The 54,482-nt window shown below is 69.8% G+C and carries 58 protein-coding genes and 1 pseudogene (1 of these 59 cut by a window edge); 13 read left to right on the top strand and 46 right to left on the bottom strand.

Annotated elements, in window-relative coordinates; genetic code table 11:
* Positions 1-9 carry the start of a hypothetical protein gene (locus ACIBF7_RS07670; protein ID WP_397196660.1) on the bottom strand. 468 nt of this gene lie to the left of the window's left edge, so 9 of the gene's 477 nt are visible here — the first part of the coding sequence; it begins with the start codon at positions 7-9; its stop codon lies off the left edge, out of view.
* A 7-nt stretch (positions 10-16) separates the two neighbouring features.
* Positions 17-1,258, bottom strand: a complete 1,242-nt coding sequence (locus ACIBF7_RS07665) for a helix-turn-helix domain-containing protein (RefSeq protein WP_397196659.1) — start codon at positions 1,256-1,258, stop codon at positions 17-19.
* Between the two features lie 114 nt (positions 1,259-1,372).
* On the opposite strand from ACIBF7_RS07665, the gene ACIBF7_RS07660 reads away from it, so the two are divergent.
* A complete protein-coding gene (locus ACIBF7_RS07660; RefSeq protein ID WP_397196658.1) occupies positions 1,373-1,693 on the top strand; it encodes a hypothetical protein in 321 nt (106 codons plus the stop codon).
* 373 nt (positions 1,694-2,066) lie between these two features.
* Here ACIBF7_RS07660 and ACIBF7_RS07655 read toward each other — a convergent pair whose 3' ends face one another.
* A complete protein-coding gene (locus tag ACIBF7_RS07655) occupies positions 2,067-2,771 on the bottom strand; it encodes an HNH endonuclease (protein WP_397196657.1) in 705 nt (234 codons plus the stop codon).
* A 559-nt stretch (positions 2,772-3,330) separates the two neighbouring features.
* Positions 3,331-3,990, bottom strand: coding sequence for a peptide-methionine (S)-S-oxide reductase MsrA (msrA, locus tag ACIBF7_RS07650; RefSeq protein ID WP_397196656.1), 660 nt, complete (start codon positions 3,988-3,990; stop codon positions 3,331-3,333).
* 150 nt (positions 3,991-4,140) lie between these two features.
* On the opposite strand from msrA, the gene rarD reads away from it, so the two are divergent.
* Positions 4,141-5,028, top strand: a complete 888-nt coding sequence (gene rarD / locus ACIBF7_RS07645; protein ID WP_397196655.1) for an EamA family transporter RarD — start codon at positions 4,141-4,143, stop codon at positions 5,026-5,028.
* Here rarD and ACIBF7_RS07640 read toward each other — a convergent pair.
* The 17 genes from ACIBF7_RS07640 to ACIBF7_RS07560 form a co-directional block, all read right to left on the bottom strand.
* Positions 4,996-5,985 (bottom strand): polyprenyl synthetase family protein, encoded by a 990-nt coding sequence (locus ACIBF7_RS07640; protein WP_397196654.1) that lies wholly within the window; start codon positions 5,983-5,985, stop codon positions 4,996-4,998. The genes rarD and ACIBF7_RS07640 overlap by 33 nt on opposite strands.
* A 10-nt stretch (positions 5,986-5,995) precedes the next feature.
* A complete protein-coding gene (gene nuoN, locus ACIBF7_RS07635) occupies positions 5,996-7,582 on the bottom strand; it encodes an NADH-quinone oxidoreductase subunit NuoN (protein ID WP_148036382.1) in 1,587 nt (528 codons plus the stop codon).
* Positions 7,579-9,144, bottom strand: coding sequence for an NADH-quinone oxidoreductase subunit M (locus tag ACIBF7_RS07630; RefSeq protein WP_148036381.1), 1,566 nt, complete (start codon positions 9,142-9,144; stop codon positions 7,579-7,581). Before ACIBF7_RS07630 ends, nuoN begins: the two co-directional genes overlap by 4 nt.
* On the bottom strand, positions 9,144-10,982 hold the full coding sequence (nuoL, locus tag ACIBF7_RS07625; protein WP_271274868.1) for an NADH-quinone oxidoreductase subunit L: 1,839 nt from the start codon (positions 10,980-10,982) through the stop codon (positions 9,144-9,146). The genes ACIBF7_RS07630 and nuoL overlap by 1 nt, the downstream gene beginning before the upstream one ends.
* A gap of 70 nt (positions 10,983-11,052) precedes the next feature.
* The gene (gene nuoK, locus ACIBF7_RS07620) at positions 11,053-11,349 is read right to left on the bottom strand and encodes an NADH-quinone oxidoreductase subunit NuoK (RefSeq protein ID WP_148036380.1); all 297 of its coding nucleotides are present in this window, start codon (positions 11,347-11,349) and stop codon (positions 11,053-11,055) included.
* Positions 11,346-12,104 (bottom strand): NADH-quinone oxidoreductase subunit J, encoded by a 759-nt coding sequence (locus tag ACIBF7_RS07615; RefSeq protein ID WP_148036379.1) that lies wholly within the window; start codon positions 12,102-12,104, stop codon positions 11,346-11,348. The genes nuoK and ACIBF7_RS07615 overlap by 4 nt, the downstream gene beginning before the upstream one ends.
* Positions 12,097-12,612 (bottom strand): NADH-quinone oxidoreductase subunit NuoI, encoded by a 516-nt coding sequence (gene nuoI, locus ACIBF7_RS07610; protein WP_148036378.1) that lies wholly within the window; start codon positions 12,610-12,612, stop codon positions 12,097-12,099. Before nuoI ends, ACIBF7_RS07615 begins: the two co-directional genes overlap by 8 nt.
* A complete protein-coding gene (nuoH, locus tag ACIBF7_RS07605; protein WP_271274792.1) occupies positions 12,599-13,915 on the bottom strand; it encodes an NADH-quinone oxidoreductase subunit NuoH in 1,317 nt (438 codons plus the stop codon). The genes nuoI and nuoH overlap by 14 nt, the downstream gene beginning before the upstream one ends.
* On the bottom strand, positions 13,912-16,296 hold the full coding sequence (locus ACIBF7_RS07600) for an NADH-quinone oxidoreductase subunit G (protein ID WP_148036376.1): 2,385 nt from the start codon (positions 16,294-16,296) through the stop codon (positions 13,912-13,914). The genes nuoH and ACIBF7_RS07600 overlap by 4 nt, the downstream gene beginning before the upstream one ends.
* Complete coding sequence (nuoF, locus tag ACIBF7_RS07595) at positions 16,293-17,582, bottom strand: NADH-quinone oxidoreductase subunit NuoF (RefSeq protein WP_148036375.1); 1,290 nt, start codon at positions 17,580-17,582, stop codon at positions 16,293-16,295. Before nuoF ends, ACIBF7_RS07600 begins: the two co-directional genes overlap by 4 nt.
* Positions 17,579-18,235, bottom strand: a complete 657-nt coding sequence (gene nuoE, locus ACIBF7_RS07590; protein ID WP_148036374.1) for an NADH-quinone oxidoreductase subunit NuoE — start codon at positions 18,233-18,235, stop codon at positions 17,579-17,581. Before nuoE ends, nuoF begins: the two co-directional genes overlap by 4 nt.
* The gene (locus ACIBF7_RS07585; RefSeq protein ID WP_219544851.1) at positions 18,232-19,557 is read right to left on the bottom strand and encodes an NADH-quinone oxidoreductase subunit D; all 1,326 of its coding nucleotides are present in this window, start codon (positions 19,555-19,557) and stop codon (positions 18,232-18,234) included. Before ACIBF7_RS07585 ends, nuoE begins: the two co-directional genes overlap by 4 nt.
* Positions 19,554-20,258 (bottom strand): NADH-quinone oxidoreductase subunit C, encoded by a 705-nt coding sequence (locus ACIBF7_RS07580; protein ID WP_378525358.1) that lies wholly within the window; start codon positions 20,256-20,258, stop codon positions 19,554-19,556. Before ACIBF7_RS07580 ends, ACIBF7_RS07585 begins: the two co-directional genes overlap by 4 nt.
* Entirely contained in the window at positions 20,255-20,806 is a 552-nt protein-coding gene (locus ACIBF7_RS07575; protein WP_148036371.1) for an NADH-quinone oxidoreductase subunit B family protein, read from the bottom strand. The genes ACIBF7_RS07580 and ACIBF7_RS07575 overlap by 4 nt, the downstream gene beginning before the upstream one ends.
* A gap of 1 nt (position 20,807) precedes the next feature.
* On the bottom strand, positions 20,808-21,203 hold the full coding sequence (locus tag ACIBF7_RS07570; protein WP_148036370.1) for an NADH-quinone oxidoreductase subunit A: 396 nt from the start codon (positions 21,201-21,203) through the stop codon (positions 20,808-20,810).
* Positions 21,204-21,279: 76 nt separating this feature from the next.
* The gene (locus tag ACIBF7_RS07565; RefSeq protein WP_148036369.1) at positions 21,280-22,536 is read right to left on the bottom strand and encodes a geranylgeranyl reductase family protein; all 1,257 of its coding nucleotides are present in this window, start codon (positions 22,534-22,536) and stop codon (positions 21,280-21,282) included.
* Positions 22,537-22,684: 148 nt separating this feature from the next.
* A complete protein-coding gene (locus ACIBF7_RS07560; protein WP_219544848.1) occupies positions 22,685-23,413 on the bottom strand; it encodes a demethylmenaquinone methyltransferase in 729 nt (242 codons plus the stop codon).
* Positions 23,414-23,491: 78 nt separating this feature from the next.
* Here ACIBF7_RS07560 and ACIBF7_RS07555 point away from each other — a divergent pair, with 78 nt between their 5' ends.
* A complete protein-coding gene (locus tag ACIBF7_RS07555) occupies positions 23,492-24,697 on the top strand; it encodes a hypothetical protein (protein ID WP_271274791.1) in 1,206 nt (401 codons plus the stop codon).
* Here ACIBF7_RS07555 and ACIBF7_RS07550 read toward each other — a convergent pair.
* Positions 24,694-24,912, bottom strand: coding sequence for a DUF4229 domain-containing protein (locus ACIBF7_RS07550; RefSeq protein WP_148036367.1), 219 nt, complete (start codon positions 24,910-24,912; stop codon positions 24,694-24,696). The two genes, ACIBF7_RS07555 and ACIBF7_RS07550, sit on opposite strands and share 4 nt — an antisense overlap.
* 257 nt (positions 24,913-25,169) lie before the next feature.
* Here ACIBF7_RS07550 and ACIBF7_RS07545 point away from each other — a divergent pair, with 257 nt between their 5' ends.
* A complete protein-coding gene (locus ACIBF7_RS07545; protein ID WP_026214226.1) occupies positions 25,170-25,391 on the top strand; it encodes a BldC family transcriptional regulator in 222 nt (73 codons plus the stop codon).
* A 191-nt stretch (positions 25,392-25,582) separates the two neighbouring features.
* Here the strand turns inward: ACIBF7_RS07545 and ACIBF7_RS07540 are convergent, their stop codons facing one another.
* Complete coding sequence (locus ACIBF7_RS07540) at positions 25,583-25,825, bottom strand: hypothetical protein (protein WP_148036366.1); 243 nt, start codon at positions 25,823-25,825, stop codon at positions 25,583-25,585.
* A 10-nt stretch (positions 25,826-25,835) separates the two neighbouring features.
* On the bottom strand, positions 25,836-26,831 hold the full coding sequence (locus tag ACIBF7_RS07535; protein ID WP_148036365.1) for a hypothetical protein: 996 nt from the start codon (positions 26,829-26,831) through the stop codon (positions 25,836-25,838).
* Between the two features lie 118 nt (positions 26,832-26,949).
* Between ACIBF7_RS07535 and ACIBF7_RS07530 the strand changes: the two genes are divergently transcribed.
* On the top strand, positions 26,950-27,246 hold the full coding sequence (locus ACIBF7_RS07530) for a PLD nuclease N-terminal domain-containing protein (RefSeq protein ID WP_148036364.1): 297 nt from the start codon (positions 26,950-26,952) through the stop codon (positions 27,244-27,246).
* Positions 27,247-27,339: 93 nt separating this feature from the next.
* Here ACIBF7_RS07530 and ccsA read toward each other — a convergent pair whose 3' ends face one another.
* Genes ccsA through ACIBF7_RS07505 form a run of 5 tightly spaced genes read right to left on the bottom strand, consistent with a single transcriptional unit; the run spans position 27,340 to position 31,833 of the window.
* Positions 27,340-28,308 carry a cytochrome c biogenesis protein CcsA gene (gene ccsA / locus ACIBF7_RS07525; RefSeq protein ID WP_271274789.1) on the bottom strand — a complete coding sequence of 323 codons (969 nt, stop codon included), beginning with the start codon at positions 28,306-28,308 and terminating at the stop codon, positions 27,340-27,342.
* Positions 28,298-29,854 carry a cytochrome c biogenesis protein ResB gene (locus tag ACIBF7_RS07520; protein WP_271274788.1) on the bottom strand — a complete coding sequence of 519 codons (1,557 nt, stop codon included), beginning with the start codon at positions 29,852-29,854 and terminating at the stop codon, positions 28,298-28,300. The genes ccsA and ACIBF7_RS07520 overlap by 11 nt, the downstream gene beginning before the upstream one ends.
* Positions 29,854-30,576, bottom strand: coding sequence for a cytochrome c biogenesis CcdA family protein (locus ACIBF7_RS07515; protein WP_271274787.1), 723 nt, complete (start codon positions 30,574-30,576; stop codon positions 29,854-29,856). The genes ACIBF7_RS07520 and ACIBF7_RS07515 overlap by 1 nt, the downstream gene beginning before the upstream one ends.
* Positions 30,569-31,135 (bottom strand): TlpA disulfide reductase family protein, encoded by a 567-nt coding sequence (locus tag ACIBF7_RS07510; protein WP_219544845.1) that lies wholly within the window; start codon positions 31,133-31,135, stop codon positions 30,569-30,571. Before ACIBF7_RS07510 ends, ACIBF7_RS07515 begins: the two co-directional genes overlap by 8 nt.
* A 56-nt stretch (positions 31,136-31,191) precedes the next feature.
* On the bottom strand, positions 31,192-31,833 hold the full coding sequence (locus tag ACIBF7_RS07505; RefSeq protein WP_219544844.1) for a histidine phosphatase family protein: 642 nt from the start codon (positions 31,831-31,833) through the stop codon (positions 31,192-31,194).
* Positions 31,834-31,924: 91 nt separating this feature from the next.
* On the opposite strand from ACIBF7_RS07505, the gene ACIBF7_RS07500 reads away from it, so the two are divergent.
* Positions 31,925-32,785 (top strand): DMT family transporter, encoded by an 861-nt coding sequence (locus ACIBF7_RS07500; RefSeq protein WP_148036358.1) that lies wholly within the window; start codon positions 31,925-31,927, stop codon positions 32,783-32,785.
* Here the strand turns inward: ACIBF7_RS07500 and ACIBF7_RS07495 are convergent.
* Complete coding sequence (locus ACIBF7_RS07495; RefSeq protein ID WP_148036357.1) at positions 32,778-33,695, bottom strand: LysR family transcriptional regulator; 918 nt, start codon at positions 33,693-33,695, stop codon at positions 32,778-32,780. The two genes, ACIBF7_RS07500 and ACIBF7_RS07495, sit on opposite strands and share 8 nt — an antisense overlap.
* A 230-nt stretch (positions 33,696-33,925) precedes the next feature.
* Between ACIBF7_RS07495 and ACIBF7_RS07490 the strand changes: the two genes are divergently transcribed.
* From ACIBF7_RS07490 to ACIBF7_RS07480, 3 genes and pseudogenes are all read left to right on the top strand, one after another.
* Positions 33,926-34,828 (top strand): EamA family transporter, encoded by a 903-nt coding sequence (locus ACIBF7_RS07490; RefSeq protein WP_397196653.1) that lies wholly within the window; start codon positions 33,926-33,928, stop codon positions 34,826-34,828.
* A 29-nt stretch (positions 34,829-34,857) separates the two neighbouring features.
* Positions 34,858-35,247 (top strand): annotated as a pseudogene (locus tag ACIBF7_RS07485) (AAA family ATPase); the annotation flags it as partial.
* 3 nt (positions 35,248-35,250) lie between these two features.
* The gene (locus tag ACIBF7_RS07480) at positions 35,251-36,216 is read left to right on the top strand and encodes a DUF4143 domain-containing protein (RefSeq protein ID WP_333485681.1); all 966 of its coding nucleotides are present in this window, start codon (positions 35,251-35,253) and stop codon (positions 36,214-36,216) included.
* A 76-nt stretch (positions 36,217-36,292) separates the two neighbouring features.
* Here the strand turns inward: ACIBF7_RS07480 and hemL are convergent, their stop codons facing one another.
* The 7 genes from hemL to ACIBF7_RS07445 all read right to left on the bottom strand — a co-directional run bounded on the left by hemL (position 36,293) and on the right by ACIBF7_RS07445 (position 43,714).
* A complete protein-coding gene (hemL, locus tag ACIBF7_RS07475) occupies positions 36,293-37,582 on the bottom strand; it encodes a glutamate-1-semialdehyde 2,1-aminomutase (protein WP_397196652.1) in 1,290 nt (429 codons plus the stop codon).
* 10 nt (positions 37,583-37,592) lie between these two features.
* Positions 37,593-38,222 carry a bifunctional DNA primase/polymerase gene (locus ACIBF7_RS07470; RefSeq protein ID WP_148036355.1) on the bottom strand — a complete coding sequence of 210 codons (630 nt, stop codon included), beginning with the start codon at positions 38,220-38,222 and terminating at the stop codon, positions 37,593-37,595.
* 129 nt (positions 38,223-38,351) lie between these two features.
* Positions 38,352-39,335 (bottom strand): porphobilinogen synthase, encoded by a 984-nt coding sequence (gene hemB / locus ACIBF7_RS07465; RefSeq protein WP_148036354.1) that lies wholly within the window; start codon positions 39,333-39,335, stop codon positions 38,352-38,354.
* On the bottom strand, positions 39,332-40,876 hold the full coding sequence (locus tag ACIBF7_RS07460; protein WP_148036353.1) for a bifunctional uroporphyrinogen-III C-methyltransferase/uroporphyrinogen-III synthase: 1,545 nt from the start codon (positions 40,874-40,876) through the stop codon (positions 39,332-39,334). The genes hemB and ACIBF7_RS07460 overlap by 4 nt, the downstream gene beginning before the upstream one ends.
* Positions 40,873-41,787: a hydroxymethylbilane synthase gene (gene hemC, locus ACIBF7_RS07455; protein ID WP_148036352.1), complete on the bottom strand. Its 915-nt coding sequence runs from the start codon at positions 41,785-41,787 to the stop codon at positions 40,873-40,875. Before hemC ends, ACIBF7_RS07460 begins: the two co-directional genes overlap by 4 nt.
* Complete coding sequence (locus tag ACIBF7_RS07450; protein WP_397196651.1) at positions 41,784-43,040, bottom strand: glutamyl-tRNA reductase; 1,257 nt, start codon at positions 43,038-43,040, stop codon at positions 41,784-41,786. The genes hemC and ACIBF7_RS07450 overlap by 4 nt, the downstream gene beginning before the upstream one ends.
* The gene (locus ACIBF7_RS07445; protein WP_148036350.1) at positions 43,037-43,714 is read right to left on the bottom strand and encodes a redox-sensing transcriptional repressor Rex; all 678 of its coding nucleotides are present in this window, start codon (positions 43,712-43,714) and stop codon (positions 43,037-43,039) included. The genes ACIBF7_RS07450 and ACIBF7_RS07445 overlap by 4 nt, the downstream gene beginning before the upstream one ends.
* A 128-nt stretch (positions 43,715-43,842) precedes the next feature.
* Here ACIBF7_RS07445 and ACIBF7_RS07440 point away from each other — a divergent pair, with 128 nt between their 5' ends.
* Positions 43,843-44,079, top strand: coding sequence for a glutaredoxin family protein (locus tag ACIBF7_RS07440; protein WP_271274780.1), 237 nt, complete (start codon positions 43,843-43,845; stop codon positions 44,077-44,079).
* A gap of 26 nt (positions 44,080-44,105) precedes the next feature.
* Here the strand turns inward: ACIBF7_RS07440 and ACIBF7_RS07435 are convergent, their stop codons facing one another.
* The gene (locus tag ACIBF7_RS07435; RefSeq protein WP_397196650.1) at positions 44,106-45,617 is read right to left on the bottom strand and encodes an antibiotic biosynthesis monooxygenase; all 1,512 of its coding nucleotides are present in this window, start codon (positions 45,615-45,617) and stop codon (positions 44,106-44,108) included.
* A gap of 177 nt (positions 45,618-45,794) precedes the next feature.
* Here ACIBF7_RS07435 and ACIBF7_RS07430 point away from each other — a divergent pair, with 177 nt between their 5' ends.
* The 3 genes from ACIBF7_RS07430 to ACIBF7_RS07420 all read left to right on the top strand — a co-directional run bounded on the left by ACIBF7_RS07430 (position 45,795) and on the right by ACIBF7_RS07420 (position 48,087).
* Positions 45,795-46,448 (top strand): sigma-70 family RNA polymerase sigma factor, encoded by a 654-nt coding sequence (locus tag ACIBF7_RS07430; RefSeq protein WP_148036347.1) that lies wholly within the window; start codon positions 45,795-45,797, stop codon positions 46,446-46,448.
* 66 nt (positions 46,449-46,514) lie between these two features.
* A complete protein-coding gene (locus tag ACIBF7_RS07425; RefSeq protein ID WP_271274778.1) occupies positions 46,515-47,204 on the top strand; it encodes a DUF5667 domain-containing protein in 690 nt (229 codons plus the stop codon).
* Between the two features lie 10 nt (positions 47,205-47,214).
* Positions 47,215-48,087 carry an HAD family phosphatase gene (locus tag ACIBF7_RS07420; protein ID WP_148036345.1) on the top strand — a complete coding sequence of 291 codons (873 nt, stop codon included), beginning with the start codon at positions 47,215-47,217 and terminating at the stop codon, positions 48,085-48,087.
* Here the strand turns inward: ACIBF7_RS07420 and ACIBF7_RS07415 are convergent.
* The 8 genes from ACIBF7_RS07415 to ACIBF7_RS07380 form a co-directional block, all read right to left on the bottom strand.
* Complete coding sequence (locus ACIBF7_RS07415) at positions 48,084-49,091, bottom strand: LCP family protein (protein WP_271274777.1); 1,008 nt, start codon at positions 49,089-49,091, stop codon at positions 48,084-48,086. The genes ACIBF7_RS07420 and ACIBF7_RS07415 overlap by 4 nt on opposite strands.
* Positions 49,092-49,093: 2 nt before the next feature.
* Complete coding sequence (locus ACIBF7_RS07410; protein ID WP_148036343.1) at positions 49,094-49,678, bottom strand: RNA polymerase sigma factor; 585 nt, start codon at positions 49,676-49,678, stop codon at positions 49,094-49,096.
* A gap of 77 nt (positions 49,679-49,755) precedes the next feature.
* Positions 49,756-50,670 (bottom strand): lysophospholipid acyltransferase family protein, encoded by a 915-nt coding sequence (locus ACIBF7_RS07405; protein ID WP_219544833.1) that lies wholly within the window; start codon positions 50,668-50,670, stop codon positions 49,756-49,758.
* A complete protein-coding gene (locus tag ACIBF7_RS07400; protein ID WP_271274776.1) occupies positions 50,667-51,662 on the bottom strand; it encodes an NAD-dependent epimerase/dehydratase family protein in 996 nt (331 codons plus the stop codon). Before ACIBF7_RS07400 ends, ACIBF7_RS07405 begins: the two co-directional genes overlap by 4 nt.
* Before the next feature lie 22 nt (positions 51,663-51,684).
* Positions 51,685-51,783, bottom strand: coding sequence for a 30S ribosomal protein bS22 (locus tag ACIBF7_RS07395; RefSeq protein WP_018654693.1), 99 nt, complete (start codon positions 51,781-51,783; stop codon positions 51,685-51,687).
* A 177-nt stretch (positions 51,784-51,960) separates the two neighbouring features.
* Positions 51,961-52,164: a helix-turn-helix domain-containing protein gene (locus tag ACIBF7_RS07390; protein WP_026214222.1), complete on the bottom strand. Its 204-nt coding sequence runs from the start codon at positions 52,162-52,164 to the stop codon at positions 51,961-51,963.
* A gap of 312 nt (positions 52,165-52,476) precedes the next feature.
* Positions 52,477-53,259 (bottom strand): phosphatase, encoded by a 783-nt coding sequence (locus ACIBF7_RS07385; protein WP_148036340.1) that lies wholly within the window; start codon positions 53,257-53,259, stop codon positions 52,477-52,479.
* 9 nt (positions 53,260-53,268) lie between these two features.
* Positions 53,269-54,432: an acetoin utilization protein AcuC gene (locus ACIBF7_RS07380; protein WP_271274775.1), complete on the bottom strand. Its 1,164-nt coding sequence runs from the start codon at positions 54,430-54,432 to the stop codon at positions 53,269-53,271.
* Positions 54,433-54,482 lie beyond the last annotated feature (50 nt).

Below are 54,482 nucleotides of genomic sequence, written 5' to 3'. Positions count from 1 at the left end.
GCGAACCATGGTTCCCCTAGATCAGAGTCGCGTGAAGACGCTCATCAAACGAGCGCAGGGCACCCGACGACGGCCCGGCATACGTGCGGCGGAACTTCTTGACGCGGTGCAGGACTCGCTCCGAGCCGTACGTCGTCGCGACGCTGAGCGCGTTGGACGCCAGATACAGCGCCTCGTCATAACGCCCCGACATGGCCTCAGCCGCCGCCACCTCCGTCATGAGCACACCCCGCTGCTTTGCACTAGGTTGGGCCGACGACAGCGACTCGTTGAAGGCCGCCACCGCTTCGGCCGGCCTCTTGAGCCGGACCATCACCAGGGCGCGATAACCCGCCAGCTTCGCCTGATCGAACGGGAACACCCACGGCCACGGCGGCGCGACCGCCCTCTCACCAGCCCGTACCGCAGCCTCAGCCGCGCTCAGCGCTTGAAGCGCCGCCGCCTCATTCCGCGCGGTCCCATGAGCGAGCGCTTCGAGGCTCGACAGCCACGCGCGAGCGATGGCCGGTGGCCGCGCACCAATCTCCCGCCGCGCCGTCCGCAAAAGATTCAGCCCGATCAGCGGATCGTCGGCATCGATTTCGAAGGCCGCCAGACTGCCGATCATGTACGCCGCCAGCAAAGCGTTGTCGGCCTGCCGCGTGCTGTCGATCGCCCGGCGGTAGTAGAGGCGCGCCGACCCGGTGTCCTGCATGTCGACATGCACCCAGGCCGCAAAGCCTGCCGCCTCGCTCAGACCGGCCCGGAGCTCGTTCGCATGCCGAGACCGCGACGCGCGGCCGAGAACACGGCTCGCGAGATCGACCTGCGCCACAGCGGGCCGAGCGAGTTCACGCGCGGGCGTGACGGCCTCCAACCGACGCTGAGCGCCGGTGATGCTGGTCAGCGTGGCGGCCGTCGTCTCGTCCACATCTGGACGCCTTGGCAGGGCCACCCCCGCCAGCGCGGTCACCGCCAGCGCCTTGCTGAACTCTCTGCGCTTCGTCGGATCGTCATCCCCTCGGGCTCCGAATCGGAGTAGATGAAGCGGCACCCCGATCTGAATGGATATCTCCCGAACCTGGTCCACGGTGAGCGGCTGACGGCCACGCAACACCTTGGACACCCAGCTCTGGGAGTAGCCGACCGCCTCAGCCAACTGGCCCTGCGTCCAACCGTTCGCCCGCCGCACCTCTTCGAGGATGACCGGTAGATCGCACTCGGCGAGAGCGGCGGCCACAACTGGCCCGGACCAGAACTGCGGCGGTATCTGGGTCACAACGCTAGGTTAAACCGCCCACCTCGGCCGTACCGATATTCGTGACGGGAATACCCGTACCACCAGCAGTACTAGGCCGTTCACCTGCGGTTTCATGACGGCAACGCTCAGTACATGAACGAACTGCTGCCCCACCCGTTGATCGCCGCACAACAACTGGCCGCCGCCCTTGCGGACGAGGGAATCACTGCCGACGTCCATCACGACTTCGGCACGCCCATGGTGTCGGTCTGGGTCGGTCTGATCGTTTGGTGCGCAGACGGCACGTACTGGTGGCGCACCGGCTGGAACCCACGCATACACCGACCGATCTACGCAGGACACCCCTTCACCCAGCCGGCCCGCGCCGCCCACCGAGTCGCCCTTCGCTACACACAACTGCGCATGTCGCATCCGCTCTCGTCACTGATCGCCGGAGCGCAGCCGTGCCTCTAACCGTGCAGCAAGTGCTCAGCAGATTCCCCGGCTGGCAGATCACCGACATGTCTGGAGGTTGGGTGGCCATGCGAGTCAACTTCGTACCCAAGAACAGCGGCCTCTCCAACGTGCGTTGCGGAGAGACCTTGGAGGAGCTAGCCGGGAATCACACGCCGAGATCAGGCAGCAGAAGTCACGGCAACCAGCGGTAGGCAAGTAGTTCGATGGCAACCCGACCCGGAGCGCAGGGCCGTCAGGCCCGAGCACCGGAAGCGGGGCGGCAGCTCAACTTCACCAACAGAAAGGAATCTAGATCCGTTTAGGCAAGGTATTCGCATATAGCAAGATAAGGCCATTGAGCCAATACAGGAATTCAACAAGAACCTCGGCATCACCATGCCAAATTCTGCGCAGGCGACTCTTCGCTAGCCAAGATACCAGCCTCTTCGCAGACCATCAGATGCAAGCGGGACGACACCTCGGCAAGCTCTTCCGTAATATCGCGGTGCGCTAATTCCACAGGCATGGGGCAAAGAGCTGCCCTGACGTCATCGGACCACTCAGCGAAATGCATGAGTATGGCTCCCGCGATCTCAGAGACCTCCGCTTCCCTCCCCCACGCCGCCTGGAAGTCCAGCAGCGCGCACAGCGCGTCTGCGAATGGCCCACTATCTAGTTGGTCTTGGACGGCGATGTTCGCCGCAGCAGACCTCACCCTGGCCTTCGCTGCTGCGAACTCCAACTCGCCTCGCACCCAAATACCGAAGGCTGTCCGAAAATCCTGATAAGCAGCGATGAGGGAAACGCAATCAGCCGCAGCACCAAAGGTACTGGAAAGCAGTGGATTGAGATTGACCTTGTACTGCCGCATAGCCTTCCGGTCAAGCGGATTATGTGGATCATCATAACGCGCATGACAGGTGGGGCATAAAGCAATAAGATTCTTAAACTCGTGCTTCTTGACCTTTGACCATGGAATGATATGCGCTATCTCGACTGGCGTGGCTCGACAAGTCGGGATCGCACATCGATGTCCCGCCTCAATAAGGACACGGCGTCTAAGCTCACTGGGGATAGCAGGCCGTCCTGCGGTCATGAAGCCATGCTAACGATTCCCACTGACACCATCAGGGGAACGGCGGCCACTTCTGTACGGCCGATCTGGGACAGGGTCACTGCTGGCAGATCACACGCGGACAGAGGCGCGTGGGCGGTGCTGGCCGCGACCGGCCCCCAGGCCGCAGCGTGGCCAGCAACCGCCCGACGCGCGGCGGGCCGCTGCAGGCGGCGCCGCCCTTGACCTTGTAGAGAAGATTGTCGCCAAGACTACTTACGGCGGCCAGAACTTCCCTGGACATCACCGACGATCAGCTCGCCGATTCGGACCAACCGAGCGACGTACGTTCGGCCTTCGCGACGTCGTAGACGCGGAAGGAGCGCCCGCAGATCACGCGCGGACTCCTTCACAACTCGAAGCTGATCAGCGTCCAACACACCCCTCTGGCTTCCAACGTAGCTGGTCAAAGGGCCTGCCATGCAGAAGTCCAGGTACGCGACCGGTTGCTCGTAGATGTCCACGCCGCGCAGGTCGTCGGGGAACGGCAGGCCCATGTGCTCCGCCCAGAGCACACAGACCTCGTTGAAGACAGCCTGGTTCACTCGCCAGCAGGCGCGACGCCCACCGGGCAAGCGACCCCGGTCCCTCCAATCCCGCAGTAGCCGTTTTTGTTGCGGTGAAGATACTGCTGGTGATAATCCTCGGCGAAGTAGAACGGCTTCGCCGGTGCCAGTTCCGTCGTGATCCCCCCGTACCCCGCCTGGGCCAGCACCTTCCCGTACGCGTCCCGCGAAGCCTCCGCGGCCGCCTGCTGCGACGGCCCGTGGTAGTAGATCGCCGAGCGGTACTGGGTGCCGACGTCGTTGCCCTGGCGCATGCCCTGCGTCGGGTCGTGGGACTCCCAGAAGACCTTGAGAAGCTGCTCGTACGAGATCTCGGCCGGGTTGTAGACGACCCGGACGACCTCGGTGTGTCCGGTGCGCCCGGAGCAGACCTCTTCGTACGTGGGGTTGGGCGTGTAGCCGCCCTGGTAGCCGGCGGCGGTGGTGTAGACGCCGGGGGTCTGCCAGAACTTGCGCTCGGCGCCCCAGAAGCAGCCGAGGCCGAAGTCGGCGATCTCGTAGCCGTCGGGGTAGGGCGGGGCGAGGGGGGCGTCCAGGACCGCGTGGCGGGCCGGGACGGGGATCGGCTCCTGCCGGCCCGTCAGGGCCTCGTCGGGAGTGACCATGGTCGCCTTGGTTCCGAACAGCCAGCCCATCAGAATGCACCTCCGCAGTCCACTGTACAGAGGCTGCAACGGTTAACCATCGCTACATATTTCCGTGAAGATCCTCGCATTTGTGCTCAAAGGTAGTCATGCCCGAAGATGTGTTTCATGCCTGAACTACGGCGCGGTGTCTTGTATGGCGTGGCCGCGTATGCGATGTGGGGTCTGTTCCCCCTCTACTGGCCGCTGCTCAAGCCCGCCGGGGCCGTCGAGATCCTGGCCCACCGGATGGTGTGGTCGCTGATCACCGTGGTCGCGGTGCTGGCCGTGCGCAGGTACTGGTCGTGGATCAAGGAGATCGTCCGGCAGCCGCGCAAGCTCGCCCTGCTGGCCCTGGCCGCGCTGATCATCACGGTCAACTGGGGGACCTACATCTACGCGGTCAACACCGGTCACGTGGTGGAGGCCGCGCTCGGATACTTCATCAACCCGCTGGTGAGCGTGCTGTTCGGGGTGGTGCTGCTGCGGGAGCGGCTGCGGCCGCTGCAGTGGACGGCGGTGGGGTTCGGCGCGCTGGCCGTGATCGTGCTGACGACGAACTACGGCAGGCTGCCGTATCTGGCGCTGGTGCTCGCCTTCTCGTTCGGTCTGTACGGGCTGATCAAGAAGCAGGCGAACGTGGGCGCGGCCGAGAGCCTGACGGTGGAGACGCTGCTGCTGCTGGTGCCCGCGGTCGCGTACATCGGGTTCCTGGAGGCCGCGGGGCAGGGGACGTTCGTGGACCTGGGGCCGTGGCACGTGGTGCTGATGGTCGGCGCGGGGGTGATCACGGCGGTGCCGCTGCTGTGTTTCACCGCCTCGGCCATCAGGGTGCCGCTCAGCACGATCGGGCTGCTGCAGTACATCGCGCCGGTGCTGCAGTTCCTGTGTGGGGTGCTGATCGCGAAGGAGACGATGCCGCCGAGCCGGTGGATCGGGTTCTCGATCGTCTGGCTGGCGCTGGCGATCTTCACGTACGACAGCCTGCGGGCGGCGCGGGCCGCCCGCATCAGCAGGTCAGCCAGACCGCTCGACCACGTAGTCACATAGCGTCAAAAATGCGGACTTGGCCGGGATGTCGGGAAGGCCGCTGATGTCGGCCCGAGCCCGGTCCACCCAGGCGTCCAGGTCGCCCCGGGCCCGCGCCATCGCCGGGTGGGCCCGCAGCAGCGTCAGCGCCTCGTCCAGGTCGTCCTCCGCCACCGGCCCGGAGAGCAGCTCCCCCAGCCGCGACGACGGGTCGTCGGCCAGCACGTAGAGCACCGGCAGGGTCCTGATGCCCTCGCGCAGGTCGGTGCCGGGCGTCTTGCCCGACTGCCGGGAGGACGAGGCCACGTCCAGCAGGTCGTCGCCGAGCTGCCACGCCACCCCGATGGCCTCGCAGGCCCGGCTGAGCCGCTCCTCGACGTCCGCCGGCGCGCCCGACAGCAGCGCGCCGAACCGGCCGGCCGCCGCGATGAGCGAGCCGGTCTTGTCGCCGAGCACCTGGATGTAGTGGGCGACCGCGTCGTCGCCCGCGCGGGCCCCGACGGTCTCGCGGATCTGCCCGCGCACCAGGCGGGAGAACGTCTGCGCCTGGATCCTGATCAGCTCGGGCCCGAGGTCGGCGAGCAGGTCGGAGGCCTGGGCGAACAGGTAGTCGCCGGTCAGGATCGCCACGGTGTTGTCCCACCGCGCGTTGGCCGACGGCGAGCCGCGGCGCACCCGCGCCTCGTCCATGACGTCGTCGTGGTAGAGCGAGCCGAGGTGGGTCAGCTCGATGACCACGGCGCCGGGCACCACGCCCGGCGCCGACGGGTCGCCGAACTGCGCGGCCAGCAGCACCATCAACGTGCGGAAGCGCTTGCCGCCGGCCTCGATGAGGTGCTTGGACGCCTCCGTGACGAAGGCGTCCTCGCTCTCCACCGACGAGCGCAGCAGCTTCTCGACCGCGGCCAGACCATTGGCCACGTCCTGCGCCAGCCGCTCGTCTTCGATAGGAAGGTCAACAACGGGAGGCGCGGACATATGTTTCCCCTTATCTAATGAAAAGGCTGGAAGCAGCCGTGTTGGCGAGCTGGAGCACGGGCTCCGGGAACACCCCGACTCCTACGGTAACCAGCAGCGAGAGCGTGATGACGGTCACAGTGCCCGTACTCGGCACCGCGATGGCCGGGCCGTCGGCCGCCGGCTCGTTGAAGAACATCAGCACGATCACGCGGACGTAGAAGAACGCCGCGATCGCCGAGGCGATGACGCCCACCACGACCAGCCCGGTCATCCAGGCGCCCAGCGAGTCGCCGGCCTCCTGGCCGCTCCCGATGGCCGCCGTGAACAGCGCGTACTTGCCGAAGAACCCGCTGGTGAGCGGGATCCCGGCGAAGGCCAGCAGGAAGAAGGCGAACACCCCGGACAGGATCGGCGCCCGCTTGCCCAGGCCCGCCCAGCGCGACAGGTGGTTGGCCTCGCCGCCGGGGTCGCGCACGAGCGTGACGATGGCGAACGCGCCCACGGTCGCGACGCCGTACACCAGCAGGTAGAACAGGATCGCCTGCAGCGAGACGGCGTTGCCCGCCCCGGTGTCGTACGTCGCCAGCACGCCCACCAGCAGGAAGCCGGCGTGCGCGATGGAGGAGTAGGCGAGCATCCGCTTGATGTCGGTCTGCGTGATGGCGATCACGGCGCCGACCATCATCGTCAGCGCGGCGACGACCCACAGCACCGGACGCCAGTTCCAGTCGAGGTTGCCCAGACCGACCCAGAACACCCGCAGCAGGGCGCCGACGGCCGAAACGAGCGTGCCGGAGGCCATGAGCGCGGTGATCGGCGTCGGCGCGCCCTGGTAGACGTCCGGCTTCCACGCCTGGAACGGGGCCGCACCGATCTTGAACAGCAGGCCGACGCCGAGCAGCGAGAACCCGAGCAGCAGCAGCGGGTCGAGCAGCGCGCCCTGCGCCATCGCCTGGCTGATGCCGGCGAAGGACACGGTGCCGGCGTAGCCGTAGACCATGGCGGCGCCGTACAGGAAGAACGCCGAGGAGAACGCGCCGAGCAGGAAGTACTTCATCGACGCCTCCTGCGACAGCAGGCGGCGCCGGCGGGCCAGGCCGCACAGCAGGTAGAGCGGCAGGGACATGACTTCCAGGCCGACGAACATCGTCAGCAGGTCGTTCGCGGCGGGGAACATGAGCATGCCGCCCACCGCGAACAGCGCCAGCGGGTAGACCTCGGTGTGCTCGTGGCCGGCCCGCTCGGCCCCCTCCTCGTCGGCGCTGCCCGGCACGGACGCGGCCGAGGCGACGAAGTGGCCCTCGTCGTTGATCAGCAGCACGCACACGGCGGACAGGACGAGGATGACGCCCCAGATGAACAGCGTGGGCCCGTCGATGGCGAGCGCGCCCATGGCGACCGGCGCGGTCGGCAGGTCACCCCTGACGACCTGCACGATGACCAGCGCGAACGCGCCGATCAGGGAGAGCAGGGTGAGCGGCACCTGGAACGACTTGCGCAGGTAGCGAGGCGCGAAGGCCTCCACGAGCACGCCGAGGATCGCCGCGCCGAAGACCAACAGCAGCGGCGCCAGCGTGGCGTACTCGATCGTCGGGAACTCGATGGTCGGGTTCACTGCCCGGCTCCCTTCTCAGCGACGCCCGGGTTGTGCACCTGGACGTTGACCAGGGTGGAGGTCACGGCCGGGTTGATCACGTCCAGCAGCGGCTTGGGGAAGAACCCGAAGCCGATGATCAGCGCGACGAGCGGCGCCAGGACCCACACCTCGCGGGCGTTCAGGTCCTTGAACGCCTTGACCGGCTCGGCGGTGGGGCCGTTCAGCGCCCGCTGCACCATCCACAGGATGTAGACGGCGGCCAGGATGACGGCCAGCGCGGAGACGATCGCCGCCGCGGCCAGCGCGCCGGAGCCGAACGCCTCGCTGGAGTAGGTGCCGATCATCACCATGAACTCGCTGACGAACGACGACAGCCCCGGCAGGGAGAGCCCGGCCAGACCGGCGACCAGGAAGAAGCCGGCGAGCACCGGCGTGACCTTCTGGACGCCGCCGTAGTCGGCGATGTGCGGCGAGCCGCGCCTGGCGATGAGGAACCCGGCCGCCAGGAACAGCGCCCCGGTCGCGAAGCCGTGGTTGACCATGTAGAGCGCGGCCCCGGCCTGGGCGACCTGGGACATCGCGAACACGCCCATGACGATGAACCCGAAGTGGGAGATCGACGTGTAGGCGATGAGCCGCTTCATGTCGGTCTGCCCGATGGCCACGATCGCGCCGTAGATGATGCTGATGACCGCGAGCACGATGATCGGCGTGGTGAACGCCTTGGCCGCGTCGGGGAACAGCTCCAGGCAGAAGCGGAGCATGCCGAACGTGCCCACCTTGTCGAGCACGCCGACCAGCAGCACCGCGGCGCCGGCGGGCGCCTGGGCCGCCGCGTCGGGCAGCCAGGTGTGCACCGGCCAGAGCGGCGCCTTGATGGCGAAGGCGATGAAGAACCCGGCGAACAGCCACTTCTGCGTGGCCGGGTCCTGGATGGCGCCGACGAGCTCGGGGAACATGAACGTCCCCTGGCCCGCGACCACGTACAGCCCGATGACCGCGACCAGCATGAGCAGGCCGCCGAAGAGCGAGTACAGCAGGAACTTGACGGCCGCGTAGGACCGCTGGGCCCCGCCGTACGACCCGATCATGAAGTACATCGGGATCAGCATGGCTTCGAAGAAGACGTAGAACAGGAAGACGTCGGTCGCCGCGAAGACGCCGATCATCATCGCCTCGAGCACGAGCAGCAGCGAGAAGTACGTCTTCACCGAGCGCTTGGGCGCGACCACGGTGCCGTCGGCGGCCTTGACCCCGTCGGCGTCGTGCCAGGAGGCCAGCACCACGATCGGCACCAGCACCGCCGACAGCGCGATCAGCACCAGCGCGATGCCGTCGACGCCGACGCCGAAGTGCACCCCGAAGCTCGGGATCCAGTCGTACGTGGCCTCGAACTTGAAGCGCTCACCGGCGGCGTTCGGGAACTGGAACGCCATCACCAGCGTCAGGGCCAGCACCACCAGGGAGACCAGCAGCGTGACCTGCTTGGCCAGGGTGGTGCTGCCCTTCGGGAGCAGGGCCACCACGATGGCGCCCAGGACGGGCACCGCCATGAGTATCGGGAGCCAGAGTGACGACATCAGATGTTCCCTACGAGGAGCAGGGCGCCGGTCAGGATGGCGGCACCGAACAGGATGGACAGCGCGTAGGTTCTGGCGAAGCCCGTCTGGAGCCTGCGCAGGCGCCCGGAGCTGCCGCCGATTCCCGCGGCCAGCCCGTTGACCACGCCGTCGATGCCGCGGTTGTCGAAGAACACCGCGAGGCGGGTCAGCCACTGGCCGGGACGCATGATCAGCGACTCGTTGATCGCGTCACCGTACAGGTCGCGCCGGGCGAACGTGGTGAGGAACGAGCCGCGCGGCTGCACGGCGGGCACCTCGGCGCGCCCGTACTTGTACCAGGCGAACGCCGCGCCGACCGCGACCAGCGCCAGCGTGGCGAGGCCGGTGGTGCTGGTGAAGTGGAACTCCGGCCTCGCAGCGGGAGCGCCGACCGCGGGGGCCAGCCAGTCCATGAGCCGGTTGCTCAGGATCAGGTAGCCGCCCAGGAAGATCGACCCGATCGACAGCACGATGAGCGGCACCGTCATGACGGTCGGCGACTCGTGCGGGTGGGCGTCCTTCTCCCAGCGCTTCTCGCCGAAGAAGGTCATGAAGACCATCCGCGACATGTAGAAGCCGGTGATGCCGGCGCCGGCCACGGCCAGCCAGCCGAGGATCGGCTGCGCGTGCACCGCGGTCTCGATGATGCCTTCCTTGGTGAAGTAGCCGGAAAGCAGCGGGAACCCGATGATCGCCAGGTAGCCGATGAAGAACGTGGCGAAGGTGACCGGCATGTACGTGCGGAGCCCGCCGTACTTGCGCATGTTCACCTCGTCGTTCATGCCGTGCATGACCGAGCCGGCGCCGAGGAACAGGTCTGCCTTGAAGAAGCCGTGCGTGATCAGGTGGCCGATGGCGAAGGCGTAGCCCACCGGGCCGAGACCCGCGCCCAGCATCATGTAGCCGATCTGCGACATCGTGGAGCCGGCGAGGCCCTTCTTGATGTCGTCCTTCGCGCACCCGATGATCGCACCGGCCAGCAGCGTGGCCGCACCGACGACGGCGACGGCGAGCGCCGCGCCCGACCCCTCCGGGAAGAAGAACGCGCCGGAGCGGACCACCAGGTAGACGCCGGCGGTGACCATGGTCGCCGCGTGGATGAGGGCCGAGACCGGGGTCGGGCCCTCCATCGCGTCCAGGAGCCACGACTGCAGCGGGAGCTGGGCGGACTTGCCGCACGCGCCGAGCAGCAGGAGCAGGCCGATGGCCAGCGTGGTCGGGTTCTCCGCCGTGATGGGCTTCAGCTCGGCGAAGGCGAGCGTGCCGAACGTGGTCCAGATCAGGAACATGCCGACCAGCAGCCCGAAGTCACCCACGCGGTTGACCACGAACGCCTTCTTGGCCGCGACCGCGGCCGACGGCTTGAACTGCCAGAACCCGATCAGCAGGTAGGACGCCAGGCCGACGCCCTCCCAGCCGATGAACAGGCCGACATAGTTGTCGGCCAGCACCAGCAGGAGCATGGCCGCGACGAACAGGTTCAGGTAGGCGAAAAACCTGCGCCGGTCTGGGTCGTGCGACATGTAGCCGATCGAGTAGATGTGGATCAGCGATCCGACACCGGTGATCAGCAGCGCGAAAGCGATCGACAGGGGGTCGATGAGCAACCCCATGTCCACCATGCCCGGGATGAACTCCCACAGGTGCACCGCCTGGCGGCGCTGCGCCTCGGGGAGCCCGAGCAGTTCGACGAACGCCAGCACCGCCACGACGAACGAGGCGAGGGACATGGCCACGCCCAGCAGATGGCCCCACCGGTTGGTGTAGCGGTTGAACACCAGCAGGATGGTCGCCCCCACCAAGGGGAAGGCGATCATCAGCCAGGACAGCCCGATCACGCCACCGGTGGTGTGCTGGATGATCTCAACGGGATCCACCAGTCACCTCTTAGTACTTCAGCAGGTTCGCGTCGTCGACGGACGCGGACCTGCGGGTTCGGAAGATCGTCACGATGATGGCCAGGCCGACCACGACCTCGGCCGCGGCCACCACCATCACGAAGAACGCGACGATCTGGCCTTCCAGGTTGCCGACCTGCCTCGCGAACGTGACGAAGGCGAGGTTGCAGGCGTTGAGCATGAGCTCAATGCACATGAACACCACGATCGCGTTGCGCCGGATCAGCACGCCGACCGCGCCGATCGAGAACAGCAGGCCCGACAGGATGAGGTAATTCGTGGTCACTCGGACTCCTCCTCGGCCCGTTGCCGGATGGCCTCGGCGAACTTCGGGTCCTTAGGCAGCCGGTCCTGCTCGACGTCGTAGCGGGCGATGTACGGGTTGACCGACTCCTCGGAGACCGAGCCGTCGGGCAGCAGCGCCGGCATGTCGACCGCGTTGTTCCTGGCGTACGTGCCGGGCCCCGGCAGCGGCGTCGGCCGGTCGCCGAGGAAGCGCGCCTTGGACAGGTCCTTCTGCGTGGCCTTCTTGGCGACCCGCTCGCGGTGCGCCAGCACCATCGCGGCGAGCGCGGCGGTGATGAGCAGCGCCGAGGTGACCTCGAACGCGAACACGTACTTGGTGAACAGCAGCAGCGCGATCGAGCGGATGTATCCGCCCTGCGCGGTGGCGGCGGCGAGCCCCGCCTGCGAGCTGAAGACCGCGTTGCCGAGGGCCAGCACGATCAGCCCGGCGAAGCCGATCCCGGCGATGATCGCCCAGAACCGCTGTCCCCGCAGTGTCTCGACCAGCGAGTCGGAGGTGTCGACCCCGACCAGCATGAGCGTGAACAGGAACAGCATCATGACGGCGCCGGTGTAGACGATGATCTGCACCGCGGCCAGGAACGGCGCTTCCTGCACCGCGTACAGGACCGCCAGGCAGAGCATCACGGTGCCGAGCATCAGCGCCGAGTAGACGGCCTTCCGGTTGAAGACCACGCCGAGAGCCGCGCCGACGGACACGACGGCGAGCACCCAGAAAGTGATGGTCTCACCCATTGGTCCGTCCCAGCCGGTAGTAGTCCTCTTCCGTCTCGCCCAGGCGCATCGGGTGCGGCGGCTGCTCCATGCCCTGCGTGAGCGGGGCCAGGAGCATCTCCTTGGTGAAGATCAGTGCCTCACGGCTGCCGTCGGCGAGTTCGTACTCGTTCGTCATCGTGAGCGCCCGGGTCGGGCACGCCTCGATGCACAGCCCGCAGAGGATGCACCGCAGGTAGTTGATCTGGTACGTGCGCCCGTAACGCTCGCCCGGAGAGTAGCGCTCGTCCTCGGTGTTGTCCGCGCCTTCGACGTAGATCGCGTCGGCCGGACACGCCCAGGCGCACAGCTCGCACCCCACGCACTTCTCCAGGCCGTCGGGCCAGCGGTTGAGCTGGTGGCGACCGTGGAAGCGAGGAGCCGTCGGCTTCTTGACCTCCGGGTAGTTGGTCGTGACGGGCTTCTTGAACATCGTGTGGAAGGTGACCCCGAAGCCCTTGACGGGGTTCAGCCAATCAGTTAGTCCCACTGGGAATCTCCTTGTGCTGCGCCCCGTGGTAGTGCGGCAGATCAAGCGGCGGCACAGGGAAGCCACCGGCTGCCGGCTCCTTGGACAGTTCCTCGAACTCGGCCTCGACCTCCGCCTTCTTGGCTTCCTTGCGCCGTTGGTTGACGGTGTCGAACCGCATCCAGATCGCCAGCGCGCCGATCACGATGATCACGCCCATCCCCGCGGAGAGGTAGATGTCGCCGTCGAAGGTGCCGTTGTTCACGAAGATCACGTTGCGCACGGCGGCGACGAGCAGGATCCACGCCAGGTTGACCGGGATCAGCACCTTCCAGCCGAGCGACATCAGCTGGTCGTAGCGGATGCGCGGCAGCGAGGCCCGCACCCACACGATGAAGCAGAACACCAGGATGAACTTGATGATGAACCACAGCACCGGCAACCAGCCGACGTTGGCGCCCTCCCACAGCGAGATGGGGAACGGCGCCCGCCAGCCGCCGAGGAACAGCGTCACGGCGATGCCGGAGGCGGTGAAGGTGTGGACGTACTCGCCCATCATGATCAGCGCGAACTTCAGCGACGAGGAGTACTCCGTCTGGAAGCCGCCGACCAGCTCACCCTCACTCTCGGGCAGGTCGAACGGGATGCGGGCCGCCTCGCCGAACATGGTGACCACGTAGATCAGGAACGACGGGATGAGCAGCACCGCGAACCAGGTCTGCTGCTGCGCCGCGACGATCTCCGAGGTGGACAGCGTGCCGGCGAACAGGAAGATGGCCACGAACGACAGGCCCATCGCGATCTCGTACGAGACCACCTGGGCCGCCGAGCGCAGACCGCCGAGCAGCGCGTACGGCGAGCGCGAGGACCATCCGGCGAGCACCACGCCGTAGACCGACACGGCGCCCATGGCGAGCACGAACAGCACCGCCACCGGCAGGTCGAGCAGCTGCAGCGGCGTCTGCACGCCGAACAGGTTGACCATCGGCCCGAACGGCATGACGGAGAAGGCCAGGAAGGCCGGCACCACCATGATGATCGGGGCCATCAGGTAGAGCGCCTTGTCCACCGTCCGCGGGGTCAGGTCCTCCTTGAGCCCCATCTTCAGGCCGTCGGCGACGGACTGCAGGATGCCGAACTTGCCCGCGCGGTTCGGGCCGTAGCGGTGCTGCATCCTGGAGATCAGCTTCCGCTCGAACCAGACGCCGAGCAGGATGCCGACCATGATGAAGGCGAAGAGCATCACGGCCTTGATGATGGTGATCCAGAGCGGGTCCTTGCCGAAGTCGGCAAGGGTCGGATCGGCCGCGAGAACGTAGGTCATGAGGCGCTCCCGATCGTGACGATGTCGCCGGCCACCGCGCCCAGATCGCGGGTGACCGAGCAGCCGCCCGAGTTCGACGGCACCCAGACCACGCGGTCCGGCAGGTCGGCGATGCGGACGGGCAGCGTGACGGCGGTGGGGCCGGCCCCGCCGACGACGACCTTGTCACCGTCGGCGACGCCGATCTCCGCCGCCGTGCTCGCCGAGACCAGCGCCTCGGCCGCGCGGGCGGTGCCCGCGAGGTACGGCTCGCCGTCCTGCAGACGGCCGTCGTCGAGCAGCAGGTGCCAGGTCGCCAGCAGGGCCTGGCCCGCGGCGGGCGCGGGCAGGGCGCGGGTGGCGACGGACGGGGCGGCGACGCGGTCGCCGCGCCAGGCGCCGATCGACGTCAGCTCGCGGCGGGCGGCCTGCGCGTCGGGCAGCCCCAGGTGGACGTCCATCCGGTCGGCGAGGTTGCCGATCACGGCCAGGTCGCTCTGCATGCCGGGCACCTTGATCGGCGCCTCGAACGAGCGACCCCTGCCTTCCCAGTTGACGAACGTGCCGGCCTTCTCCTGGACGGCGGCGACCGGCAGCACCACGTCCGCCCGGTCGGTGACCGCGCTCGCGCGGATCTCCAGGCTGACGATGAACGGCATCCGCTCCAGCGCCTCCAGCGCCAGCGCCGGGTCCGGCAGGTCGTACGGGTCGACCCCGGCCACGACCAGGGCGTCGAGCTCGCCGTCACGGGCGGCGGCGAGGATGCCCGAGGTGTCGAGGCCCGGCGTCTCCGGCAGCGAGGCGACGCCCCACGCCCTGGCGACCTCGGCCCTGGCGGTGGCGTCCTCGACCGGCCGGCCGATCGGCAGCAGGTTGGGCAGCGCGCCCGCCTCGACGGCGCCGCGCTCACCGGCCCGGCGCGGGATCCAGGCGACCCTGGCCCCCGAGGCGGCCAGCCGCACCAGGGCGGACAGCGCGCCGGGGACCGTGGCCAGCCGCTCGCCGGCCAGCACGATCGTGCCCTCGGCCAGCGTGCCGGCGAGCTCGCCGAGCGCGTCGGCCTCGCCGCCGGGAGCGGTGCGGACGAGCGTGCCGCCCATCTTGGCCAGGCTCTTGGTGGCGAACGGGGCGATCGAGGTGACCGGGAGCCCCCGCTTGCGCCACGCCTTGCGCAGCCGCAGGAAGACGCTCGGCGACTCCTCCTCGGGCTCGAACCCGGCGAGCACCACGGCGGGCGCGTTCTCCAGGTCGGTGAAGGAGATCTCGATACCGGTGCCGGCGACCGCGTGCGCGAGGAAGCGGGCCTCCTCGGCGGAGTGCGGCCGGGCACGGAAGTCGATGTCGTTGCTGCCGAGCGCGATGCGGGCGAACTTGGCGTAGGCGTAGGCGTCCTCGACCGTGAGCCGGCCGCCGAGCAGCACGCCCGCCTTGCCGCGGGCGGCGGCCAGGCCCTGCGCGGCCACGCTCAGCGCCTCCGGCCACGAGGTGGGCACGAGCACGCCCTCCTCGTCGCGGACCAGCGGCGTCCGGAGCCGGTCGGGCTGGGTGGCGTAGGTGAACGCCCAGCGGCCCTTGTCGCAGTTCCACTCCTCGTTGACCTGCGGGTCGTTGCCCGCCAGGCGGCGGGTGACCTTGCCGCGCCGGTGGTCGGTGCGCTGCGCGCAGCCGGAGGCGCAGTGTTCGCACGCGCTCGGCGTGGACACCAGGTCGAACGGGCGGGCCCGGAACCGGTAGGCGGCGCCGGTCAGCGCGCCCACCGGGCAGATCTGCACCGTGTTGCCGGAGAAGTAGGACTGGAACGGCTCGCCGTCGGCCACGCCGACCTGCTCCTTGGCGCCCCGCTCGAAGAAGTCGATGAACGGGTCGCCGGCGATCTGGTCGGAGAACCGGATGCAGCGCGCGCACTGGATGCAGCGCTCGCGGTCGAGCAGCACCTGGGTCGAGAGCGGCAGCGGCTTGGCGAAGGTCCGCTTCTTCTCCTGGAAGCGGGACTCGCCCTGGCCGTTGGACATGGCCTGGTTCTGCAGCGGGCACTCGCCGCCCTTGTCGCACATCGGGCAGTCGAGCGGGTGGTTGATGAGCAGGAACTCCATCGCCCCGCGCTGCGCCTTCTCGGCGACCGGCGAGGTGAGCTGGGTCTGCACCACCATGCCCTGGGCGACCTCGATCGCGCAGGACGGCTGCGGCTTCGGGAAGCCGCGGCCGTTGCCGGCGTCGGGGATGTCGACCAGGCACTGACGGCAGTTGGCCGCCGGGTCGAGCAGCGGGTGGTCGCAGAACCTGGGGATCTGGATGCCCAGCAGCTCGGCCGCCCGGATGATCAGCGTGCCCTTGGGGACGCTGATCTGGAACCCGTCGATCGTGCAGGTCACCAGGTTGGTCTCTACAGCGGTCGTGGTCACCGGTCACCCCACAGAGTGGACTTCTTCGGGTCGAACGGGCAGCCGCCGACCTCGAAGTGCTTGAGGTACTCCTCGCGGAAGTACTTCACAGACGAGTGGATCGGGCTGGTCGCGCCGTCGCCGAGCGCGCAGAACGAGCGGCCGAGGATGTTGTCCGCGATGTCGGTGATCGTGGACAGGTCCTCCTCGGTGCCCTGGCCGGCCTCCAGGCGCTTGAGCACCTGCTTGAGCCAGTAGGTGCCCTCGCGGCACGGCGTGCACTTGCCGCACGACTCGTGGGCGTAGAACTCCGTCCAGCGCAGCACGGTGCGGACCACGCAGGTGGTCTCGTCGAAGATCTGCAGCGCGCGGGTGCCGAGCATGGAGCCCTTCGCGCCGACGGCCTCGAAGTCCAGCGGGACGTCGAGGTGCTCGTCGGTGAAGATCGGCGTGGACGAGCCGCCGGGGGTCCAGAACTTGATCCGGTGCCCCTCGCGGATGCCGCCCGCCATGTCGAGCAGTTCGCGCAGCGTGATGCCGAGCGGCGCCTCGAACTGGCCGGGCCGCGTGACGTGGCCGCTCAGCGAGAAGATGCCGAAGCCCTTGGACTTCTCGGTGCCCATGGAGGCGAACCAGTCGGCGCCGTTGGCGATGATGCTGGGAACACTCGCCACAGACTCCACGTTGTTCACAACAGTCGGCGAGGCGTACAGCCCCGCCACCGCCGGGAACGGAGGCTTGAGACGCGGTTGACCCCTGAAGCCCTCCAGCGAGTCGAGCAGCGCGGTCTCCTCGCCGCAGATGTAGGCGCCCGCGCCGCTGTGCACGACGAGCTCCAGGTCGTAGCCGGAGCCGAAGACGTCGGTGCCGAGATAACCCTTCTCGTACGCCTCGCGCACGGCCGCGTGCAGCCGCCTGATCACGTGCAGCACCTCGCCCCGCACGTAGATGAAGGCGTGGTTGGCCCGGATCGCGTACGAGGTGATGATGACGCCCTCGATGAGCGAGTGCGGGTTGGCCATCATCAGCGGGATGTCCTTGCAGGTGCCCGGCTCCGACTCGTCGGCGTTGACGACGAGATAGTGGGGCTTGCCGTCGCCCTGCGGGATGAAACCCCACTTCATGCCGGTGGGGAAGCCCGCGCCGCCGCGGCCGCGCAGACCCGAGTCCTTGACGGCCTGGATGACGGCGTCGGGGTCCATGCCCAGCGCCTTCTTGGCGGCCTCGTACGGGCCGTAGCCGTCGATGGTGAAGGAGTCGGGCCTGTCCCAGCTCGCGGTCAGGACCGGAGTAAGGGTAGTACTCATGCCTCTGGGGCCTTCCATCCGTTGGCCTTGGCGACCTTCAGGCCTTCCAGCGAGGCGCCGGCGGCCGAGGGGCCTTCGCCCGCCTGGTCGTCGGGCAGCCCGGCCAGCACGCGCGAGGCCTCCTTGAACGAGCACAGCCGCTTCGGCCCGCGGGTCGGGCGGATGTCCTTGCCGTCGCGCAGGTCGTCGACGAGCTGCTTGGCCGACTCGGGGGTCTGGTTGTCGAAGAACTCCCAGTTGACCATCATGACCGGGGCGAAGTCGCAGGCCGCGTTGCACTCCAGGCGCTCCAGCGAGACCTTGCCGTCAGGGGTGGTCTCGTCGTGGCCGATGCCGGTGTGCTCGGTCAGTTGCTCCCAGATCTCGTCGCCGCCCATGACGGCGCAGAGCGCGTTGATGCACACGCCGACGTGGTAGTCGCCGGCCGGCTTGCGCTTGTACATCGTGTAGAACGTCGACACGCCGACGACCTCGGCCTTGCTGACGCCGAGGATCTCCGCGCAGAACTCGTGGCCGTCGTCGGAGACGTAGCCGTCTTCCGACTGCACGAGGTGGAGCAGCGGCAGCAGCGCCGAACGAGCCTTCGGGTAGCGGCCGATGATCTCCTTGGCGTCCTTCTCCAGACGCTCCCGGACTTCCGGTGCGTAGCTCACCGGTCCACACCTCCCATGACGGGGTCGATTGATGCCACCGCGGCGATCACGTCTGCGACCTGCCCGCCCTCCGACATGGCGGGGATGGCCTGCAGGTTGTTGAAGGACGGCTCGCGGAAGTGGACGCGGTAGGGGCGGGTGCCGCCGTCGCTGACGACGAGCGCGCCGAGCTCGCCCTTGGGCGACTCGATCGGCGCGTACGCCTGCCCGGCGGGCACCCGGAAGCCCTCGGTCACCAGCTTGAAGTGGTGGATGAGGGCCTCCATCGAGCTGCCCATGATGTGCGCGATGTGGTCGGGCGAGTTGCCGAGCCCGTCGGGGCCGAGCGCGAGCTGCGCCGGCCAGCCGATCTTCTTGTCCTCGATCATCACCGGGTCGCCCTTGAGCGGACCGGCGATGCGGTCCAGGGCCTGCTCGATGATCTTGAGGGACTCTTCCATCTCCTGCATGCGGACGAGGTAGCGGGAGTACACGTCGCAGCCCTTCTGGACCGCGACGTCGAACTCGTAGTTCTCGTAGCCGCAGTAGGGCTGCGTCTTGCGCAGGTCCCACGGCAGGCCCGAGGCCCGCAGGATCGGCCCGGTGATGCCGAGCGCCATGCAGCCGGTCAGGTCGAGGTAGGCCACGTCCTGGGTGCGGCGCAGGTAGACGGGGTTCTCGTCGAGGAGCTTGCGGATGTCCTTGATCCGCTTGGGCATCTCCTTGAGGAGCTCGCCGACCTTGTCGACCGCGCCCGCGGGCAGGTCGACGCTCACGCCGCCGGGCCGCACGTAGGCGTGGTTCATGCGCAGGCCGGTGATGTACTCGAACAGGTCCATGACCATCTCGCGGTCACGGTAGCCGAACAGGAAGGGCGTGGTGGCGCCCAGCTCCATGCCGAACGTGCCCATCGCGACCAGGTGAGAGGAGATGCGGTTGAGCTCCATCATCATCACGCGGATCGCCTGGGCCCGGTCGGGCACCCGGTCCTCGATGCCCAGCAGCTTCTCGACGCTCAGGCAGTAGGCCGTCTCGTTGAAGATCGGCGACAGGTAGTCCATGCGAGTGACGAACGTGGTCCCCTGGGTCCACGTGCGGTACTCCATGTTCTTCTCGATGCCGGTGTGGAGGTAGCCGATGACGCTGCGCGCCTCGGTGACCGTCTCGCCGTCGAGGGTGAGGACCAGCCGGAGCACGCCGTGGGTCGACGGGTGCTGCGGGCCCATGTTGACGACCAGGCGCTCGTCGTCGCCCTCGCGGACGCCGGTGACGACGTCGTCCCAGTCGCCCCCGGTGACCGAGTAGACCTTGCCTTCTGTCGCCTCGTCGTAGGCGGTGCTCATGAGTATGACCTCCTGTGATCCGGCGAGGGGATCGTGGCGCCGCGGTACTCGACCGGGATGCCGCCCAGCGGGTAGTCCTTGCGCTGCGGGTGGCCGTCCCAGTCGTCGGGCATCATGATCCGGGTCAGCGCGGGGTGACCGTCGTAGACGATCCCGAAGAAGTCGTACGCCTCGCGCTCGTGCCAGTCGTGGGTCGGGTAGACGCCGACGGTCGACGGGATGTGCGGGTCGGCGTCGGGGCAGCTCGTCTCGACGCGCACCCGGCGGTTGTGGGTCATCGAGCACAGGTGGATGAGGGAGTGCAGCTCCTCGCCATCGAGGTGCGGGTAGTGCACCCCGGAGACGCCGAGCGACAGCTCGAAGCGGAGCTCCGGGTCGTCGCGGAGCTTCTGGCACACCTCGACCAGCCGCTCCCGCTTGACGTGCAGGGTCAGCTCGCCGCGGTCGACGACCACGCGCTCGATGGCGTCGTCCATGCCGAGTGCGTCGACGATCTCGTCGAAGTAGCCCCCGTACGGGCGCGGGGTTGACAGCCGCGGCTGGCGGCGGACGACCAGCCCGCCGAAGCCGGAGGTGTCGCCGGAGTCATGGACGCCGAACATGCCGCGCCGGACGACGGGCGCCTCGACCGGCTCAGGCGCCTGTGCCTCGTCGGGCACCTTCGCGTCGGGGACCTCGGGGAGGTTGTCGGGCGAAGTCACTTGGTCGCCCCCTGGTCGATCAGCGGCAGCGTACGGAGCGCCCGCAGTTCGAGGTCCTCGATCTGCTGGGCGCGGTGCGCGCCGAACTTCATGTTCTGGATCTTGTCGTGCAGCTTGACGATCGCGTCGATGAGCATCTCCGGCCGCGGCGGGCAGCCCGGCAGGTAGATGTCGACGGGCACGACGTGGTCGACGCCCTGGACGATCGCGTAGTTGTTGAACATGCCGCCGCTGGAGGCGCACACGCCCATCGCGATGACCCACTTGGGCTCGGCCATCTGGTCGTAGATCTGCCGCAGCACCGGCGCCATCTTCTGCGACACCCGGCCGGCGACGATCATCAGGTCGGCCTGCCGCGGAGTCGCCGAAGCGCGCTCCATGCCGAAGCGCGCGAGGTCGTAGTGGGAGGCGCCGGTCGCCATCAGCTCGATGGCGCAGCAGGCGAGGCCGAACGTGGCCGGCCACACCGAGTTCTTGCGTGCCCAGCCGGCGGCCTGCTCGACCGTGCTGAGGATGAACCCGCTGGGGAGTTTCTCTTCGAGTCCCATGTCAGTCCCACTCCAGACCCTTACGGCGCCATACGTACGCGTAGGCGACCAGGACGGTGACGATGAACAGCAGCATCTCCACGAGCGCGAACACGCCCAGGCCAGAGGCGATCACCTGGCCGGCGTCGTTGGTGAGCGGCGCGAACGAGACGGCCCACGGGTAGAGAAAGATGATCTCGATGTCGAAGACGATGAAGAGCATCGCCGTGACCATGTATTTCAGCGGGAACCGTCCGCCACCGACTGGCTGGGGCGTCGGCTCGATACCGCATTCGTACGCGTCGAGCTTGGCGCGGTTCCAGCGCTTGGGACCGGTGAAGGGAGCGATGGCGACCGAGAAGATCGCGAAGCCCCCCGCGAGAACGGCGAGCACCAGGATGGGCACGTAAAGGTCCATCGCTACGCCTCCTCTTGCGCCGCCACGCGCTCGGGCGCGCGGCGAGATCTAAGTGTTTGCCGGGTGAGTGTGGGAATCATGCTCGTGGCGCGACTTTCGAGAGTGCGTTGATGATCTTGTCTGACGCATCGCCTCGCCGGTCGGTGAGATTACCAAGGAGTTTGAGCGCGAAGCGCATCAGTCTGGGGTGGGGAAGCCCATGCCTGGTGCCGAAGCTCATCACACCCGGCCTCCCGATCGCTTCGACGAACACCCTGCCCAGGGTGAAGTAGCCGCCGTAGGCGTCCTTGAGCAGGCGCGGATAGTCGCGCAGCAGGCGTTCGCGCTGCGCGGGGGTGGTGCGGGGGGCGAGCGCGCGGGCGATGACCTCGGCGGCGATCTCGCCGGTCTCCATCGCGTAGGCGATGCCCTCGCCGTTGAACGGGTTGATCGACCCGCCGGAGTCGCCGACCAGGACGAGACCGCGGGTGTAGTGGGGCTGCCGGTTGAAGGCCATCGGGAGGGCGGCGCCGCGGATCGGGGCCGTCATGTTCTCCTCGGTGAAGCCCCACTCGGCGGGCATGGCCTTGCACCACCGCTTGAGCAGGTCGCGGTAGTCGATGTTGCCGAAGTGGGAGCTGGTGTTGAGCAGCCCGAGCCCCACGTTGGCGGTGCCGTCGCCGACGCCGAACACCCAGCCGTAGCCGGGCAGCAGCGTCTCCTCGTCCCACAGCTCCAGCCAGGTCTCGAGGTAGTCGTCGTCGTGGCGGGGACTCGTGAAGTAGGTGCGCACCGCCACGCCCATCGGACGGTCCTCGCGCTTGTGCAGGCCCATGCCGAGGGCCAGGCGGGTGCTGTTGCCGTCGGCGGCCACCACCACGCGGGCGCGGTAGGTCGCGCCGTCCTTGGTGGTCACGCCGGTGACGTGGCCGCTGCGGTCGTCAAGCACCGGGCCGGTGACGGTGACGCCCTGCATCAGGCGCGCGCCGGCCGCCTCCGCGTGGGCGGCGAGTATCTGGTCGAAGTCCTGGCGGGTGCGGACGAGGCCGAAGTCGGGGAAGCGCTCCAGCTGGGGCCAGTCGAGCTCGAACCGCAGGCCGCCGCCGACCACGCGCAGGCCCTTGTTCCTGACCCAGCCGGGGGCGTCGACGTCGACGCCCATGTTGAGCAGCTGCTTGACGGCGCGCGGGGTCAGGCCGTCGCCGCAGACCTTCTCCCTGGGGAACCGGGTCTTCTCCAGCACGAGCACGTCGAGGCCGGCCCGCGCGAGGTAGAAGGCGGTCGCGGAACCGGCGGGACCGGCGCCGACGACGATGACGTCGGCGTCAGCCTTGCGGGCTGCTGGCACGGTCACGGGCCTGGTCCTGTCCTACAACGGGGTGTTATCCGGGCGTGGTCCTTTGTGAACCTCTTCACAAACTTTCCGGCCCGTCAGTCTAACCCTTTTCCAGGACAAAGTGGCAGCCGGGGGGCCTTCATGACCCAGTAGATCATGTCCGTCGTCACGCTTCCGGGACGGACGGCTTGAAGCCCCGGTGAATGGCCACGATGCCGCAGGTCAGGTTGCGCCAGGCGACGCGCCCCCAGCCGGCTTCCTGAATCGTACGCGCCAGCCTCCGCTGGTCGGGCCAGTCTCTGATCGACTCCGCCAGATACTCGTAGGAGTCGTCGTTGGAGCCGAACACCTGGGCCACCTTGGGCAGCATCCTCATCAGATACTCGCGGTAGACCAGATCCAGCACCGGCACGGTGACGTGGGAGAACTCCATGACCACCAGCCGCCCTCCCGGCCTGGTCACCCTGAGCATCTCGCGCAGCGCCTGGCCGGTGTCGTGCACGTTGCGCAGCGCGACCGAGATCGTCACCGCGTCGAACGAGTCGTCGGCGAACGGCAGCCGCATCGCGTCGCCGGCGACGAACGGGATCCCCTCGCCGGTCAGCGCGTTGCCGCCGCGGCGCCGTACGCCCACCCGGAGCATGCCGAGCGAGAAGTCGGAGGCGATCGCCCGCGCGCCCAGCCCGGTGAAGGACTCGGTGGACATGCCCGTGCCGGCTCCGAGGTCGAGCACGACCTCGCCGGGACCGGCGTCGACGGCCTGGGCCACCGCCTTGCGCCACAGCCTGACCTGCCCGAGGGAGATCACGTCGTTGACCAGGTCGTAGCGCCGGGCGGTGCGGTCAAACATCGCCGCGACCTCCCCCGGCTTCTTGTCCAGTTGAGCGCGCGTCATGGAGTCAAGCCTATGGCCAACCCGACAATTGACGGAAAGTAGCCACGAGATTACTTACCGTCTGCTAAGAATTGCTGAATGCTTGCCCGAGTCGCCCTGGCGGCGATCATCGCAGCGGCCCCCACCGCGCATTCCGGCGTGGTCTCGGCCGACCCTGTCGACAGCACCCCTCACGTGCTCGACGGCATCGTCCACTCCATCACCGTCGTCGGCGGCACCGTCGTCGTCGGCGGCTCCTTCAGCGAGGTGGCCGACGCGTCCAGGACCGTGAGGTACGCACGCGACAACCTGTTCGCCTACGACCTGCGGACCGGCCGCGTGCTGACCGACTTCTCCCCCGACGTGGGAGGAACGGTCCACAGCCTGGCCCCCGGCCCGGACGGCACGGTCTACGTGGGCGGCGACTTCTCGGTCGTCGGCGCCACCCCGGCCCGCGCCCTGGCCCGGCTCGACCTGGCCACCGGCCGGCCGGTGAAGTCCTTCAAGCCGCGCGTGTCCGGCGGCGCCGTCACCACGCTCGCGCTGCGCGGCTCCCACCTCTACGCGGGCGGCGACTTCACCCGCCCGCGTGCCGCCCTGGCCCGGCTGGACGCCGCCACCGGCGCGGTCGACGCGGACTTCGGCGTCGTCCCCGGCGAGCCGCTCACCAGGAAGGTCAGGGTGCACGCCCTGGCTCTGACCAAGGACCGGCTGGTGGTCGACGGCAACTTCACCACCCTCGACGGGCACTCGCGCCCGCAGCTCGGCGTCGTGGACGTGAGCCGCCCCGTGGCCAGGGTCGCCCCGTGGCGCACCGGCGTCTACGCCGGCACGTGCATGGAGGCGTTCCCCTGGTACGTGCGCGGCCTGGACGTCTCACCGGACGGCCGCTACTTCGTGGTCGTGACCACCGGCGGCCCGCGCCGCGGCATGTGCGACACCGCCGCCCGGTTCGAGACGTACGCGAGCGGCAAGGACCTCGAACCCACCTGGACCAACAGCACCGGCGGCGACTCGCTCTACTCGGTGTCGGTCACCGGCGCGGCCGTGTACGTGGGCGGTCACCAGCGCTGGCTGAACAATCCGCAGGGCCGCGACTCCGCAGGTCCGGGGGCGGTGCCGCGCGAGGGCATCGGGGCCATTCATCCGCGCACCGGAAAGGCGCTGAGTTGGAATCCGGGCCGGGAGCGCGGGATCGGCGTGAAGGCGTTTTACGCGCATCCCACAGGACTACTTGTCGGTAGCGACACGACGAGACTCGGTGGGGAGTACCATGCCCGGATTGGCATGTTCCCTCTGCCCTAGTCGTCCTGCGGCTTGGGGCGGTCCAGCTTGTTGCTGAGGCGGGCGCTCACCGCGTCACGCTGCTTGGACAGCAGGACGAAGCTGGCGAATCCGCTGACCAGGAACGCGCCCCCGATCAGGAGCAGGGGGTGCTGCAGCCCAGTCAGCCACAACACGCCGAAGGCAATGACGAACAGGCCGATCCGCGAGGCGGTGTAAACGAGAACGGGATGCACGGTGTCGAGATTACTCGGCCCCTCGCACCGCTCGCTCTTCGCATCGGGCGCGAGCGCTGCTACTGTTCCCAGTTAGGGTGTTTCGTAAAGAAACACCCACGAGAGCCCCAAAGAGGCTCTATCATATAACAATCGGGCAGTCAGCTGATAACAACCCGTGATCTTTGTAGAAAACCACGGATAAATCAGGCTTCGCTCGACACACTAGTTACCTGTCCGCCCGCTGGCAGGAAGCGGGATGCGAGGGGGAGAGATTGGTGGAGAGTAGCAGCGAGCGTCTGCTGACCCCTGGAGAGGTTGCCGCCCTCTTCCGGGTAGACCCAAAGACGGTTACGCGCTGGGCTGCGGCAGGCCGCATCAGCAGTATCCGCACCCCCGGAGGGCACCGGCGTTTCCGCGAGTCGGAAGTGCACGCCCTTCTCCGAGGCGAGGACGTTCTTACGGCCGACAGGCCGGCAGGTGAGTCCCCGCGCGTCTGACGTGCCGTCTGGTCGGTGATCCTGCGAGCCAGGATCACCGAGACGGGACCTCGGTCCGCGTGCTCACTGGTCCAACCCGCGGCGAGCACGGTGAAAGGCGCCAACCGCCGATCGTGGCTGGCGCCTGCCAGGCCGCCGAGCCGCCCCCGCCCCGGCGAGACTTCCTGCCCACTCTCCCCACTCCGGCGGACTCAGGTCTCGTCCTGGTCCGCCTTGAACGCCAGGAACTCCCGCTCCAGCGCGTCGTTCTCCTCCACCCAGCGACGCCGGCGCTCGGCGGCCTCCTCCTCGGTCACCGACTCGGGCAGCCATTGGCCGTAGTCGGGGTCGTCCGGCCCGATCTCCACGAAGCCGTTGCCGATCAGACGCCCGTCCTCGCTGGCCAGGCTCCGCGGCACCCTCAGGGTGCCGTCAGCGAGCCGGATGACGTACATGGCCTACCACCTAGATTCCGTAACGCCTGTTGAAGAACAGCATGACGTCGAGCGCCAGCCGCGTGTTGCCGCCGAGCATGTCCACCAGGGCCGGACGCTGGCGCGCGGCGATCGCGGCGAAGGCGTCGGCGAAGAACTCCTTGCGGCCCAGCCCGCCGCCCTGCCGGTGGAACGCGGACACCAGCAGCGGCTCCACCCGCTCGAACAGCGCCGCGAAGTCCGGCGAGTCGGAGACCCACTCGCCGAACGCCGAGTCGATGTCGTCGATGGCGTGCCCCACCTCGTGCATCATCACGTCGGGCGTCGGCGACGGCCGGTCACCCACCACGATCTTGCGCTCGCCGTACGCGCCCGCGCAGATGTCCCAGGTGGCACGGCCCGACGGCAGCGGCGCGCCGCGCAGGTAGCCCATGTCGTCCAGGTCGGGGACGCCGCCGGGGCCGACGTAGATGCCTTCGAGGCCGGCGGCCAGCTTCTCCTTGAGCCGGTCGGGCAGCCTCGCCAGACTCTCCACGGCCCGGACCACCTCGGGGGGCGGCGGGCCCAGCCTGGCGTCCCACTGGCGGTGCAGGATCCGCTCCAGCTTGCCGCAGTGGCGCAGCCCGTCGCCCATCGGCGGCGCGTCGGGACGGTTGGGCTGCGCCCGGGGTAAGGCGTCCAGGAGCTCGAAGTCGTGCCAGGTGTAGCGCGGCTCCTCGACGACCGCGGCGGACAGCCGCTCGCGTCCCTCCCAGCGGCGCGGCCGGTCCTTGTCACGGTCCTTCTCCGGACGGCGCGAGCGCTCGGGACGCTGGTCCTTCCCCGCGTGCCGGGACCGTTCCGGCTCCGCGGTGTCGCCCATGCCCGGCGGCCTGGCGTCGACCTCGCGGGTACGGTTGCCGCGGCGGGCGGACCAGAACGAGCGCTCCGCCTCGGGTGGCGCCTCGGTGCGCCGGGAGAAGAGGTAGGACCCGCGCCGCCACCATCGGCCCCGCCGATGGCGTCCCTTGTCACTGGAAATGGCCATCGCACCTCTCGCCAGCCCGGGGGAACCGGGTTCCACGGTACGACGCAGATCTTCCTTAGTCATCCTGAATGGGACATCAGGTGGCACGATCGGTCTCAAGATGGCTTACAGTTCGGGCATGGCAGGTGTTCTAATCGGCCTGGCTCTTCTGGCCTTCTGGCTGTTCTCGTTGTTCGATGTCATCACGACCCCCGAGGAAGAGGTCCAGCAGTCCCCCAAAGCCGTGTGGTTGATCATCGTCGCCGCGGTCCCCATCGTCGGCGGCGTTTTCTGGATGATGCGCGGCCGTCCCAAGGCCGTCGTCGCGGCACGTCCGGTCGCCGGTGAGGCCGGGGTCATGCCCAAGGGCCCCGACGACGACCCCGACTTCCTGAAGGAGCTCGAGCGCCGCCTCCGCGGCGAGTCCGAGGCCTGACGGGCTCCCCCACACCCCCCGCCGACCCCCTCCGACCATAAAAGTGACACCCGGCGCCGCCACCGGGTGTCTTTCCGCTGCCCGCGGTACGCGTCAGCCGACGTCGGCGTAGCTGTGGAGCCCGGAGATGAAGATGTTCACGCCGAACAGGTTGAACAGCAGGCAGGCGAAGGCGACGAGCTGGACGATGGTCGCCTTGTTCCCGCGCCAGCCCGCCGTGACGCGGGCGTGGAGGTAGGCCGCGTAGCCGATCCAGGTGATGAACGACCAGACCTCCTTGGGGTCCCAGCCCCAGTAGCGGCCCCACGCCTTGTCAGCCCAGAGCGCGCCCGCGATGACGGCGAACGTCCACAGCGGGAACGCCACCACGATGGCCTTGTGCGCGACCTTCTCCAGGTCGTCCTTGGACGGCAGCCGCGACAGCCCGTCACCGCGGATCAGGTAGAGGACACCCGAGGCCCCGGCCAGCACGAACATGCCGCTGGCCAGGATCGCGGCCGAGACGTGGATGGCGATCCAGTAGGAGTTGAGCGCCGGCACCACCGGCCCCGCCACCGTGTAGAACTTGAGCACGGCCAGCCCGAGCCCGAGCGCGGCCGAGACCATGACGAACGCGCCGAGGAAGCGGATGTTCTGCCGCAGGTGGGCGACCAGGAACGCGGTCACGGCGGCGAAGCAGATGGCCACCACGAACTCGTACATGTTGCCCCACGGCCACCGGTCGACGGCCAGGCCGCGGGTGGCGATGGCGGTCAGGTTGGCGGCCCAGCCGAGCCAGGCGATCACCAGCGCGACCGTGCCGGCCTTGCGCGCCCAGGCCGGCGGCTCGGGCCCCTCGGCCACGGCTCCGCCTGACGCCTCCGCGACCTCTCCCGGGTCCCGCGTGTCGGCCTCGGCGCCCACGCCCACCGGAACGCGGGCGGCGCCCCGTACCCGGCGGGTCTCGGCGCGCGCCCGGCCGAACGCGAGCTCGACGGCGAACCCGATCATGGCTGCCAGGTAGAGCAGGACGGCGGCGACCACGAACAGGTCGCTCAGCTCTGCCAGTGTCTCAGCGGACATCCTTGTCTCCTGCTAGTTCCTTGACGATCTCGTCGAACTCCTCGGCGAACCCCGCCGCGGAGCCCTCGGTGCGGGTGAGCCCACCCACGTCGGCCTTGCCGTCCTTGACCCGCACCCACACCCGGCGGCGGCGGATCATGAGCGAGAACACGATGGCGATGGTGGCCGTGGCGGCCGCCAGCAGGGCCGGGAGGCGGCCGGGGTCGTAGGCGATCTGGAGCGTGATCCACTCCTTGACGCCGGTGAACTCCAGCTTGCCCGCCCCGCCGGGCAGCTCCAGCGACTTGCCCACGGCCAGCGGGTCGCCCGCGGCCTCGCCCATCACCAGCGGGTGGAGCTTCTTCATGATCTCGGGCGGCGCGAGCTCGTACACGGACTGCGGCACACCCGAGCGCAGCCCCAGGTCGCCGCTGAACGCGCCGAGAACCTGCACCTCCGGGACGACCGCGCCGGGGAAGGAGGAGGCGTGACCGCCGTCCGTGAGCGGCGTGCTGGTCGGCAGGAAGCGCAGCAGGAACCCGAGCTGCGACGGCTGGGCGTCGGGCGCCTTGACCACGCATCCGGAGGTGAGCGTCGGCTTGTCCTCGATGAGGCACGGCACCGGCCCCTCGAAGGCGACCTGCCCCTCGCCGTCGGTGACCCGGAACTCGGGGGCGTAGCCGTGGCCGATGAGGTAGGTCTGGGTGCCGTTGACGTCGAGCGGCTCGTTGACCTTCAGCTCGTAGTCGCGGACGGGCGCGCCCGGCGCGTCGTTGACCTTGAGATGGGCGGAGTAGTCGAGCTCCTGGCCCGAGTTGTCGCCGCCCACCTGGTAGGTCGCCTGGAAGTCGCTCAGCTCGAACGCGAACGGCTCCAGCGACTCGGCGTTGACCCGCGGCCCCGGCATGTAGCGGTCGTAGGCGGCGACGGTGTTGGCGAACCCGTCGCCCTCGACCACGAGCACGTTGCCACGGTAGCCGAACACGGAGCCGATGCCGACGGCCGCCAGCAGGCCGAGCAGCGCGACGTGGAAGAGCAGGTTGCCGGTCTCGCGCAGGTAGCCCTTCTCGGCGGCCACCCAGCCGTCTCCGGTGACCACCCGGAAGCGCAGCTTGCGCAGCCGCCCGGCGAACTCCTCGACGGTCAGGTCGCTCTCGAAGGCGGCGTGGTGCGGCAGCCGGGACAGGTTGCGCGGCGCGGCGGGCGGCTTGCGGCGCAGCTCGCGCAGGTAGGTGCCGGTGCGCGGGACGATGCAGCCGATCAGCGAGGTGAACAGCAGCAGGTAGATGGCGGCGAACCAGACGGAGCTGAAGACGTCGAAGAGCTGGAACCGGTCGTACCAGACGGCCAGGCCCGGGCTCTCGTCGTAGAGGCGCGCCACCTGGTCGGGCTCGACGCCGCGCTGCGGGATCAGCGAGCCGGGGATGCTGGCCAGCGCGAACAGGAACAGCAGGAGCAGCGCCGTCTTCATCGAGGTGAGCGTGCGCCAGGCCCAGCGGAGCCAGCCCGCCGGGCCCAGCCCCGCCCGCTTCGGCTCCTGCTTCCGCTCCACGTCGGAGACCGTCATCAGATCACCGGCCTGAATCCGCCGATGAGCCCTTGCATGGTCGCGATCATCTCTCCCCACAGGCCGGTGACCAGGGCCACCCCGACGGCCACCATCATGCCGCCGCCGATCCTGGTGATCAGCCGGGAGTGGCGGCGGATGGCGCGGAAGGTGCGCAGCGCCTTGCTGTAGGCCAGGGCGGCGACGACGAACGGCAGCCCGAGCCCCAGCGCGTAGGCGACGGCCAGCAGCGCGCCGCGCGAGGCGCTGCCCTCGTTCAGCCCGAGCGTGAGCACCACGGCCAGGGTGGGCCCGATGCACGGCGTCCAGCCGAGCCCGAACACCACGCCGAGCAGCGGCGCCCCGGCGAGCCCGGCGGCGGGCAGCCGGTGGATGCGCACGTCGCGCATCAACTGCGGGAAGACGCCCATGAAGGCCAGCCCGAGCAGGATCGTCAGCACACCGAGCACCCGCGTGATCAGGTCGGCGTTGACCAGCATGGCCTGGCCGAGCTGCCCGAACAGGGCGCCGCTGAGCACGAACACGGCCGCGAACCCGGCCACGAACAGCGTGGTGCCGAGCACCAGCCGCCCCCGCTTGGGATCGTCGCTCATGCCCGTCACGTACGAGAGATAGCCCGGGACCAGCGGCAGCACGCACGGCGACAGGAACGACACCAGCCCCGCCAGCACCGCGATCGGCACGGCCAGCAGCAGGGAGCCGGAGGCGACGACGTCACTCATCGCGCACCTTGAGCACCGCGTTCTTCAGGTCGGTGTAGCGGACCGCGCCGAGCGCCCTGGCCGCGATCCGGCCCTGCTTGTCGATGATGAGCGTGGACGGGATGGCGGCGGGCGGCACCGTGCCCTGGAAGGCCAGGGCGACCTTGCCCGGCTGGTCGTAGATGCTCGGGTAGCCGGTGCCCTCGGTGCGTTCGAAGGCCAGCGCGTCGGCCTTGCGGTCCTTGAAGTCGACGCCGATGAACTCCACGCCGCCGGCCTTGGTCTCGGCCGCGACCTCCTTGAGCACCGGGGCCTCGGCCCGGCAGGGCGCGCACCAGGACGCCCAGAAGTTGATCACGACGACCTTGCCCTTGTGCGCGGCCAGCGAGGCCGTGCCGCCGTCGAGGGTCGGGCCCTCGACCGCCGGCGCGGGCTTGCGGTCGGCGGCCTCGAACACCTGCATCTTCCCGTCGCCCGCGACGAATCGCGTGTCGCCCGCCTGCGGTTGCCCGCTCTGACTGCCGGCGCATCCCGTCACCAGAACGGCGAGGAGGACCAGGGAGATTGACTTGGCGCGCACGGGAGGAAGATCTCCTTGTACTACAAGCGGTAGAGCTTGCAACTCTACCGGCGCGGTCAGGCGCCCGGCACGCTGGGGCCCCTGTCGATCGACCCGGCAGGCTCGCTGTAGCCGACGCTGACGAGCCGGTCGCCCTCGAACGTGAACGAGGTCAGGCTGGCCAGGGCGCACTGCCTGCGTCTCGGGTCGTGCCAGAGCCTGCGCCGGCCCTCCGCCGCCATCCGGACGGCCCAGATGGGCAGCTGGTGGCTGACCATGACGACCTCGTGGCCGCGCCCCGCCTCCCTGGCGTCGTCGATGGCCGTGCGCATGCGCGCGACGATCACCGGATAGGGCTCGCCCCAGGAAGGACGCATCGGGTTCCAGAAGTAGCGGTAGTTGCGCGGGCTGCGCAGGATCTGCAGCCCCTGCCCGACGGCCCGGCCTTCGAGCAGGTTGCCGGCCTCCAGCAGCCGCTCCTCGATGATCACCTCAAGCCCGTGGGCGGCCGCGACGGGGGCCGCGGTCTCGCGGGCGCGCTCCAGCGGCGAGCTGTAGACGGCCACGATGTCGCGCCCGGACACCGCCTTGGCGACGGTCTTGGCCATCAGCTCGCCCGTCTCGGACAGGTGGTAGCCCGGCAGCCTGCCGTAGAGAATGCCGCCGGGATTGTGCACCTCACCGTGGCGCAGCAGGTGGACGACGGTGGTTTCAGCCATGGTGGCCTCAGCTTATCCGCTCGGCGGTCCCTGATCGCCAGGGGTGATCGCCACCGGAGTAAAGTCGGAGCCTCCCGGAAGGAGCCGCCGATTGGATCCTCTGGCTCTGGTTCTCGTCCTGGTCGCGGCCGTCGCGCACGCGTCGTGGAACCTCCTGAGCAAGAAGGCCGCGCACGTCGACGGCCTGGTGTTCGTCTGGCTCGTGGCGGCGGCGGGCGCGGTGGTGTGGAGCCCGCTGTTCGCCGGGTTCCTGCTGGTGGCGCGGCCCCGGGTGGGGTGGGCGGACCTGGCGGTGATCGGGGTCAGCACCGCGATCCACATGACGTACTTCCTGCTGCTGCAGCGGGGGTACGGCAGCGGCGACCTGTCGATCGTCTACCCGGTGGCGCGCGGCACGGGGCCGATGCTGGCGAGCCTGGTGGCGGTGCTGTTCCTGGGCGAGCGGCCGACGCCGGTGGGGATCGCCGGGATCCTCCTGGTGGGCGCCGGGGTGTTCCTGATGAGCGGGCGCGCCGGCGGGGCGGACCTGAAAGGGCTGGCGTTCGGGCTGGCCACCGGGGTGTTCATCGCCGCCTACACGGTGTGGGACTCGCGGGTGGTGAGCACCTTCGCGGTGGCGCCGATCCTGCTCAACTACCTGGGCGAGGTGGGGCGCATGATCGTGCTGGCCCCTTTCGTGCTGCGCGGGCGGCGGCGGGCGCTGATGGCGGCGGCCTGGCGGGCGCACCGGGGCACGATCGTGACGGCGGCGGTGCTCATCTTCGTGTCCTACCTGCTGGTGCTGGTGGCGTTCACCAGGGCGCCGGTGAGCCTGGTCGCGCCGGCGCGCGAGATGAGCGTGCTGATCGCGGTCGTGCTGGGCGGGCGGCTGCTCGCCGAGGACGGGCTGCGCCACCGCCTGCTGGCCGCGGGCGTGATCGTCGGCGGCGTGGTGGCCATCGCGCTCAGCTGATCCAGCCGTCCTGCGCGGTTTCGCCCGCCCGTACGAGAGCGTCGACCGTCGCCCTGATGGCGGGGCGGCGGGCGGCGTCGCTGCGCCAGAGCGCGTAGATCCGGCGGGTCTGGCGCGGCAGCAGGGGGACCAGCCGGACGCCCGCCGGCACCGGGTCGCGGCCCAGGCGCGGCACGATCGCGCAGCCGAGCCCGGCCGCGACCAGCGCGAGCTGGGTGGGGTACTCGTCGGCCATGGAGGCGATCTCCGGCTCCAGCTCGGCGCTGCGCAGCGTGAACACCAGCCAGTCGTGGCAGATGGTGCCGGGCGAGGAACTGATCCACCGCTCGCCGCAGAGCGCGGACAGCTGGATCTCCCGTTCGCCGGCCAGCGGGTGGTTCGCGGGGAGCGCCACGTCGGCGATGTCCTCGAGCAGCGTCTTCCTGGACAGGCCGTCGGGGATGGGCATCGGCCGGTTGAGCCAGTCCTGCACGACCACCAGGTCGAGCTCTCCCCTGGCGACCTCGCGGACCACCCGTTCAGGCTCGCGCTCGTACAGCTGCACCGACAGGTCGGGGTGGCGCTGCCGGAGCTCGGCGAGGGTGAGCGGCATCAGGCCGCGGGCGGCGGTCGGGAACGCGCCCACGTTGAGCCTGCCGACGACCTGGCCGCGCAGCGCCTCGAAGTCGGCCTCGGCGGTCTCGACCAGGGCGAGGATGCGCTCCGCGTGCTCGGCGAGCAGCCCGGCGGCGTCCGTCAGCCGCACCCCGCGCCCGTTGCGCTCGACCAGCCGCGCGCCGGTCTCCCGCTCCAGCTTGGCTATCTGCTGCGACACGGCCGAGGGGGTGACCATCAGCGCGTCGGCGGCGGCTCCGACGGAGCCGTAGACGTGCACGGCGTGGAGGGCCTTGAGCCGGTTGAGGTCCAACATGTAAGCGAGTCTAAAGCGTTAAGCGTAGAAAGTCTCGCTTGTCCTTCACTCTGTAGCGTTGGAAAATAGTTGCATGCGAATCCTTAAGCCGAAGCAGAAGTCGTTCCAGTCCACCTCGTACCTGAAGACCCTCGCCGAGCAGGCCCGCGAGCAGCGCGCCGCCCGGGTCCGCAAGGCCGCCTAGATCCCCGCATGAACCCCGGGGCCGAGCCGCGATCCACAGGATCGCCGTGAACACGCTGAGACCCCCTCATCTGGCGCTCGCCATCGGGCTCGCCGCCGTCTGGGGGGTCAACTTCGTCGTCATGCAGGTGGGGCTGGAGCACTTCTCGCCCCTGCTGTACGCGGGCCTGCGGTTCGCGATGGCGGCCTTCCCCGCCCTGCTCCTGGTCGGCCGCCCGGCCGTGCCCTGGCGCTGGATCGCCGCGGTCGCCGCCACGACCGGCGCCGGCCAGTTCGCCCTGCTGCTCGTGGGCATGCGGGCCGGCATGCCGGCCGGGCTGACCTCGCTGGTCCTGCAGATGCAGGTGCTGTTCACGATCCTGTTCGCGGTGACGCTCCTCGGCGAGCGCCTCACCGCGCGCCGGGTGACGGGCCTGGCCGTCGCGTTCGGCGGCCTGGCCCTGGTGGCGCTCGACTTCGGCGCCTCCGGCCCGATCGGCGCCTTCGCCCTGTGCGTCGCCGCCGCCGCGGCCTGGGGCCTCGGCAACATCGCCCAGCGCAAGGCCGCCCCGCCCGACTCGCTGCGCTTCATGGTCTGGGTCAGCGCCCTGTCGTCGCCGCCGCTCCTGCTCCTGTCACTCTGGCTGGAGGGCGTCCCCACCCTGACGGCCCCGCTGGAGGGCTGGCTGTCCCTCCTGTACGTGGCCTTCGTCTCGACACTCGTCGGCTTCGGCGTCTGGGGCTTCCTCCTGCGCCGCTACGACGCCTCCACCGTCGCCCCCTACACGCTCCTCGTGCCGGTCTTCGGCATGACCTCGGCCGCCCTCTTCACCGGCGAGCCCTTCACCTGGCTCCGCATCGCCGCCGCCGTCCTCATCGTCACCGGCGTCCTGTACGCGGGCACCCGCCCACGCCGTCGGATCGCGGAACCACGTGCCCGCGAACCAGGGAAAGCCACGCTCGCGAAATAGCGACTCAGGGCACGGCAGATCAGGGAAAAGTGCCCCGGCTCGCTGCAAGCCGGCTTAAGGAGCTGCTCAACGAGCTGCGGATCGTCGTCGTCAACGGCCCACGCCAGTGCGGCAAGACGACGCTCCTGCAGTCGTGCAGGCGCTTCGGTGACGCCACTTTCGCCACTCTCGACGACCCGTCACAGCTCGCGATCGCCCGCGACGATCCCCGGACCTTCGCCCGCCAGCAGCCGCAGCCCGTCATCATCGACTAGATCCAGCGCGCCGGCGACCCCTTGGTTCTGGCCATCAAGCAGGTCGTGGACGAGGACTGGCGCCCCGGCCAGTTCGTCCTCTCCGGATCTACCCGATTCCTCAGTGTGCCCACCCTGTCGGAGTCTCTCGCGGGACGGGTGGTCTTCGTCGATCTGTGGCCATTCGCCATGGCCGAACGCACCGGCGGCACCGGCGGCTTCTGCGACCAGGTGTTCGCCGATCCAACGTCGGTAACCGAGCGGCGGTCAGCCTGGACGCGGGAGGACTACCTCCGGCTGATCTGCCAGGGCAGCTATCCCGAGGTCCTCCGCCTCAGCTCCCCCCTCGCCCTGAGTAATTGGTTCCACGGCTACCTCGACACCGTGATCTCCCGCGACATCCGGGAGTTCGCGCACGTCGGCAAGGCCGGCGCGATCCCCGATCTGATCGCGCTGGTCGCCGCCCGCGCGGGCGGGCAGCTCGTCCTGGCCCAGCTCGCCAACAGTCTCGGGCTCGACGCGGCGACCGTCCGCTCCTATCTCGCCTACCTGGAGACGGTCTTCCTCGTCGCCTCCGCCCCGGCCTGGTCGAACAACTTCTCCTCCCGGGTGACGCACGCTCCGAAGACCTATGTGACCGACAGCGGTCTGGCTTCCCATCTACTGGATGTGGACGCCGACGCCCTGCTGGCCCCAGGCCACCCGGCACTCGGCGGGCTACTCGAAACGTTCGTCTTCGCCGAGTTGCTCAAACTGACGACGTTCGCCCAGCGGCACGTCGCCCTGCGCCACTACCGAGACCGGGACAAACGCGAGGTCGACTTCATCCTGGAACGCCGGGACGGCACGGTCATCGGCATCGAGGTCAAGGCTTCGGCCACGCCGAAGCCGGACGACGCCCGGTATCTGCGCTGGCTGCGAGACAACCTGGGCGACCGCTTCCGCGCCGGGTACGTGCTCCACCTCGGCGACACGAACCTGCCGTCGGGCGACCGGATCTTCTTCACCCCGCTGTCGGCCCTCTGGGACCACGCGGCACCAACGAGTCTCACCCCGCCGTTGCCTGCCTCACGTGTTCCGGTTAGACCCGCCTCACACTCGGGGGTGCAGGGGGCCGGGAGGCCCCTTGCCAAGGGGAGCTGGGCTCCCCGCTGAGAGGAGCCCGAGCTCGGTGGCGCGGAGCGCCCGGGGGGCCAGGACCTTGGCCGGGAGGGCCTCTGTCACGTGCGGGTCAGAGGGCCGCGGCGGCGGCCTTGGCGGCGGCCGGGAGGGCGTCGGCCACCAGGCTCAGCGCGTCGTCGTCGTGGGAGGCGGACAGGAACCACGCCTCGTACGCCGACGGCGGCAGGTAGACGCCCTGGTCCAGCATCGAGTGGAAGAACGCCTTGTAGGCCGCGGTGCTCTGGGTCTGGGCGTCGGCGAAGTCCGTGACCTGCCGGTCGGTGAAGAAGATGGAGAACAGGTTGCCCGCCGTCTGCAGCCGGTGCGGCACGCCGGCGGCCGTCAGCGCCGAGGTGGCGGCCTCGGCGACGGCGCGGGCGGCGGCGCCGACCTCGGCGTAGGCGGCGTCGTCGAGCGCGCGCAGTGTGGCCAGCCCGGCGGCGCAGGCCAGCGGGTTGCCCGACAGGGTGCCCGCCTGGTAGACGGGACCCTCGGGAGCCAGATGCGCCATGACGTCGGCGCGCCCGCCGAACGCCGCCGCCGGGAGCCCTCCGCCCATGACCTTGCCGAACGTCATCAGGTCGGCGTCGACCGGGTCCAGCCCGTACCATCCGGAGCGCGAGACGCGGAAGCCCGTCAGGACCTCGTCCACGATGAGCAGCGCCCCGTGGCGGGTGCACAGCTCGCGCAGGCGGCTGTTGAAGCCGTCGAGCGGCGGCACGATGCCCATGTTGGCCGGGCACGCCTCGGTGATGACGCAGGCGATCTCCGCCGCCTCGAAGGCCTGCTCGACCAGGTCGATCGCGTTGTAGGGCAGCACGATCGTGTCGGCAGCCGAGGCGCCGGTCACGCCAGGCGTGTCGGGCAGCCCGAACGTGGCCACCCCCGACCCGGCCGACGCCAGCAGCGCGTCGACGTGACCGTGGTAGCAGCCGGCGAACTTGACGACCTTGGACCGGCCGGTGAACCCGCGGGCCAGCCGCACCGCGCTCATCGTCGCCTCGGTGCCGGAGCTGACCAGCCGCACCTTCTCCACGGGCGCCACCCGGGCCACGATCTCCTCGGCCAGCTCGACCTCTCCCGGGGTCGCGGTCCCGTACGAGAAGCCGCGCGAGGCCGCCTCGGCCACCGCCTCTACGACCGCGGGGTGCCGGTGACCCAGGATCATCGGACCCCACGAGCACACCAGGTCGACGTAGCGGTTGCCGTCGGCGTCGGTGATGTAGGGCCCCTGGCCGGAGACCATGAAGCGCGGCGTGCCGCCGACCGCGCCGAACGCGCGGACCGGAGAGTTCACCCCGCCCGGCACGACGGCGCTGGCGCGGGCGAACAGATCGTCGGAGTTCTTTGTACGGCTCACGCGAAACAGGTTAGTCGGCGAGCCACTCCAGCACGCGGAGCGGGTCGGGGAGCGGGCGGCCGTCGGGGGTGCGCAGCCAGGAGACGGGCTGTCCGGTGGTGAGGGTGGACGGCGGGGCGAGGACGTAGCTGTCGCGGCAGTGCCAGCGCAGGCCAGGCGTGTCCTCGATGGTGGCCGGGTCGCAGTCGAGCTGACAGGACCACCACTCGTCCTCGTCGTCGGGGTTGCCGCGGGTGGCCACATAGAACAGGACCCGGTCGCCGTTGGCGGCGACCGGGCCTGAGGGAGCTCCGGCGGCGTCGATCCTGGCGAGGGCCGACAGTCCGGTGGAGAGCGGCACGTCGAACACGTCGAACACGCGTCCGGTGGGCAGGATGACGTTGGCCTCGGGGTCGTTGCGCCACCAGCGGGTGAGCTGCGCCGTGTCGGTCGTGGCCTGCATGTTCCAGGCGGGCGACAGCGGGTGGGCGCCCGGGTCGGGACAGCCGACGCGGTCACACGAGCAGGCGCGGGGGCCGTTGCGCAGCGGGTGAGCGCCCGGCACGGCCGGCCATCCCAGAGCGGCGTAGCCGAGGACGGCGTCGAGCCGCGAATGCCGCGGTTTCCTTCTGGTACGGCGAGCCAGAGGTACCCCCACCATGGTGTCTCCCGTCGAAGTCACCGTGCCTGAGGCAGTCCCGTCTCCTGGCCTGGCGCACACGCGGGACACACCAGCACGTCTTATGGCACTCTAACGCACACGTCTCAGGACATGACCCGAACCCCATGGTTAGAGGCGGCGTGCCACCTCGGTCGCCCAGTAAGTGAGGATCAGGTCGGCCCCGGCGCGCTTGATCGACACCAGCGACTCCATGATCATGCGGTCGCGGTCGACCCAGCCGTTGGCGGCGGCGGCCTCGATCATCGCGTACTCGCCGCTCACCTGGTAGGCGGCGACGGGCACGTCCACCTCGTCACGGAAGCGGCGGATGACGTCGAGGTAGGCGAGCGCGGGCTTGACCATGACGGCGTCGGCCCCTTCGGCCAGGTCGAGCCTGGCCTCGCGGAGCGCCTCCTCCAGCGGGCCCGCCGGGTCCTGCTGGTGACTGGCCCGGTCGCCGAACTGGGGCGCGCACTCGGCGGCGTCCCTGAACGGCCCGTAGAAGGCCGAGGCGTACTTGGCCGTGTAGGCGAGGATCGGGACGCCGGTGAACCCGTCGGCGTCGAGCGCCGCCCTGATGACCCCGACCTGGCCGTCCATCATGCCGCTCGGCGCCACCATCTGGGAGCCGGCCCTGACCTGCGCGACCGCGATGGACGCGTAGCGCTCCAGGGTGGCGTCGTTGTCGACCTCGCCGCTCTCGGTGAGGATGCCGCAGTGGCCGTTGTCGGTGAACTCGTCGAGGCAGGTGTCGGCCATCACCACGATGGCGTCGCCGACCTCGGCGCTCACGTCGCGCAGCGCCACCTGCAGGATGCCGTCGGGGTCGTCTGCGGCCGAGCCGCGGGCGTCCTTGACGGCGGGCACGCCGAACAGGATCAGCCCGCCGACGCCGGCCTCGGCCGCGTCGAGCGCGGCCTTCCGCAGCGAGTCGCGGCTGTGCTGGTAGACGCCGGGCATGGAGCCGACCGGGTGGGGCTCCGCGATGCCCTCCTTGACGAACAGGGGCAGGATCAGGTCGGCGGGGTGCAGGCGGGTGCCGGCCACCATCCTGCGCAGCGCCGGGGTGCGGCGCAGCCTGCGCGGGCGGGCGACGGGGAACTCGGCGCTCACTTGGCCCTCCTTCTGGCGCCCCTGCGGTTCTGGGACGGCTTGCGCGGGGTGTCGCCGGCGGAGAGCGCCGCCGACCGCTGCTTGGCGCCGAACTCCGCCAGCGCTGTCGCCAGGGCCGAGGCGGAGGGCTTGCTCGCCATGACGTCCACGCGCAGCCCGAACTCCTCGGCCGTCTTGGCCGTCTGCGGCCCGATCACGGCGATGATCGTGACGTTGTGCGGCTTGCCGGCGATGCCGACGAGGTTGCGTACGGTCGAGGACGAGGTGAACAGCACGGCGTCGAAACCGCCGCCCTTGATCGCCTCGCGGATCGGGGCGGGCGGCGGCGCGGCCCGCACGGTGCGGTAGGCGGTGACGTCGTCGCACTCCCAGCCGAGCTCGGTGAGCCCGGCGACGAGCGTGTCGGTCGAGATGTCGGCCCTGGGCAGCAGCACCCGGTTGATCGGGTCGAGCATCGAGTCGTACGGCGGCCACTCGTCCACGAGCCCTTCCGACGACTGCTCGCCGGAGGGCAGCAGGTCGGGCCGGACGCCGAACTCGATCAGCGCCCGCGCGGTGGCGTCGCCGACCGCGGCGACCTTGAGCCCGGCGAAGGCACGCGCGTCGAGCCCGTACTCCTCGAACTTCTCCCGCACCGCCTTGACGGCGTTGGCGCTGGTGAAGGCCACCCACTCGTAGCGGCCGGTGACCAGGCCCTTGATGGCGCGGTCCATCTGCTGCGGGGTGCGCGGCGGCTCGACCGAGATGGTCGGCACCTCCTCCGGCACCGCGCCGTACGAGACGAGCTGCTCGGACAGGGCCTGGGACTGCTCCCTCGTGCGCGGGACCAGCACCCGCCAGCCGAACAGCGGCTTGGTCTCGAACCACGACAGCGTGTCGCGCATGCGGACGGCCTCGCCCACCGTGATCAGGGCGGGCTCGGCCAGCGCGGCGTGCTTGAGGTCGGCCTGCAGCCTGCCGAGGGTGGACACCACGGTGTGCTGCTCAGTGGTGGTGCCTGAAGCGGTGACGGCCACCGGAGTGGTGTCGGGCTTGCCCCCGCCGATCAGCGCCTTACCGATGGCCACGGCCTCGGGCAGGCCGTTGTAGATGACGAGCGTGCCGGGGCAGGCGGCGTGGGAGGCCCAGTCTTGCTCCCGGGCGGCGTCGACGACGCGGAACTCCGGCGTCGACATCGCGGAGGGGATGCCCGCGTAGGCGAGCACGGCGGTCGCGGACGGCACGCCGGGCACGATCTCGAAGTCCACCTCAGCCGCGGCGCAGGCCGCGACCTCCTCGGAGACCGAGGAGAACAGCATCGGGTCGCCCTCGCACAGGCGCACGACGAGCCGGCCGGCGGCGGCGTGGCCGAGGTAGTCGCCCTCGGTCACCTCCACCTCGGGCCGGCTGTGACGGAGCAGGGACCGGTGGGCCTCCACACCCGGCACGACGACGTCTGCCTTGCCGAGCAGCTCGGCGCCACGCAGCGTGAGGAGGTTGGGATCACCGGGCCCGGCGCCAACGAACGCGACGAAACCGGAGGTAGGACTATCGGAGCTCAATGGGAATGCTCCCCCATCAATCTGTCGGCCCCTTCGCGAAGCATCTCGGCCGCGAGCCGGCGACCCAGATCTTCCGCCTCCGAAGGAGAGCCGGCGGTGGACTTGCGCACCGCCTGACGGCCGTCGACAGCGACGACCGCGGCGGTCAGGTTGAGAGTCTGCCCGTCATCGAGCCCGAAAGCACCCACAGGGGCAGAGCAGCCCGCTTCGAGCGCGGCCAGGATGGCCCGCTCGGCGGCCACCGCGGAGCGGGTCCGCGGGTCGTCGAGCTGACCGAGGAACTCGACCATGTCGGCCCGGTCGGCGAGGCACTCCACGGCCAGCGAGCCCTGGCCCGGGGCGGGCAGCACCCGGTCGACCTCGAAGATCTCGGCGATCTCGGCGGTCCGCCCGATCCTGGTGAGACCGGCCGAGGCGAGCACGACCGCGTCCAGCTCGCCGGCGGCGATCTTGCCGATGCGGGTCTCGGCGTTGCCGCGGATCGGCACGTACTCCAGGTCGGGACGGAGCGCGCGGAGCATGGCGACGCGGCGCGGCGAGCCCGTGCCGACGCGGGCGCCCGGCGGCAGGTCGGCGAACTTGGCCGGGCCGACGAGCGCGTCGCGGTGGTCGTGGCGGGTGGGGAGCGCGGCCAGCTCGATACGCGGGTCGGGCTTGGTCGGCAGGTCCTTCAGGGAGTGGACGGCGAAGTCGATCTCGCCTTCGAGCAGCTTGTCGCGCAGCGCGCTGACGAACACGCCGGTGCCGCCGAGCTGGGCCAGGTGGGCCTTGCTCACGTCGCCGAACGTCGTGACGCCGACGAGCTCGATGGCGCGTCCGGTGTGTTCTGTGTAGGCGTCGGCGACCATCCGCGACTGCGTCGTGGCCATCAGGCTGCGACGGGTGCCCAGCTTCAAGGGCTGCGGGGTCACAGCTCTACCTCCCTTACGGCTTCGGGCATCTTCGGATCCAGGTCGAACAGCTCGCGCAGCGCTTCCGCATAATGATCGCCTCCAGGAGAGGTGGCGAGCCGCTTGACACGCACAGTGGGCTCGTGCAGCAGCTTGTCGACGACCCTCTGCACGGTCAGGGTCACCTCGTCCCTGGTCTTCTCGTCCAGGCCGGGCACCCTCATCATCAGCCTGCCCAGCTCGGACTCGACCACCCCCGCGGCCTTGCTGCGCAGCGCCACCACCGTCGGGGTGACGCGGGAGGCACGGGCGGCGTCGAGGTAGGCGGTCAGCTCCTCGGCGAGGAGCCAGCGCGCGGAACGCACCGCGTCGCCCTCACGGTAGCCGATGCCGGACTCGTGGATGGTCTCCAGGTCGACCAGGGTGACGCCGGGGACGGCGCGCACGGCCGGGTCGATGTCGTGGGGCAGCGCCAGGTCGAGCAGGAACGCGCCGCGCGTCACCATGTCGGCGGTGATCACGTGGCGGCCGGCGCCGGTGCAGGTGATGACGAGGTCGGCGTCGGCCAGCTCGCGGCCGACCGCCTCGAACGCCACCGCCCGGCCGCCGACGGACGCGGCCAGCCGGGCACCGCGCTCGTACGTACGGTTGGCGATGACGATGTCGGTCACCCCTGCGCGCGCGAGCGTCACGGCGGCCAGGGAGCTCATCGAGCCCGCGCCGACCACCAGCGCGCGCCGCCCGGCCAGCTCGCCGGCCAGCGCCAGGCCGGCGCTCACCAGGGAGGCGCCGGCCTTGTCGATGCCGGTCTCGGTCTGGGCCCGCTTGCCGACCCGCAGCGCGTGCTGGGCCAGTTCGTTCAGGGTGGCGCCGACGGTGCCGTGCTTCTGGGCGAGCTTGAGCGCCTGGCGCACCTGGCCGAGGATCTGGCCCTCGCCGACCACCATCGAGTCGAGGCCGCACACGACGGAGAACAGGTGCTCGACGGCCTGCTCCTCGTAGTGCACGTAAAGGTGCGGGGTCAGCTCGTCGACGGGCACGCCGGAGTGGCGGCTGAGCAGCCCGGTGACGGCGGAGACGGCCGCGTGGAAGCGGTCGGCGGCGGTGTAGACCTCGACCCTGTTGCAGGTCGAGACCACGAAGGTCTCCGCCACGCACAGGTCTTCCTGCACGTCGTGCAGCAGCTTGGTCAGCGCGTCGCCGGTCACGGACACGCGTTCCAGCATGGCCACCGGGGCGGTCCGGTGGCTCAGGCCGATCGCCAGAACGCTCATTGCGTGTCCACTGCCATGAGTGGCCCCCCAGCCTTGCGTTGCTCGTGGAACGCCAGAATCTGCAGCTCGATGGAAAGGTCGACCTTCCGGACGTCGACGGTGTCCGGGACGGTGAGGACCACCGGAGCGAAGTTGAGGATGCTGGTGACGCCAGCCGCAACCACACGATCGCACACTTCCTGTGCCGCCGCCGCCGGTGTAGCCAGAACCACGATCGAGACTCCACGCCGCTTGATCGCGGCTTCTAGCGCATCAATATGTTCAACATTCAACCCCGCAATGGTGTCGCCCACGACTTCGGGGTCGGCGTCGAACATCGCGGCGACGCGGAAACCCCTGGAGACGAAGCCGCCGTAGTTGGCCAGCGCGCGGCCGAGGTTGCCGATGCCGACGATGGCGACGGCCCAGTCTTGGGTCAGGCCCAGCTCACGGGAGATCTGGTAGACGAGGTACTCCACGTCGTAGCCGACGCCGCGGGTGCCGTAGGAGCCCAGGTGCGACAGGTCCTTGCGGAGCTTGGCCGAGTTGACCCCGGCCGCGGAGGCGAGGTCCTCCGAGCTGACCGTCGCGATCCCCCGCTCCGCCATCAAGTGCAGCGCCCGCAGGTACAACGGCAGCCTGGCGACCGTAGCCTCGGGGATGCCGCGATCGCGGGGGTGGGACGGACTCTTCACCTGCGGGAGCTCCAGGGGAACGGGCGGCGGTGAGCCGCGTGGCGGGATGGAACCGTCTTTCAGGTTAATCCCTTTGTGAACCGATGCACAAAGTCAGCGCTCTGGCAAGGGGCGCTACGGTGGGTGACATGCATCGCATCACCCTCATCGGCAAGCCTGGCTGTCACCTGTGCGAGGACGCCCGGGAGATCATCGCCCGGGTCGCCGGCGAGCTGGGCGTACCGTGGTCCGAGGTGAACATCGAGACCTCCGACGAGCTGCGCGAGCGCTACTGGGAGATGATCCCGGTGACCCTGGTCGACGGTGTCCAGCACGACTTCTGGCGTGTCTCCGAAGACCGGCTGCGCGCGGCGCTGGCCGACTAGAACATCACCGTCTAGAACATCACCGACTAGAACATCACTGTCGGCAGCGGCACGACCTTGGCCGCGCTGATGTCCAGCTCGATGACGTTGGTGGCGAGCACCATCGCCTGACGCTCGCTGACGAACCGCTCGACGTGCGGCTGGCGCTGGTGGTCGCGGTAGGCCACCTCGTCGCGGTAGATCTCGTAGACGATGCGCTGCAGGGGCGCCGACTTGACCGCGTGGCAGGCGTACACCAGCGTGTCGGGCTCACCCCTGCGCACCGCCTCGACGGTCTGCTCGGCCAGCCGGTCGAACGCGGCGCCGGCGCCGTCCATGAGCGTGAAGACGGTGAGCATGCCGTAGATGTTCGGCGACAGTCTCCCGGAGGAGCCCTGCCCGGCCGGCTGGGCAGCGGGCTGGGCGGGGGGCTGGGCGGAGGGCTGGAGGGTGGGCTGCGGGCCGGTCACCGGCACGCGCGGCGCGAACACGTCGGCCCCCGGGTAGAAGGCGCCGGTGGCGGGCCCGTCGGCGGCCATCGGCGAGGACTGGGGCGGCCTCGCGTGGTCCGTGCGGCCGTTCATCACGTATCCGGTCGAGGGGCCGGCGTCGGCCGGCGGCATGCGGGCCGCGTAGCCGGTCTCGGGCGGGCCCATGCGCCCGGTCTCCCCCGTGGACGGGCCGCGGCCGCCCGGCGTCATCCGGGCCGCGTAGTCGGTCTCCCCCGTCGCTCGGTACTCGGCCACCAGGTCGCCCAGCCCGGACCGGCGCGGCCGCGGCGGGACCTGGGCGTGCCCCTGCGGGCTCGCGGTGACGGGCTCGGGCTCCGTCCTCCGCCCCACCGGCCGCCGCTCCTCCAGCGGCTCGTCGTCGAAGTCGTCGTCGTCCTCGTACGGGGCCAGCGGGCGCAGCACCGTGTACCAGATCGCGGCGGCGGCGACGATCAGCAGCACGGTCGTGAACACGCCGGGCACCGAGAACCGCATCGCGCCCACCAGGGCCAGCCCGGACGGCACGACGACCAGCGACGCGTGCAGGTTGTCGGTGTCGTACTCGTCGCCGTCGCGCCACCGCAACGCGGCGATCACCACGCCGGCCGCCATGATCAGGGCGGTCAGCACGTGCGCGCCGATCAGCAGGTAGTGGGGGAATATCGCCCAGTGGGCGCCCCCCGTGGGGAGGGTCTTGCCCATCTCGTCGGAGATGAGCGGGTCGACCATGAGGATCACCGAGGCCGTGAGCGTGTAGGCGATGCCGAACAGCCACGCCACGAACCTCGGCGGCGTCTTCTCCGCCAGGAGCTGAACCAGCCCGACCGCCATCCAGAGCGGCGCCACCAGCGACCCGGTCAGCTGGTAGATCCTGAACGTCGCGGCCCCGAACCCGACCAGATGTCCGATCCCGATCACGCCGAGTGACAGGCACAGCGCCGCGGCCGCGACGGTCCAGGCGATCAACCAGCCCTCTGGCTCCTCACGCAGCCGCCTGACCAGGGCGCCGGTGGCGATGGCGGCCAAGAGCGAACCTGCGAAAGCGATGACGGCGACGAGGATCTCCATGGTGTCTCCCATGCTGCCGGACAAAGCCTCCGAGCCGGTAGCCGAAGAGGGAACGGGTTGGACCACACCGTATCTGCCGCTTACTGGAAGTCATGCCATGGGCAAGTGGATTGTGCAATTTCCGGTTGATTTCTAGAGTGTTCGAGCACGCCGCACCCTTACCCGTAGGGATTCCGGATGCCTGACTCATGGCCGTTCTCCGGGTTGCTCGCGCCGGCCGTCGCCGCGCCCGCCCGGACGACCGAGCCTGACGTGCGCGAAAACCGTGACACGACCGCCGCCGACGACGACCTGCGCACCCTGGTGCTGCATGCCAAGACCGGAGATTCGGACGCCTTTGGCACGCTCTACGACCGATATGTGGACCTCGTCTACCGCTACATCTATTTCCGGGTCGGCTCCCACCCGCTCGCCGAGGACCTGACCAGCGAGACCTTCCTGCGCGCGCTCCGCCGGATCACCGACTTCACCTGGCAGGGCCGCGACTTCGGCGCCTGGCTCGTGACGATCGCCAGGAACCTGGTGACCGACCATTACAAATCCGGCCGCTACCGGCTGGAGATCTCCACCGGCGAGGTGCTCGACGTCCCGCTCGACGGGGCCCACATCCCGGAGAACGCGGTGGTGAACGCCATCATCAACGACCGGGTGCTGCGCGCGGTCCGCGATCTCAATCCGGAACAGCAGGAGTGCGTGGTGCTGCGTTTCCTGCACGGCCTGTCCCTCGCGGAGACCGCGCTGATCATGGGGAAGAAGAGTGGAGCGATCAAAGCGCTGCAGTTCCGGGCCGTGCGCGCGCTGGCCAGAGCGCTCAAGCACGACCTTGCGTAACCCGCTGCCACGCACCGTCGTTAGGCAGGTGTCACGGCAACGCCGCCAGGCGTCGAGGGAGCGGTCATGAACAGGGCGCGCAGATCGCGCGAACGGGTGCTCGGCCATCTCACCGAGCTGAGCGGGCTCCCGCTCGGCGGTGGTCCCGACCCGGCCTTCCGCGAGCGCCTGCGCGCCGATCTCGCCTCCGCCGACCGTGCCTCCTCCCGTGCCGCCTCCCGTGCGGTCTTGCGTGCCGCCACGCCCGCCTCCGGCCCGCCGCCGCGGCGCGGCAGGCACGCGCACCGGCGGCCCCGGCGCAGGCGCCCCTGGCTCGGGCAGCTCGCCTCCGCCGGGGTGGCCGTCACCATGATGGTGTCGATGATCTCCACCTACCGGGCGGTGCCCGGCGACACGCTGTACCCGCTCAAGCGCGCCGCCGAGAGCACGCTCGTCCGTCTCAGCACCGACGACGTGGTACGGGCCGAGCGCGAACTGGTGTCGGCCAACACCCGCGCCAGGGAGGTCGCCCAGCTGCTCGGCGAGGCCGGTGAGGGCCCGCTGGTGGGCCGGACGCTCAAGGAGATGGAGCAGTCGACCCGCGCGGGCGTCACCCGGCTGGAACGGGCCGAACCCCGCTCCCCCAAGATCAGCGAGTTCGCCGAAGAGCAGAAGAACATGGTCGAGCCGATGATCGAGCAACTCGACGGTGACGAGCACGACCAGGCCGTCGGGTACCTCGACTACATCGAAGGTCTCGTGCCCCCATCTGGGTAAGCTGAAGCGCATGTGGCGGGTAATACGACGACGGCACGGTGCCCAGGCCGAGATCGCCGGCGAGGCCGCGGCGGCGGCAGCGGTCGTCGTGCCGCCGGCCGAGCCCGATCTGGAGGCGGCGGCCTTCTTCGACGTCGACAACACCATGATGCGCGGCGCCTCCATCTACCACTTCGCCAGGGGCCTGGCCACCCGCGGCATGTTCGACACCGGCGACCTGTTCAAGTTCGCGATCGGCCAGGCGGCGTTCCGGCTGCGCGGCAGCGAGAACCCCGAGCACATCGCGGTCGCCCGCGAGACCGCGCTGGCGTTCGTCGCGGGCGCGAAGGTCGACGACGTGGTGCGGCTCGGCGAGGAGATCTACGACGAGGTCATGGCCGACCGCATCTGGGCCGGCACCCGCTCGCTCGCGCAGAGCCACCTCGACCGCGGCCAGCGCGTGTGGCTGGTGACCGCCACCCCCGTCGAGCTGGCCCGCGTGATCGCCCAGCGGCTGGGCCTGACCGGCGCGCTCGGCACCGTCGCCGAGACCAGCGAGGGCGTCTACACCGGCCGCCTGGTCGGCGACCTGCTCCACGGCCCGGCCAAGGCCGAGGCGGTGCGCGCGCTGGCCCGCCGCGAGGGCCTCGACCTGACGCGCTGCACCGCCTACAGCGACTCCTCCAACGACCTGCCGATGCTGTCGCTGGTCGGCAACCCGGTGGCCATCAACCCCGACAGCGAGCTGCGCGAGCACGCCAAGAAGCACGACTGGCCGATCAAGGACTTCCGCACCGGCCGGAAGGCGACGCTGACCGCGCTGCCCATCGCGGCCGGGCTGGGCGCGGTGGCCGGCGGGGTCGCCGCCGGCATCGCGCTGCGCAGGCTCTACCGCGACCGCTAGCGCAGCGAGGCGAACAACTTCTCCGCCTCGGGCTGCTTCCAGGCGATCCTGTTCCGGTCCTCCGGGTGGGGGATCCACGGCACCGTGACCAGCTTGACGGTGCTGTCGTGCAGGCTCATGGCGATCCCGATCATCCGTTCGACGTCGAGCTCGGTGTCGGTCGTGACCGACTCGGCCACCACGGACGCCAGCCTCTTGAGCTTGGCGGGCTCGTCCAGGACCTGCCCGGCCTTCTTCGCCATGGCCCGGATGACGGTCTGCTGGCGCTTGATCCGGGCGATGTCGGAGCCGTCGCCGACGGAGCGCAACCGCATGTAGCCGACGGCCCGCTCGCCGTCCAGCAGGCTCTTGCCCGCCGGGAGCGTCAGCTTGGCCTTCGGATCGTCGACGGCCCGCTTCAGCGTCACCTCGATGCCGCCGAGCGCGTCGACGAGCCGCCCGAACCCGGCGAAGTCCACCTCCGCCATGTGGTCGATCCGCACGTCCGTCAGGCTCTCCACGGCCTTCACGGTGCAGGTCAGCCCTCCCCTGTTGTACGCGGAGTTGATCAGGTCGGTGCGGGCGGGCGCCGATCCGCAGGCGGGAAGCTGGACGAGCGAGTCGCGCGGGATGCTGACCGCCGTGGTCCGCTTCCTGTCGGCGGGCAGGTGCAGCAGGATGATCGAGTCGGTGCGCCCCTTGTCGTCGGCCATGCGCGGGGCCGACCCCTTGTCGGTGCCCACCAGCAGCACGTTCAGCGCCTCCGTCACCTTGGCGGGTCGCGCTCCCACCGGATGCTGCGCCGTCCGCCGCAAGTCCCCGAGCAGCAGCGCCGGCACCGCCACGGCGGCGACCGTGGCCACGGTGGCGACGGCGACCAGCCCGGCGGCCAGCCAGCCGAACCACCGGCGGCGCGGCCGGCCCTCCACCGCGCCCAGCAGCCGCTCCCGCTGGCGCACCAGCGTCGCCGGGGGTTCGTGCTCCAGCCGCCTGCCGAAGTCCCTGAGCAGCTTGAGGTCGTCCATCGTCACTCCTCTCCCAGCATCGGATTGGTGTCGCCGAGCGCCGCGCGGACCTTCCGCCTGCCCCTGTTGAGGCGGGAGCGCACGGTGCCGATCGGGACGCCGAGCGCCCGCGCGGCTTCCTCGTACGTGAGATCGCCCCAGGCGATGAGCAGCAGCACGTCGCGGTCCTTGGCGGGCAGCGCGGCCAGGGCGCTGGCGAGCCCGGGACCGGCGGCCTGCGCGGTCACCCCGGCGGCCACCCGGTCGGCCGGCGACTCCACGTCCGGTTCGACGGGTGCGCGCCGCAGGGCCCGGTAGCGGGCGGCCTCGGTGCGGTGGTGCCGGGAGACGAGCTTGGTGAGGATGCCGAACAGCCACGGCCTGGCGTCCGCGTGGGCGAGGTCGTAGCTTCCTCGGCGGGAGAAGGCCACCAGGAACGTCTCGCCGACGAGGTCCTCGGCGGGACCGCCGGGGCCCAGGCGGCGCGAGACGTACCTGTAGAGCATGCCGGAGTAGCGGTCGAACAGCTCGGCGAAGGCCTCGGGTTCGGTCAGCGAGGCGCTGATGAGCTCGGCGTCCGCATCCCGGGTGGCGGGTTGAGTGATCATCTCCGCCCTTCTGTGGGGGATCGGTCGGAGATGTCTTGCCACAACCCGCCGTCCGGGTTCACGCCGGGCGGCCGTCGCTAGAGGAAGGGCGGGAAGGCGTGGCCGCGGCGCAGCCTGAGCTGGTCGAGCATCTGCTGGATGACCTCGCGGACGCGGTCGGTGAGGTTGAACACCAGCATCGGGTCGTCGGCCGCGCCGGGATCGTACTCGTCCGTACGGATCGGCTCGCCGAACTCGATCAGCCACTTCGACGGCAGCGGCACCAGCCCGAGCGGGCCCAGCAGCGGGAAGAACGGGGTGATCGGCACGTAGGGCAGCCCGAGCAGCCGCGACAGGAACGGCACCTCGCCGATCTTCGGGTAGATCTCCTCCGAGCCCACGATCGCCGTAGGCACGATCGGCACCCCGGCCCTGATGGCGGAGGCGACGAAGCCGCCGCGGCCGAACCGCTGCAGCTTGTAGCGCTCGGAGAACGGCTTGCCGACGCCCTTGAAGCCCTCGGGGAACACCCCGACCAGCTCGCCCTTGCGCAGCAGCCGGTCGGCGTCCTCGCGGCAGGCGAGCGTGTGGCCGGTCTTGCGCGACAGGTGGCTGAGCAGCGGCAGCTGGTAGACCAGGTCGGCGCCGAGCAGCCGCAGCGCCCTGCCCGCCTCGTCGTGCAGGGCCACCTGCATCATCAGCGCGTCGACCGGGAGGGTGCCGGCGTGGTTGGCCACGACCAGCGCGCCGCCCTCCACGGGGACGTTCGCCACCTCCAGCGCCTCGACCCTGAACCAGTGGTGGTAGATCGGCCGCAGCAGCTCCAGCAGCACCTTGTCGGTCAGCTCGGCGTCGTAGCCGAACTCGTCCACCTCGTAGTCGCCGGTCAGCCGCCGCCGCAGGAACTCCAGCAGCCCGGCGAGCGGGCCGTCGTCGCCGGGGTCGCGGGGATAGGACGGGGCGGCGCTGATCGGGACGACCGTGGCGTCCTCCGCCTCGTGGGGAACGCTCACCAGCGGGCACCTCCGACGGCGTGCAGCCCCCGCGAGCTCAGGAAGTCGTCCAACGCCGCCGCGGTGGTGAACTTGGGCCGCCAGCCCAGCTCCGACTCCAGCGCGCCGGTGTCGACCGCGCGGCCGTGGCGCATCAGGCGGAGCTGCTCGGGCGAGTACTCGACCAGCCCGGCACTGCGCGCGACGTTGCCCAGCAGCTGGAACGCGGGCGACGGCATCGCCAGGGCCGGCCGCCCGGCCCGGCGCACGCACTGCGACAGCAGCAGCACGCCGGCCCCGGCCACGTTGAACGTGCCGGGGTGGTCTTCGGTTGCCGTCCGGCGCAGCACCTCGACCGCGTCATCCTCGTGGACGAACTGCAGCCGCGGGTCGAAGCCGAGCACCGTCGGCAGCACCGGCTGGGTGAAATATCGGGTCAGCGGCGAGTCGACGCCCGGCCCCATGAAGTTGACGAAACGCAGCAGCGAAACGCTGACGTCGGGACGCCGGCGCGCGAAACCCCGCACGTAGCCCTCGACCTCCACGGCGTCCTTGGCGTAGCCGTGGCTCGGGCTGTCGGGCGGCTCCAGGTCCTCGGTGAACACCGCGGGGTCACGGGGGGAGGAGCCGTAGACGGCCGTGGTGGAGCGGACCACCACGCGCCGCACGGTCGCCGACCGCTGGCAGGCGCCGAGCAGCTGCATGGTGCCGATGACGTTGTGCTCTTTCATGGCTGCCCGGCCGGTGCTCCTGGACGGAGCGCTCACCAGGCTCATGTGCACGACGGTGTCGATGTCGGCGGCCGCGAACACCCCGGCGATGTCAGGGCTGCGCAGATCCACCCGGACGAACTCGGTCCGGCCGAGGGGGATGCCGCCGTCTCGGGTGAGCGAGGGGGGCGGCACGGTGTCCACTCCGATGACACGGCTGATGTCAGGATCGGCGGCCAGAACGCTCGCCACCCGGGCGCCGATGTGGCGCGAGACCCCGGTGACGAGCACGGTGTGGGTCATCTGCGCCTCGCAGCTGCGTCGTCTACTTCTTGTTACGCCGCTGGATGCGCGTCTTCTTGAGCAGCTTGCGGTGCTTCTTCTTGGCCATCCGCTTGCGGCGCTTCTTGATCACAGAGCCCACGGGACCCCCAGGTCTTGGTAGCACGTCGAAAACAGCGTGCGAGCGCACGCAGGCTCACAGACTACCGGCGATCCATGGTAGATCGCCCCTTGGGGGTGAAAGCCCGGCCGCGCGCCGCGGCCGGGTCTCTCCCGCGACTGCATTCACGGCATGCCGCGGCACACCGCTACTCGTGACTCATCCGGCCTCGATGTAGGCCTCGCGAAGATAGTCGTGCACCGCCTGCTCCGGCACCCGGAACGAGCGGCCGACACGGATGGCCGGCAACTCTCCCGAGTGCACCAGTCGGTAGACAGTCATCTTCGACACTCGCATGACTGTGGCCACTTCAGCCACTGTCAGGAACTTCACCTCACTGAGAGGTCTTTCGCCTGCACCCATCGGACGCCTCTTCCGCACGTGTTTCCGGGTTATCCCCACTGGTGCCATTGCTCACGCACGTGTACTGCTGTCAGCGTAAGTCGGGACTCCGAGTGCGCAAACCCCCTAGTTTCTCAGCCGATGGATCCGCCTGTCAGGCGAATCCGCGAAAATGCTGGCCAGCCGCCCTCTTCAGCCGCCCGCACACCCGTTGGACCTGTCCAAACGGTCACCTATAAGAGTCGCCCACGCCTCATCAAAAGTTGGCAAAGTGACAGTGAGTCCCTCGGAATGCAGGGGCGAAACGACGGTATGAGGATGACCGATTTCAACTCATAGGGCAGCTGTGACTCGTGTGACGAGGCGCTCCGTGAGCGGTGCGTAGTAGCGGGGTAGCACGTTGTCGTCCAAAGGCACCACCACTTCGATCTTGCCCTCGGCCTCTCCCACGAAGAGGCCGGGGTCGTTGCTGTCGGCGAATGCCACAGTGGGCACTCCCGCCTCTCCCGCTGCCCCTGCCCACCCGTGGTCGGCGATAACCAGATCGGGCCGCTCGTCTCCCAGCTCGGCCAGCATGTGCTCCATCGGGGCCGCGTCGTGGGTGTGCACGAACGCGCCCTTGTCGTCGAGCATGGCCACGTCGCCGAGATAGCGGAGGCGGCGCGGGCGGCCGAACCCGGACCCCGCGTAGGTCCAGCCCTCGGCCGGGCACAGCAGCGTCGCCCCGCGCTCCAGCGCCAGCCGCGCCAGCGGCAGGTGGATGGCCAGCAGCCCGGTGGGGTGGCCGGTGGCGAACAGCAGCCGCGGGCCGGGCCGCGACAGCGCGGCGGCGATCCGGTCGGCCATGGCGTCGAGCGCGTCGACGGTGAGGTCGGGGTCGATCGTGTCCTGGCCCCAGCGGTGGCCCGGGTCGGCGACCACGCCCGCGGCCTTGGCCATGAGCGCGAGCACGTCGCGGAAGCGCCACGGCTGCTCGAACGTCAGCCCCAGCATGTAGTAGGGGTCGCGGTTGGCGAGCGAGCTGTAGTGGTCCAGGTTGTTCTCGCGGGAGGTCGCGACCTCCCCGGCGATGCGGGTCTGGACGAGATGCTCGCGGAGTCGATCGCGGCTCAGCACTGGTCTTCCTTAGGGCATCGGATCGAGGCCGTGCAGCGGGAACACCGCGTTTCTGGTCGCCATGATCGCACGGTCGATGGGGTCCGCTGGATCATAACCACCGGAGAGATCCTGGAATTCCGGGGTCCGTCCGTCGGTCATGGTCAGCGGCGGCAGCTCGCCCGTGCGCTCGCGTACGAGACGCCGCCAGGCCTCGCTGGTCGGCGTGGCCGGGTCGATCGGGTGGCCGGCGACCTCGGCGATCAGGTGGGTCCAGATCCTGGGCACCACCTGGACCAACTCGTAGCCCCCGCCGCCGGTCGCGATCCAGCGGCCGCCCGCCGTCTCGTGGGCCAGCCGGTGGAGGTAGGCGTAGGCGGTGCGCTGGCCGTCGACGCTCAGCATCAGATGGGCGAGCGGGTCGAGCGCGTGGCTGTCGCAGCCGTGCTGGGTGACCAGGATGTCAGGCCGGAACTCGCGCAGCAGCGGCGGCACCACCGAGTCGAAGGCGCGCAGCCAGCCGGTGTCGCCGCAGCCCGCCGGGAGCGCCACGTTGACGGCGGTGCCGTCGGCGCCGGTCTCGCCGGGGAACCCGGTGCCGGGGAAGAGCGTGCGCGGGCTCTCGTGCAGGCTGATCGTCAGCACCCGCGGGTCGTCGTAGAACAGCGCCTGCACGCCGTCGCCGTGGTGGACGTCGACGTCCACGTAGGCGACGCGGCCCGCGCCCTGCCGCAGCAGCCAGGCGATGGCCAGGGCGGGGTCGTTGTAGACGCAGAACCCGCTGGCCGTGGCGGCCATCGCGTGGTGCAGCCCGCCTGCCACGTTGACCGCGTGCCCGGCCGTACCCTCCCAGACCGCGCGGGCGGCGGCGAGCGAGGCGCCGGCGATCAGCGCGGACGCCTCGTGGACGCCCGCGAAGGCGGGGTTGTCGGACGTGCCGAGCCCCGCCGACAGGTCGGGCCGGCCGGTGGCCGAGACGCGCTTGACGGCCTCGATGTAGCCGGGGTCGTGCACCATCGCCAGCTCGTCGTCGGTGGCGGGCGCGCACGGCGCGACCTCGACCTTGTCGAGCACGCCGAGCTCCCTGGCCAGCGCCATCGTCAGCTCGACCCGGACGGGCGCCAGCGGATGGTCGGGGCCGAAGTCGTAGGAGATGAGGGCGTCGTCCCAGATGACCCGCGCCGGCTGGCTCATGCATGCTCCCGTTTCCTTCGCCTTGAGGTGACGTTACCGCAGCGTCAACG

Origin of the sequence: Nonomuraea sp. NPDC050478, assembly GCF_044458265.1 — a bacterium.
In the GTDB taxonomy this organism is placed as follows: Bacteria; Actinomycetota; Actinomycetes; order Streptosporangiales; family Streptosporangiaceae; genus Nonomuraea; species Nonomuraea ferruginea.
The sequence above is the reverse complement of the archived record's forward strand: the minus strand, read 5'-3'. Positions and strand labels throughout refer to the sequence as shown.

What these genes read in the sequence shown, in the direction of transcription:
- ACIBF7_RS07630 (WP_148036381.1), bottom strand. Translation starts at nt 9,144, where the DNA reads ATGTCGTCACTCTGGCTCCCGATACTCATGGCGGTGCCCGTCCTGGGC.
- ACIBF7_RS07480 (WP_333485681.1), top strand. Translation starts at nt 35,251, where the DNA reads ATGGCCGAACGCACCGGCGGCACCGGCGGCTTCTGCGACCAGGTGTTC.
- ACIBF7_RS07400 (WP_271274776.1), bottom strand. Translation starts at nt 51,662, where the DNA reads ATGACCCACACCGTGCTCGTCACCGGGGTCTCGCGCCACATCGGCGCC.
- msrA (WP_397196656.1), bottom strand. Translation starts at nt 3,990, where the DNA reads ATGGGCTGGCTGTTCGGAACCAAGGCGACCATGGTCACTCCCGACGAG.
- ACIBF7_RS07430 (WP_148036347.1), top strand. Translation starts at nt 45,795, where the DNA reads ATGCCTGACTCATGGCCGTTCTCCGGGTTGCTCGCGCCGGCCGTCGCC.
- ACIBF7_RS07540 (WP_148036366.1), bottom strand. Translation starts at nt 25,825, where the DNA reads ATGTACGTCATCCGGCTCGCTGACGGCACCCTGAGGGTGCCGCGGAGC.
- ACIBF7_RS07520 (WP_271274788.1), bottom strand. Translation starts at nt 29,854, where the DNA reads ATGACGGTCTCCGACGTGGAGCGGAAGCAGGAGCCGAAGCGGGCGGGG.
- nuoH (WP_271274792.1), bottom strand. Translation starts at nt 13,915, where the DNA reads ATGACCTACGTTCTCGCGGCCGATCCGACCCTTGCCGACTTCGGCAAG.
- ACIBF7_RS07555 (WP_271274791.1), top strand. Translation starts at nt 23,492, where the DNA reads ATGCTTGCCCGAGTCGCCCTGGCGGCGATCATCGCAGCGGCCCCCACC.
- ACIBF7_RS07380 (WP_271274775.1), bottom strand. Translation starts at nt 54,432, where the DNA reads ATGAGCCAGCCGGCGCGGGTCATCTGGGACGACGCCCTCATCTCCTAC.
- ACIBF7_RS07435 (WP_397196650.1), bottom strand. Translation starts at nt 45,617, where the DNA reads ATGGAGATCCTCGTCGCCGTCATCGCTTTCGCAGGTTCGCTCTTGGCC.
- ACIBF7_RS07535 (WP_148036365.1), bottom strand. Translation starts at nt 26,831, where the DNA reads ATGGCCATTTCCAGTGACAAGGGACGCCATCGGCGGGGCCGATGGTGG.
- ACIBF7_RS07570 (WP_148036370.1), bottom strand. Translation starts at nt 21,203, where the DNA reads ATGGACCTTTACGTGCCCATCCTGGTGCTCGCCGTTCTCGCGGGGGGC.
- nuoL (WP_271274868.1), bottom strand. Translation starts at nt 10,982, where the DNA reads ATGATCGCCTTCCCCTTGGTGGGGGCGACCATCCTGCTGGTGTTCAAC.
- ACIBF7_RS07655 (WP_397196657.1), bottom strand. Translation starts at nt 2,771, where the DNA reads ATGACCGCAGGACGGCCTGCTATCCCCAGTGAGCTTAGACGCCGTGTC.
- ACIBF7_RS07425 (WP_271274778.1), top strand. Translation starts at nt 46,515, where the DNA reads ATGAACAGGGCGCGCAGATCGCGCGAACGGGTGCTCGGCCATCTCACC.
- ACIBF7_RS07615 (WP_148036379.1), bottom strand. Translation starts at nt 12,104, where the DNA reads ATGGGTGAGACCATCACTTTCTGGGTGCTCGCCGTCGTGTCCGTCGGC.
- ACIBF7_RS07420 (WP_148036345.1), top strand. Translation starts at nt 47,215, where the DNA reads ATGTGGCGGGTAATACGACGACGGCACGGTGCCCAGGCCGAGATCGCC.
- ACIBF7_RS07530 (WP_148036364.1), top strand. Translation starts at nt 26,950, where the DNA reads ATGGCAGGTGTTCTAATCGGCCTGGCTCTTCTGGCCTTCTGGCTGTTC.
- ACIBF7_RS07440 (WP_271274780.1), top strand. Translation starts at nt 43,843, where the DNA reads ATGCATCGCATCACCCTCATCGGCAAGCCTGGCTGTCACCTGTGCGAG.
- ACIBF7_RS07585 (WP_219544851.1), bottom strand. Translation starts at nt 19,557, where the DNA reads ATGAGCACCGCCTACGACGAGGCGACAGAAGGCAAGGTCTACTCGGTC.
- ACIBF7_RS07410 (WP_148036343.1), bottom strand. Translation starts at nt 49,678, where the DNA reads ATGATCACTCAACCCGCCACCCGGGATGCGGACGCCGAGCTCATCAGC.
- ACIBF7_RS07515 (WP_271274787.1), bottom strand. Translation starts at nt 30,576, where the DNA reads ATGAGTGACGTCGTCGCCTCCGGCTCCCTGCTGCTGGCCGTGCCGATC.
- ACIBF7_RS07390 (WP_026214222.1), bottom strand. Translation starts at nt 52,164, where the DNA reads ATGGGTGCAGGCGAAAGACCTCTCAGTGAGGTGAAGTTCCTGACAGTG.
- ACIBF7_RS07505 (WP_219544844.1), bottom strand. Translation starts at nt 31,833, where the DNA reads ATGGCTGAAACCACCGTCGTCCACCTGCTGCGCCACGGTGAGGTGCAC.
- ACIBF7_RS07495 (WP_148036357.1), bottom strand. Translation starts at nt 33,695, where the DNA reads ATGTTGGACCTCAACCGGCTCAAGGCCCTCCACGCCGTGCACGTCTAC.
- ccsA (WP_271274789.1), bottom strand. Translation starts at nt 28,308, where the DNA reads ATGTCCGCTGAGACACTGGCAGAGCTGAGCGACCTGTTCGTGGTCGCC.
- ACIBF7_RS07415 (WP_271274777.1), bottom strand. Translation starts at nt 49,091, where the DNA reads ATGGACGACCTCAAGCTGCTCAGGGACTTCGGCAGGCGGCTGGAGCAC.
- ACIBF7_RS07560 (WP_219544848.1), bottom strand. Translation starts at nt 23,413, where the DNA reads ATGACGCGCGCTCAACTGGACAAGAAGCCGGGGGAGGTCGCGGCGATG.
- ACIBF7_RS07575 (WP_148036371.1), bottom strand. Translation starts at nt 20,806, where the DNA reads ATGGGACTCGAAGAGAAACTCCCCAGCGGGTTCATCCTCAGCACGGTC.
- ACIBF7_RS07470 (WP_148036355.1), bottom strand. Translation starts at nt 38,222, where the DNA reads ATGGTGGGGGTACCTCTGGCTCGCCGTACCAGAAGGAAACCGCGGCAT.
- ACIBF7_RS07660 (WP_397196658.1), top strand. Translation starts at nt 1,373, where the DNA reads ATGAACGAACTGCTGCCCCACCCGTTGATCGCCGCACAACAACTGGCC.
- ACIBF7_RS07640 (WP_397196654.1), bottom strand. Translation starts at nt 5,985, where the DNA reads ATGTCCGCGCCTCCCGTTGTTGACCTTCCTATCGAAGACGAGCGGCTG.
- nuoF (WP_148036375.1), bottom strand. Translation starts at nt 17,582, where the DNA reads ATGAGTACTACCCTTACTCCGGTCCTGACCGCGAGCTGGGACAGGCCC.
- ACIBF7_RS07450 (WP_397196651.1), bottom strand. Translation starts at nt 43,040, where the DNA reads ATGAGCGTTCTGGCGATCGGCCTGAGCCACCGGACCGCCCCGGTGGCC.